This is a genomic window from Vibrio sp. Makdt (assembly GCF_027587015.1).
GTDB classification, from domain to species: domain Bacteria; phylum Pseudomonadota; class Gammaproteobacteria; order Enterobacterales; family Vibrionaceae; genus Vibrio; species Vibrio chagasii_B.
Map to the genome: position 1 here is coordinate 115,344 of NZ_JAPPTH010000011.1, position 57,671 is coordinate 173,014.

A 57,671-nucleotide genomic window follows, 5' to 3' on the forward strand; every position below is an offset into this window, starting at 1 on the left:
AATGCTCGCGTTCGCCCGTGTCTTCATCGGTAAAGTAGCCTTGGCATTTGCGGCCAAAGTGTTCAAGTAAGAAGCCGTTGCTGTCTAGTTTGCCCCAAAAGTTGTTATTGAAGCCGCAAGCCGGGCAAGGGATGGTGATGATTTCACTGTCTGAATCCGGTTTAGGATCACCGACTTCTGGCTGGTAAAGGTCATAGCTGTTGCCCGCATAGTCGAGCACCAAACACTCTTTTTTACCCGGAGACAAACGCAAGCCACGACCAACGATCTGTTGGTACAAACTGATGGATTCTGTTGGGCGAAGTATCGCGATTAAATCCACGTGAGGCGCATCAAAGCCCGTGGTTAATACCGATACGTTGACCAAGAATTTGATCTTACGTTCTTTAAAGTCATTGATGATTTGGTCGCGTTCAACTGTTGGCGTATCACCAATCACAATCGCAGCTTCGCCTTCGGGTAATAAGCCAAGGATCTCTTGAGCGTGTCGAACGGTGGCTGCAAACACCATGATACCAAGTTTGTCTTGGGCGAGATGAATGATCTGGTCGACAATCTGCGGTGTAGCTCGTTTTGATTGTTCGATCACCATATCAAGCTCAGCTTCTTTGTATCGACCTGTACTTGCGGGTTTTAATTGTGAGAAGTCATAGCTCAATACTGGTGCATCTATCATGCGGGCAGGAGTTAAGAAGCCTTCATCAAGCAAGTAACGAATGGGTAGTTCAAAGATGCAGTCGCGGAAGAAGCGTGGTTCGTCCGAACGTACTTGGCCGCGAGTGTGATATTGATAAATCCAGCCCATACCAAGGCGGTACGGCGTTGCCGTTAAGCCAAGCACTTTGATTCCGGAATTATTCTCGCGTAAGTGAGTGATCACTTTCTGATAGCTACTGGTCTTTTCGTCAGGCACGCGGTGGCATTCGTCGATAACCAATAGCGAAAATTGATTAGAGAATGAATCAAGGTTGCGAACCACAGATTGAACCGACGCGAATACTACTTGTTGGTCGGTCTCTTTACGGCCTAAACCAGCCGAGAAGATAGAGCCTTTTAACCCATAACCTTCATACTTTTCATGGTTTTGCTCAACCAACTCTTTGACGTGAGCAAGTACCAATACACGCCCCTTGGCAAGCCTTGCCAGCTCAGCGATGACCAAACTTTTCCCAGCCCCTGTTGGTAGCACGAGAACAGCCGGTGTTTGGTGTTTTCTGAAGTAGTGAATGACTGATTTTACTGAGTCTGCTTGGTATGGGCGGAGTGTATACATATCGCGTCTTGTAAAATGGAGAACAAATAGTGTGAAATAGCTCAACTAATTGAGCAAAGGTGACTATAATACCCGACTTAGATTAGTTGAGGTATTCATGCGTTTAGATAAATTTCTGTGCGATGCACTAGGCATTACTCGAAAAGAAGCAACACACTTATTAAAAACAAAGACTGTGACAGTGAATGATGTCATGCAAAAAAGCGGTTCAGTTAGAGTAACTGAGCAGTGTGTCGTGGAGTGGCAAGGTAATGAGCTGAATGTTCATGGCCCACGTTACATCATGTTGTACAAGCCAGAAGGGTTTGTTTGTTCGCATGAAGATGGCTCAAATCGCACCGCATTTGAATTGCTTGATGAAATCAAAATGGACAAGTTGCACTTTGCAGGTCGTCTAGATGTTGATACTACAGGTCTTGTTCTGATTACGGATGACGGCAAATGGTCTCACCGTATTACTGCGCCAAAACACAAGTGTGAAAAAATGTACCGCGTGTGGTTGGTTGATCCAGTAGAACCAGACTACGTTGAAAAATTCAAAGAGGGCATCCAGCTTAAGAGCGAAGATGGCCTAACACTTCCTGCACATCTTGAAGTTCGTGCAGAACGCGAAGTGCTACTAACGATTCACGAAGGCAAATACCACCAAGTAAAACGTATGTTTGCTGCACTTGGTAACAAGGTAGAAGCACTGCACCGTGAACGTATTGGCGAAATCGAGATGGACGAATCTTTAGAATTAGGTGAATACCGTTACCTAACTCAAGAAGAAGTCGACTCTATCTGGAAGTAACCCTTAGCTATTAATTTATAGCGCTCTCGTTGCAAAGCCGACCAAGGATAGCGTCGGCTGATGATGTTGACTGGTACTAGGAAAGTCTCAGCCAATCTTTTGACTTGCGTGCTCACGTAGGTCCCTAGCTCTATCAGTTGAACATTCGGAGAACCATGCAGACATCTACCACACAGAGCCCAAGCTCCCAACCTGAAACTCCTCAATTAGGCTTAATGCTGTTTTTGATTCTCGGTGCAATTGGTGCACTAACGCCACTTGCTATCGATATGTATTTGCCGGCGATGCCGACCATTGCCAAAGATCTTGGTGTAACGGCGGGTGAAGTACAGATAACGCTAACAGCTTATACCGCAGGTTTTGCGTTGGGTCAGCTGCTGCATGGCCCATTAGCTGATAGCTATGGACGCAAGCCTGTGCTCTTGATTGGTGTGTTCCTGTTTGCTGTTGCTTCTGTGGTGAGTGCGACAACCCACGGCATTGAAGCGCTGACTTACGTTCGTACTGCACAAGGTTTTGCAGGCGCAGCGGCAGCTGTAATCATCCAAGCGGTTGTTCGTGACATGTTTGATCGTGAAGATTTTGCGAGAACCATGTCTTTCGTAACCTTGGTTATGACGGTTGCACCACTTATCGCACCAATGATCGGTGGTTACTTGGCATTGTGGTTTGGTTGGCGCTCAATTTTCTGGGTACTGGCTATCTTTGCTGTGATCGTCATTCTAGCGGTATCGATGAAGATCCCTGAGACGTTACCGGTAGAAAATCGACAGCCTTTGCGTTTCAAAACGACGATTCGTAACTACGCTCGTTTATGTAAGAACCCAACGGCAATGGGACTGATTTTTTCAGGTGCATTTTCATTTTCGGGAATGTTTGCATTCTTAACCGCTGGTTCGTTTGTTTACATCGACATCTACGGTGTTCGCCCAGACCTATTTGGTTACCTGTTTGGCTTGAACATCGTTGCAATGATCTTGATGACGAGCATTAATGGCCGAATTGTGAAGAAAGTCGGCTCTCACGCGATGCTTCGAGTGGGTTTAACCATTCAGCTGTTCGCTGGTTTAGGTTTGTTGGTCGGCTGGTCATTAGATATCGGCCTGTGGGGCATTGTGCCATTCGTGATGCTGTTTATCGGCACACTGTCTACCATTGGTAGTAACTCAATGGCGCTGCTACTCAGTGGGTACCCGAATATGGCTGGTACGGCATCATCACTCGCGGGCACATTAAGATTTGGTACTGGTTCTGTGGTTGGGGCAATTGTCGCAATGCTACCAAGTGATACTGCGGGACCAATGGCTATGGTGATGGCAGCATGTGCAATACTGTCAGCATTACTATATTGGACATTAGGAAAGAAGGCATAATGTCAAAATACTATATTGAAATTCAGAAGCTTGTGAACACCGCACTTGGTGAGCTTTACGCGCTACACAAGTCAGGCAAAGCGATTGACGCACCTATCGCAAACAACCTATACCTTGTTCGCTGGGTAACTAAAGCAATCAAAGCACAAGCGTATGATCGTGTTGTTGTGCCTGATTTGGTTCGCTGGCAAAAGCAGGGGCGTTCAAAGGGCAACAACTCTGATTTAACCTTTACGTTTAAGCGAATCTCAGCGTTTTACGCTCAGTTCTTCCCTGAAGGCGAAGAGCCTAAAGCACTCAAAGACAGTGACGTTGAAGCCTTTATGGACAAAATGTATGAGATGGGCTGGAGTGTATCGAGCGAAGATGAGCTAACCACGGGTGGCAAAATTCAGTTCTTTACCGATGGTGAGCACTCATTCGCGCTATGTGGTAAGCAGTGTGATGACTCTTTCGACGGTGAGTTGATGGTTAAGCCGATGAACTGGTTTGTTCGTGGTAACCACGCTGAGTTTATCCAAGCGGCGATGGAAGCAGGCTTCATGCTTCATAAAGTGACTGACTACAAGTCTGCCGTGAAGTATCACGGAGAATACATCGTATACCCTGCTAACCAAGGCAACCAATTGGCTGAGATCCCAATTAGCTTTGTTGGTTAATGGATAGATACGAGATGCGAGATTAGAGATACGAAGAGCGGATTTATCCGCTCTTTTTTTGCTTCTCATAGCGCCAGTCGCCACTAGAATCCCACATCTGCTTTTAATCTTTTCGTATCTCGTTACCCGAATCCCGCATCTGCTTTTAATTTTTCCGCATCTCGTTACCCGAATCCCGTATCTGCTTTTAATCTTTTCGCATCCCGCTACCCGAATCCCGCATCTGCTTTTAATCTTTTCGAATCTCGTTACTCGAATCCCGTATCTGCTTTTAATCTTTTCGCATCCCGTTACTCGAATCCCTCATCTGCTCCTAGTCTTTTCGCATCTCGTTACTCGCATCTCTCATCTATTTTTTAGCTTGCTTCTCTATCGCTTTCACCATGCCTTTAAAGATAAATAGATGAGCTGGCATCATTGCGAACCAATACAGTAACCCTAGAAAGCCTTTCGGATGCCACCAAGCGGTAATGTTTAATTCGCGTGTGTCTCCGTTATCAGAAACCGTGATTTCCAATCGCCCTAAGCCCGGACCTTTCATCCCAAATAGCAGCGATAGGAATTGGTTCTCTTCACAGCGAATTACTTTCCATGAGTCAATTTTGTCGCCTACTTTTAGTTTTGGCCCTTCTGGCATTTGTCGCACGGGTACTCCGCCACCAAAGAGGAGATCTAACCACTCTCTTGTGCGCCATAAAGCGTTAGCGAAGAAGTAACCCTGTTTAGGGCTTCCAATCTGTTGAGCTACGTGCCAAAGCGATTCTAGTGAGGCAGTCGACGTGATACTTGCACCTGTCTTCTTCGGGTAGTAACCGTATCCCGCTTGCCAGCGTTTAAAGGCGGTTTTATCAAAGCCCCACACATTACTTTTTACGAAGTTACCCTCAGCATGAATCGCTTGTTCAACCATGCTCTCGAACGACACGAGTTTTTGCGGATATTTTTCTTGGATGGTAGTCGAGTTAGCTATGAAGTCATGCTTTAAACCCGCAAGTAATGCTCTCCCTATGTTAGAAGGGACAGAGGTCACCACGCCAAGCCAATAAGAGGCGATTTTAGGCGTGAGTAGGGAAGTCGCCCACAACCTAAGTGGACGATCGGCAGTTTTGGCGATATGCGCGAATTGATTGCGATAAGAGACGATATCTGGACCACCAACCTCAAAGGTCTGATTGTCGCTTGGGGTATCTTGCGCGAGCTTTAACAAGTAGTGATTGAGGTTTTTCAATGCGATAGGGTTAGCTTTTGAGTCGACCCATTTCGGCGCAATCATGATTGGTAGGTTGTAAACGAAGTCTCGCATTATCTCAAAGGCAGCTGAACCAGGGCCAATGATGACGCCAGCTCGAAGCTCAGTAACGGGAACCGATCCTTTTCGAAGGAGCTCACCGGTTTTCTTTCTCGCTTTAAGGTGCTCAGAATCGCCGGTTTGAGGCTGAAGTGAGCTCAGGTAGATAACGTGCTGGTTTTTAGGACCAAGTGCAGAGACAAAGTTGCGAGCAAGGTTTAACTCGTAATCAATGAAGTCGTGGCCTTCAGCCATCCCGTGGACAAGGAAGAAAATAAGATCAAAGTCGGGAACCAAAGCTTGTGTTGCTGCTTGGTCAGCCAGGTCGAGATATTCGAGTGATAAATTCTCATGAAGCTCGGTTCGCGCTTTTAAGTAGTCGATGTGCCTTGCTGCAGCGGTTACTTGATAACCTTGTTCTAGCAGCAGAGGAAGCAGCTGTGAACCAACATATCCAGAAGCGCCTAAAACCAGTACTTTCTTCATCGTTACTCCATGTATTGCTTATCAAACCATCCTTTGTTCATACTACGCTAACTTCTCTGCAAAACCAATTGAGCCTGACTAACGAAAAAGCCAATAGAAAGAATCTATTGGCTTGAGTTTATCGGTGATATCGAACCACTTCGATTGGCATCAATTAGCTTTGTTGCTGAGCTTTAGGGCTAAGGTTGTTTCCTTTGTATTCGCCAGTCAGCGTCTTGAGGAATGCCTTGATAGCGTCGACTTCCTCATCACTCATTTCGACACCAACTTGATACTTACCCATATCAAAGATCGCTTGCTCTAAGGTCTCTGCATGGCCATCGTGGAAGTAAGGTGCTGTAAGTTCGATGTTTCTAAGCGTTGGTACTTTGAACTTATGCTTGTCGGATTCAATTGCAGTGACGTTGTACCTTCCCAAGTCTTCTGGGGTGATATCTGTTCCTCTATCTGCAAAGTAGTCCGCTTTCATGCCCATGGTTTCAAAAGTTTCACCACCCATGGCCTCACCTGTATGGCAAGTATCGCAGCTGTATTGTTTAAATAGCTTTAACCCTTGCTTTTCATGAGCGCTCATCGCATCGGAACTGCCCGTAAGGTATTGGTCGAAACGGCTGTTCGGTGTTACCAGGGTTTTCTCAAATTCAGCGATTGCATGAGTGATGGTGTCACCCGTGATTTCGCCATCATAGGTTTTGTTGAATTTAGCAACCAAGTCAGGATCACGACTCAGCTTGTCGATGATCTGCTGCCAACCTTCAGAGCCCATTTCGATAGGGTTAAATGGAGGACCGCCAGCTTGGTCCTGCAAGTCATTCGCTCTGCCATCCCAAAACTGCAGCTTGTTATACGCTGAGTTGAAAACCGTTGGTGCATTGATTCCGCCTACTTGACCATGAATACCAACAGAACCGACTAAGTTGTCGACACCGCCTGTGTCTAAGCCATGGCAAGTCGCACAAGAAACCGTGTCGTCACCGGATAGTCGAGTGTCGTGGTAGAGCGCTTTGCCTAGCTTAACTCTGTCTTCGTCCACCTCAAACTGAGTGTAGATTGGCTGAAGTGTGCCTTCTCTACGGCTGTCATCTACCGGAGAATCTTGGTGAATGTCCGCTCTTGTTTGGCGTATCCACTTTAACAAGGTGTGCTTTTCTTCATTTGAAACCCCAGCAGACCAGTGCATCGATTGATAGATCTTAGGTGGCATCGAACCGTCGTAAAGTACCTTTTCAATACGCGCAAGTGCTACTTCGGATACTGGTTCATTATTCTGAATACCATTGAAAAGTTGAGTAATTTCAAAGTGTTTCATACCTGTTTGTATGTCGGCATTCATGAGTGGTTTTGCAATCGGCCATTCAGAGTAGAAAGGCATTTCGCTGTCGTTCGTGTGGCAATATGCACACCCTTTATCGCTGAGTACTTTCATCGCTTGGTAGTCTAAAGAGGACTTATCCAAAGATGAAAACTGCGCCAGGCTTTCAGCGGCAAGACGTTGATCGTTTTTATCAACCGTATAAACCATGCCCAGATAAGCCAAGATACCAACACCCGCCAAACTCATTATTAGTTTTTTATTATTCATTTTAACTCCCTATTGAAACTGGAGTGGAAGTTATTGAATTAACGGCAGTTTATGAAATGACAAAAAGGAATGAATATTAATCGAATAACTAGATGGTTAAAAATTTAACGAAATAAAGCCATTTAAATCATGTGGTTAATTTGATTTGTGAAAATTGTTAACAAATTCAATGGAATAAACATCGGGGCTAACTTTGATTTCCATCAATTTAGCGGAATCCGGAGTTAGTTGGGCGTTTTATATATGGTGTGTGTTTGATATTCATGTTTTATGGTTTGTTTGATAAACGATTCGACTTTCAAGTCGGGAGTAGTACGTTTACTTTGTTTAGATTGGATGAGTGAGGCAGTCAAAGACGTTATACGGAATTTTATGCATTCAGTATGATTTATGTATGGTTGAATTTCGAACATTGATATACTGAAAGAATATTCCTTTTGCCTTCAATACGTTCCGTTCAGGTGTGCCTATGCTGCTCTCTTCAATTATCCATCATACACGCGGCGATTTTGTTCGCAGGCTGATTGCTATTGCTTTGCCAATCACCTTGCAGAGCATCATGTTTTCAAGCCGAGGCTTGGTGGATGTGCTGATGTTAGGCCAGCTTGGGGAAGCTGATATTGCGGCGGTTGGTGTCGCAAGCCGTGCGATGTTTGTGACGACTATTATGCTGGTGGGTGTGACCACTGGTGGTGCTCTACTTACTGCTCAGTATTGGGGAGCCGGTGATAGGCAAGGGGTAAGGGAAAGTACCGCATTAACCTGGTTGGTTTCGACCTTGTTTGCTCTTCTGACTATTGTCTTCTTTGTCTCTTTCCCTGCACAAATCATGGGTGTGACGACCGATTCTCAAGAAGTGATCAGTTTAGGTGTTGAATACATCGTCATTACCTCTTTTAGTATGTTGGCGGTGTCGTGCGTTAGCAGCATGGCCGTTGGTTTACGAGCGATGCACAAACCTGGGCTAAGTACCTTCTTCAGTGGTATCGGTATCTTGTCCAACGTGTTTTTAAACTGGGTGCTGATCTTCGGTAACCTAGGGTTTCCCGCACTAGGTATCAAAGGTGCCGCGATAGCTACGGTATTAAGTGGCGCTATCGAAGTGGCGACTTTGTTTGGGTATCTCTATTTCTCTAAACACTTACTTGCTTTCAAGTTCGGTGACATAAAAGCTGCTGCAACGGTAGATAAAGTCGTTCGTTTCTTGAAGCTGTCCCTGCCGACAACCTTCAACTTCTTGGCTTGGGCTGGTGGATTGTTTGCTTATCACGCCATCATGGGTCAGTCAGGCGTGCAAGGCTTAGCGGCTTTATCGGTGATGACGCCTGTTGAGTCGATCTCATTGAGTTTATTGATAGGTATGTCGAATGCAGCTGCAGTGTTAGTGGGGAACCAACTCGGCGCTAAAAACAATGAAGCGGTTTATTACCAAGCGCTTGGCATTACTATCTTGTGTTTCTTAACCAGTATTGTAGTCGCGATTTTCCTCTACTTTGTACAAACGCCAATCTTGAATGCCTTTAGTGCTTTAACGGAAGAAACGCGTGCACTCTCTGAGAAGTTTATTTTAATACTCAGCGTCGGCATTGTTATCCGCTCTATTCCGATGACTGTAATTGTTGGCGTATTGAGAGCGGGCGGTGATGTTAAGTTCTGTCTGTATCAAGATTTGATTGCACAGTGGGTGATTGGTATTCCATTGGCTGCTATCGCGGCTATCTACCTCAAATTTCCACCTGAGTGGGTGTATTTGCTTTTCCTTACTGAAGAGGTGATTAAGTGGAGTGGGTCGCTCTATCGCATGAAAACAAGAAAATGGATTAAAAACTTGATAGGAAGTTGAAGTAGGGCGCATCAATCGCATCACTTTATCATTGGTGTGTGATCTATCTTTCAAAATACTTCCTCCTAACAGGGAATTAGTGTAGATTCTCCTTCCAAATTCTAACTAATGCGAGCTGTTTAATGTTAAAGCTGTCAGACCTATGTAAAGGCTATGTCGATGGGGGGGAGTTCCACCCTGTTTTGCAAGGTGCTGAACTGACATTGAACCAAGGTGACCAGCTAGCATTAATGGGAGAAAGTGGTTCAGGTAAAAGTACTTTATTGAACCTGATTGCCGGTTTGGATTTGGCTGACTCTGGCGAAATCGTTTTTCCTCACTTCAATATGCACGATTCTACTGAGCGAGAACGCACAGCTTATCGTCGCAACAATATTGGTCATATTTTTCAGCAATTCAATTTATTACCAACGTTGAATATCGCTGATAACATCCGCTTTTGCCGTCAGTTAAAAGGCTTGCCTGAAGATAAAGGCCTTTGGAGACAGATTCTCTCTGCCTTAGATCTAATGCCTTTACTTGGTCGCTACCCTGAGGAAGCATCGGGTGGACAACAGCAACGTGCCGCGATTGCTCGTGCGTTGTACATGGAACCAAAGATCTTATTAGCGGATGAACCTACGGGTAGCTTAGATGAGCGTAATGCGGAAGCGGTAATGCGCCTGCTGACTTCTTTGGCTCGTCAATTAGAATGTACATTACTGTTGGTCACACACAGTGAGAAAGTCGCACTGCATATGGACGGCCGGATCCGCCTACAAGGAGGGCAACTGCATGTTATGGCCCGTAGTTAAGGCGCTACTCGGTCATTATCGACGTTACCCACTTCAGATTATCTTGGTATGGCTTGGCTTAACGCTAGGCGTATCACTTTTGGTTGGTGTTACTGCTATCAACCAACACGCCAAGCAAAGCTATGCTCATGGCGAAAAACTCTTTTCGAATCCTCTCCCTTACCGTATTCGACCAAAACACAACGCCAATAAAATCCCGCAAGGTTTTTACATCCAGCTTCGCCGTGAAGGCTTTCAACAGTGCTCTCCTTTTGATCACCATCGTATCACTGATGAAAATGGCGCGAACTTTATGTTGATTGGCATCGACCCTGTTTCGATGCTTCAACTGCAACCGGGTGTGGCGTTAAAAGATCTTAATACGTTGAACCTGATGAAACCGCCATACCCAATACTTGTCAGTGATGATCTCGCTGAGCATATGGAGTGGAATAACGGTGATTATATCCATCTTATGGACGGTTCTGAGCTTGGCCCGTTAATGGTTGATCAAAACAACATCATTGATGGTACTAGGCTGATTGCCGATATCTCGCTACTTAGAATGCTGAAACGCAGTGCTGGTTTGTCGGTGATTGCGTGTTCAGACATGTCTACCGAAAAGTTTGAACGACTCAAGAACATGCTACCGAATGGCTTGACGATCTCCCGTAGCTCTAAAGCAGAACTTGAGTCACTCACTAATGCATTCCACTTAAATCTAAAAGCGATGGGCATGCTGTCTTTCGTCGTAGGTTTGTTTATTTTCTACCAAGCGATGTCGTTATCATTTATTCAGCGTCAGCCGTTAGTGGGGATCTTAAGACAAACCGGTGTCTCTGGTTGGCAGCTCACTAAAGCACTATGTTTAGAGCTATTGATTCTGGTTTTACTGAGCTGGATCTGCGGTAATGTCTTTGGTGTGATGTTGGCTAACCAACTGTTACCTGCTGTATCTTCTAGCCTAGGCGACTTATATGACGCCAATGTTGGCTTAACGATTGACTGGAATTGGCGTTGGAGCGGTTACAGCTTGATGATGGCATTGATTGGCGCTTTCTTAGCGTGCGCATGGCCATTGGTTCGCTTACTTAAATCTCAGCCTATTCGTTTGTCTTCTCGCCTATCGTTGATGCGTTTTGCGGGCACAGAGTTCACTTGGCAAGCTTTGATTGGTTGTGGTTTCCTTGTTGCTGCTGTTGCAGTTTATCAAGCCCCCCAAACTCAAGAGTCTGGTTTTGCCATCATTGCTTTAATGCTGGTGAGTGTGGCTCTCTTTACACCATTCCTTATGTGGAAGCTGTTCAACAGTCTCTCTTACTCATTGCGTTGGGTTCGTGCTCGCTGGTTCTTTGCTGATGCTGCATCTAGTATGAGCTACCGCGGTGTTGCGACTATGGCCTTTATGTTGGCGTTAACCGCGAACATTGGTGTAGAAACCATGGTCGGTAGTTTCAGAGATACCACGGACAAATGGTTAACACAGAGATTAGCCGCTGACCTCTATATATACCCAACAAACAATGCAGCAGCACGTATGAGTAACTGGTTGTCAGAACAGCCAGAAGTAGACTCTGTGTGGTGGCGTTGGGAAAAAGATGTTGCTTCTCCAGTGGGTAGTATTCAAGTGGTGAGTACAGGCCCTTCAGAGGGCGAGCTTGAAGCATTAACGATTAAACTCGGCATTCCGAATTATTGGTATCACTTACACCACTCTAAAGGTGTGTTGATCAGCGAATCCATGTCACTCAAGCTAGGAATTCGTCCTGGTGATTATATTGATCTCTACGATAACTTAGGTTCTGGCTGGCAGGTCGTTGGTGTGTATTACGATTATGGCAATCCTTATCACCAAGTGATGATGTCCCATAGAAACTGGCTGTATGGTTTTGCTGGTCGGGGTAATGTCGGACTGGGTGTAATACTAAAAGACGATGTGAATGCAGTAGGGCTTAGAAGCCGATTGGAAAGTGTATTCAGGCTTGGTTCCGAACGCATATTCGATAACAACAATATTCATAGCCAAGCGATGCGCGTGTTTGATAGAACCTTCGCCATTGCAGATACCTTGGGTAACATTACCTTGGTAATCGCCGTGTTCGGTATTTTCTTTGCGACGGTCGCCGGTGAGGTTTCAAGACAAAGGCATATATCGTTGCAACGATGTTTAGGCGTATCGGCGAAAGAGTTGATTCTTACCGGTAGTTTACAGCTGTTTGTGTTTGGGCTTATCTCTTCTTTAATCGCGGTTCCTCTTGGCTTAGCGTTGGCGAGTTTGATTGTGGATATCGTCATTAAGCAGTCTTTTGGGTGGTCACTCGAATTACAAGTTCTCCCTTGGGACTATTTCGGGACATTTGCTTGGGCAATGGCAGCATTGATGATAGCTGGTGCTTTACCAGTGATGAGAATGATTCGGAACACACCGATGAAGTCACTGAGGGATGCCCTTTAATATGTTTCTACGCAACAGCTCAACTAAGTTAAGACATCGTTTTTTGTCTTCGCTACTGTTAATCAGTTTCTTCGGCATCTTTTTGAGTGTTTGGGGTTACTACTCCTATTTCATCGACCCAGGTGAGAAAGGGGTCAACGAGGTTAACTCTGTGCTAGTCAGCGAGCACTTCAATGTGTTTGAGCCTGTGTTGCCGGATCGAAGCGTCTCCCTGCCGCGTGATTTTAAGTTCCATCCAGAATTTCAACATGAGTGGTGGCACTATTTTGCGTCTTTAAAAGGCGACGATGGCAAAGACTATTCGGTTCAGTGGAGCTTTTTCCGTATTGCGACGGACGAACGTGAGACTCCTGGGTGGCAGAGCCCGCAAGTCTATATTTCTAACGTAGTCGTTTCTTCTAAATCTAAAGTGTGGAAAGAGCAACGTATGGCTCGTGGTGGCATTGGCCAAGCGGGAATGACCAGTCGTCCATTTAGAATTTGGATTGATAATTGGAATTGGCGTTCATTAGGTCATACGCCGTTTCCTGGCCGCCTTCAAGTGCAAACGGATACGTTTGGGCTGCAATTAGATACTGTGGCAAAAGGACCATATGTACTCAATGGTGATAACGGCTATCAGAAAAAGCATGATCTGCTACCTGTCGCGTCTTACAACTTTAGTGCTCCGTTTTTGTCACTGAGTGGCGTGTTGAATCTTGATGGTGTCGCTAAGGAAGTAGAAGGCACAGCGTGGGTGCATAAAGAGTGGGGCAGTGGTTTACTTGGAGTCGGTCAGCAAGGCTGGGATTGGTTTGTGTTTAACCTTGATGACGGTACAGCACTGAGCATCAACCGCTATCGCCATAATCAGCAGCTACCCTATGTGTTCGGAACGTTAGCCACTCGTTCTGGCAAGGTGTACCAGCTAACGGAATCCGATATTTCGATTCAGCCTTTGCAGAACACCACATTGATGAATGGCCGACGAATGCCACTACAGTGGATCATTAACGTGCCTAAGCATGATATCAACCTGACTACGCGCATTATACGTCGAGATATGTGGCTTCCATTTGTCATACCATATTGGGAAGGTTCAATCATGGCCAGCGGAAGCCATGAGGCAACCGGCTTTATGCAGCTTACCGGCTACTAAAAAACACCTAAGGCTATCATTTGATAGCCTTTTTTTGTGCCACTTACTTTTCTCTGCATGCAATGAATTGTGCATACAGGTTCGATGAACTCATCTATACTTAATTCATGGTGCATAACAACATTATGGAATATACGACGTATTGTTTAGTATTTGTAGGAAAAACCGAAGTTAAACATCCAAAGAAGTGATTATCTATCGATAAAGCTTGGATATAAACTCATGGTTATTCTTTGTTATTCGTTTATTTAAATAATAAATATAAGGGCGAAATCATGACCGACGTCATCCGTGACTTCTTTAAAATGGAATCTGCTGGCGGCATCATCCTAGTTATCGCTGCGGCGATCGCAATGTTTGTAGCAAACTCACCACTGAACGAAATGTACCAGGGCGTCCTGCACAGTTACGTTCTTGGTATGTCTGTGTCTCACTGGATCAACGATGGCTTAATGGCTGTCTTCTTCCTTCTAATTGGCTTAGAAGTTAAACGTGAGCTTTTAGAAGGCGCATTGAAGTCTAAAGAGACTGCTATCTTCCCTGCTATCGCAGCGGTAGGTGGTATGTTGGCTCCTGCACTTATTTACGTGCTATTTAACTCTAGTAATCCTGAAGCGCTTCAAGGTTGGGCTATCCCGGCTGCAACTGATATCGCATTCGCGTTAGGTATCATGGCGCTTCTAGGTAACCGAGTACCAGTAAGCTTGAAAGTGTTCCTGCTGGCTCTAGCAATTATCGATGACCTAGGTGTTGTTGTTATCATTGCATTGTTCTACTCAGGTGACTTATCAACGCTTGCTCTTACCGTTGGTTTCATCGCAACAGGTGTGCTGTTCATGCTAAACAACAAGCATGTGACTAAACTGAGCGCTTACCTGATTGTTGGTGCCATTCTGTGGTTCGCAGTATTGAAATCTGGTGTTCATGCAACATTGGCGGGTGTAGTAATTGGCTTTGCTATCCCACTGAAAGGCAATAAAGGAGAGCACTCTCCACTGAAACACCTAGAGCACGCACTGCACCCATACGTAGCTTTTGCAATTCTGCCAATCTTCGCATTTGCAAACGCAGGTATCTCACTGGAAGGTATCTCAATTTCAAACCTTACGGGCATGCTACCTCTTGGTATCGCTATGGGTCTATTGGTTGGTAAGCCGCTGGGTATCTTCCTATTCAGCTGGGGTGCTGTGAAAACGGGTGTCGCTAAGCTACCTGAAGGTGTCAACTTCATGAACATCTTCGCGGTATCTGTGCTGTGTGGTATTGGCTTTACGATGTCTATCTTTATTTCATCATTGGCATTTGGTCCAACGAACGCAGATTTTGATACGCTAGCTCGACTAGGTATCCTGATGGGTTCAACAACAGCCGCTATCTTAGGTTACTTCCTGCTAAGCATTTCTTTACCGAAAACTAAGCACCAAGAAGTAAAACTTTAATCGGTGATTAGCTCGGTTAACCATCGAGCTAGTTCCTGAATAACAAGCTAATGCTTGAGTAGCAATAAAAATTACAGAGTCATTCCCGAGACTTAGTAGTTTCAAAGAACAAAAAGCCGCGATGGGCATCCCTATCGCGGCTTTTCTCTTTTTGTGCTTGTCTTAGCGGTTTATCTTTTCGTTCTGTAACAGTCGAGTCTTTATCTATTTTTCAAGTGTGGTGAAAATAGTCCACTCTTCAACGATTTGTTCGCTTAAGCCAACCACGGTTGCGGTTACTCTACGGTTCAAAGCGTGTGATGTTGCATCGTCACCTTCACTTTCTAAACGATCCTCACCGTAACCTACGACTCTAACTCGGCTTGGGTCGATGCCGTTGGATAGCAACTCATCTTCGACGTGGTGAGCGCGTTTCTTTGAGAGCTCTAAGTTGTATTCGCTAGAGCCAACTTTACTTGCGTAGCCTTGAATTTCGATGGACGCACTTTGGTAGGTTTCTAAAAACTCAGCCATGGTGGTTATCTGATCTGAGAAAATCGGATTCACTTCGTAAGAATCGTTGGCAAATAGTATATTGAGCTGTCTAACTTCTTCCGCGCGTATAATCTCCCCACAACCTTCGTTATCGACTAACGATGCTGGGGGTGTTGCAGGGCAGGTGTCTCTCGCATTGACAACACCGTCTTTGTCATCGTCTTGTAGATCGGATATTTGCTCGGCTTCGGGTGTCTCAATATATTCCTCTTCTTGTTGGCTAGAACAAGCGAGTAGGGACATTGTTAGTGCAGGAAGCAGTAAGTAGGTTATCTTCATGATCAATACTCCACAGCCGTTGTCCACTCGTCTGGAATATCAACCAGCAGAGCGTTCAATAAAGAACCTGTCGCATTCATTACTCGATACTTAGCATATTGCTCAGCGTAATGGGCATCTAAGTAATCTTTTCGAGCTTCAAACAATTCATTCTCAGTGTTTAGCAAGTCAAGAAGAGTACGTTTACCTATTCGGTATTGTTTGCCATAAGCGATAACCGTTTCTGATGCCGAATCCACATGGTCAGATAAGAAGTTCTTTTGTTGTAGTGTTAAATCTAATGCACTCCAAGATAGACGCAGCCCTTCTTCGACTTGGCGATAAGCTCTGTCTCTCAAGTCTTTTGCTTTATTCAGTTGATAGGCGGCGGCTTCCGAGTTCGCGCTGTCTGTGCCACCGTTGTACAGGTTGTATCGCATTCTCAGCATCGCCAATGTTTCTTGACTAGAGCCTTCGTCACCACCAGCATCGTCGCGCCATGATTGCGATGCCTCAATGGAGAATGTTGGGTAATTCACGCCCTTTGATTGTTTGTATTGGAAGTGTGCTGAATCGACATCCGCGTTGGCGACTTTGATGACAGGGTGTTGGTCGAGTGCATCAACCAGTGCATCCGACAGTGACAGTGGGATCATTGAAATATCGGCTCTTGGATAAACTAAGCCGAGTGGTTCTTGCCCCACGATTCTTCTAAATTGTGTGTGCGTATCAATAAGGTTGTTTTGTGCAGCGAGTAGGTTGCCGTGTGCTTTTGCGATCCTCGCTTCTACTTGGGATACATCCGCTGTTGAACCGATACCTGAGTTCGCTCGTTTTTTTATGTCTTTATAAATTTTCTTGTGTATCGCAAGGTTACTCTCAGACAAGGCCAATACCTCAGTCGCTTTTACCGCGTCTAGGTAAATCTGTGTAACTTCAAGTGCTTTGTCTTCAGCATCTGCCAATAGCTGTAACCGGACCGATTCGGCTTCTGCAGCAGTACGATCCATATCGTAGAGCGTCGCCGAGCCATCCCACAACAATTGGGTGAGGGAAATCGTTGCTTCTTTTCTCGTGAGGTCGGTATCTGGGCCATTGTTTGGCGCAGGGTTTATGCCCTCGTAACCAATACCGGCATCAAGATCGATGCTTGGTCTGTATGCTCCACCAGAGGCGTCGTTACGCTTTCTAACACTCTCAAACTCATTAAATATGCTTTTTATCTCGGGGTTGGTTGCCAACGTAATAGCGACAGCCTGTTCCAGAGTTTGAGCGGCGAGCGGTGTGGTGACGACTAAGCAACACATCATGGATAATTTGAACAATTTCAAAGTAGCTCTCCTTCTACTCTCATTGTCTTCTCTTTTTCTCAACCAATGTTCCCAGTTGAATTGAGAGAAGTGTACTAATCGAAGCTTAGGACATCTGTAAAAAAATGCGAAGTTTGAAGGCTTATTTTTGCCTGTAAGTGGCTATTGCTGTTGAACAATTTGATATTAGCTCCATTCGTTAGCTCTTGTTGAGTTGATTATCAATAGTGATGCTACTAAATTTATGGTGTGAAGCAACCACATCACTGGGTGGGCTTTAGTGCGTGTGTGGTTGGTTTTGGGCTAAAGTAGGAACTGAGTTATGGGTAGTGTGAACCTTAATATTCTAGGCCTTGCTAGCGGCAGTATTGTGCTTGACGCTCAGGGTAGATTGCGTCAATTAGCACCGGGCGAACAACCAGCCTCGAGTGATGTCGTGATTAGTTTTGCCGAGAACGAAGAGAATGTGCCAAGCGTTTCGGCACGATTCGTTGATAGCCAAGGACAACAAAGTGAGTTGGAGATTGATGACGCAATTGCACAAGTCGAACGTGCAATTGAGGATGGTTTCGATCCAACTGAGTTAGGCGGTGAGTTTGATACTGCCGCAGGCGATCAAGGCTCAAGCCTGACCAACAGTGGTCGGATTGAACGAACAGGTACAGAAAGCCAGGCAGAAACTGACTTTGAAACGTCAGGCTTCGAATCTCAAGGACTATCCGTGACTCAGTCACTGACGCTATTTAACATCATCGCGTTAGCACTTGTGTCTGGTGAAACCAATGCTGTTGAGTTAGAGCAAGATCAACCCATAGAAGCAGGTGGTTCACTAACACTAGATAAGCAAGGCGTTATTTTTATTGAGCAAGAGGTCGTTGGTGAAAATGGCTTAGGTACTTTTACTGTGAATGCTGACGGTACTTGGACCTTTTTGGCAAACGATTCTTTTAATGAGCTAGGTATTGGTCAACAGGCCCAAGATTCCACGATAGTTCGAACTTCCGACGGTGTTGAACAAAGAATAACAGTGACCATAGTGGGTACAGATGACCGAGCGATCGCGACCAACGGGTCAGGAAGCGTGACCGAAGATATCGGTACTAATGAAGAGACTAGCAAGTTACAGACATCTGGTGAGGTCACCATTACCGATGTCGATAGCACAACGCCTACCTTTTTACCCAATAGCGCATTTGATGTGGGCAAGTCTACCAATACGACTCAGCTCGGTGAGCTCTCGATTACTCCAAGTGGTAGCTGGATTTACAACATCAATAATGATGACGTTCAATACTTAGGGGAAGGTGAGTCAGTGACTGAAACTTATGTCGTTACTGCCTCGGACGGAACGACAAGCGAGATTACGATTGTTATTAATGGAGCTGACGATTCATCTGAGATTTCGGTCGAAGAAGGTGATAGTGATACAGGCAGTGTTATTGAAGATGTGGATGCCGATGAAGAGTCTAATCATCTTGAAGTGACAGGTACTCTGACTATTATCGACAATGATCTAAACGACGCTCCACGTTTTAACCCAACAGGTGTGTTCACTTCCTTAGGCTCAACTGGCATAAGTGCGCTCGGTACATTAGCTATCACAGAATCAGGTCTGTGGACCTATACGGTGAATAATGATTTAGTTCAGCATCTAAACACGGGCGAAGTGATTACGGAGCGATACGGCGTCACTTCGACTGATGGAGCTGAACATATCATCGAAATTACGATTAATGGTACCAATGACGCGCCTGTGGCGACAGGTTTCAGTGTTGATGGGTCTGGAGAGCCTCATCAAAGTGATGGCGACGGTGAGGGAGTCGTTCAATACGGTGATATAGAAACGGCAATCACGTTCAATTCCACGACAGCTGCGCAAGATCGGATATCAGACATAGAAGATGACCACAACGAGGTTGATTTACATATCGTGATTAAATCACTGCCAACATCAGGAACTCTACTTTATACAAACACCGATGGCATTACACGTGAGGTTGTGGAAAGTGACCTATCTGGAGAAACGCAATTTGACCATTCCGGCTTAAGTTATGTTGCCGGTGCAGGTGAAGCATTCCTGCTTGGTATCACAGATGCCCCTAATGACGACACGCTAGTGTCTGAAGACGGTTTTTATAACTGGGGTAGCGCGGTTGAGGGCTCTGGAGGAATGAGGCGTGAAGTCGAATTAGCCAATGGCAGCTCGATTTATGTCGAGATAGATAACCCCAACAATAAGCCACTCAAGCAATACAATGCTGAGCAAAGTCATGTGGGTTATGGGATTGGTGATAGTGACGGGCGTGGTATCAACCGAGATGAAACTCTGACCATAGACTTTGCGCAGAACCCAATATCAGAGGTTCGATTTGGCTTAGACGGTTTAGGACCAGTGTTTGAAGAAGATAATCCTAATGTTGTGAGAGCCGTTTTTTACTTTGTTGGTGGCGGCAGTGAAACGGTTGAATACGAGAAAGAACCCGGGGAGACAGGTGTTGAGCGATTATTCTATGAATTTACGTACTCTTCACCTGGCCAGTTCATTGAACAAGTCGAGTTCTCAAACCCGAAAGGGAGCTGGGAGCTTAGATATATAGGTGGTGACCTAGAAGTGAGTCAAGACAGCTTTGATTACCAAGTTGTCGACTCTACCGGGGAATTAAGTAGTGTTGAGACGGTTACGCTTAATGTGGAAGGGGCAACGGCTTATCAAGTTCTGAGTGATCCTGAATCGTCTGACTTTGTTGCGGGGTTAGGTAACGAGATCTTGATTGGTAACGATGCGGATAACATTTTTGAATGGGTAGACTCAGCGCTCGATAGCAGCGTCGATGTGGTTAAAGAGTTCACAGTAGGTGAAGACTTACTTGAGTTCAGTGACATCTTAGACGCGACAGGTAGCGACTCAGTCGATGATCTCATTCCCGAAATTGATGCTGAATTGCAAGGGGACAACTTGGTGATGAGCATTGAACACGATGGAGGTCAACAAACCATTGTTTTGGAGGATGTGAAAGATCAGTTAATCGATCATGTTGTGGATAGTAGCTTTGACAGTATTTCAGCGCTTGGTGAGCTAATAAAAAATGATGCCGCTTGATCAGCTAAGTTGAAGCTTCATCTATTAGAAGAAATCAAAGCCCTAACTATTGAGAAACTGTTTTGGGGATTTAGTGTCGAAAGAGCGCCAATCACAGGCAAAAAAAAGCCCAAACCAACGTGGTTTGGGCGGATACAAGTATAGGAGTTAATAAGGAAAATGCAGTAATTAAGAAAGCAGGGAGAACAACAAGTTTGACGGCCTGTTAAACTTCTAAATACTCTGTTTTCTACATAATTTATGACTCTCCATTTCTGAATCAGTTCCCAGAAAATTCATTAAATTTTACTTTTTTCTTAAACCTCCCGCGATTCAACCGGTTAGTGGCGATATTTTTCAACTGGTACGACCAATCTGTGAAAATGTGATGTTGCTTGCTTGTTAAATAAATGTTCTCGTCGTATATTTCAAACAGTTGTTTAATACGAGTGATTGAAATGGCACCAAGAAGTACAACCAAAGACAAAATCTTAGACGTAGCTGAAGGCTTGTTTGCTGAGCATGGTTTTAACGACACCTCTTTACGCACCATTACGGGCAAAGCGAATGTCAATCTAGCTTCAGTGAACTACCACTTTGGCGACAAGAAAACTCTGGTTCGTGCAGTACTCAATCGCTACTTGGAAGCATTTATGCCTGCATTGCAAGATGCACTAGTGAACTTAAACTTGAACGAAACGTATTCTATGAGTGACGTGTTTGAGTCTCTAAGACAGCCACTACGAGCACTGAATGATGTAAGGCCAAATGGTACCAGCCGATTCATGCTACTTATCGGCAGAGGCTACACGGACGTACAGGGGCATTTGCGTTGGTTCATTACGACTCGTTATAGCGAAGTGCTAACTTTGTTTACTAGTTCAGTAATGAAAGCTAACCCGAACCTCACTAAAGAACAGTTATTTTGGCGTTTGCACTTCACCCTCGGGACTTGTGTATTCACCATGGCTTCCAGTCAAGCTCTCGTAGAGATTGCAGAGAATGATTACGGGAAGAAAATAGATGCCAAAGCAGTGGTCGATATTTTAATTCCATACTTGGCCGCTGGCATGTCAGCAGAAGAATAAAACAATAAAAAGCGAATAAATTCACAACCAATATAGTGAACAAAAGGATCTGAACTATGAGCTCTCTAAGACAAAAATGGGTAAGTGACCCAGCTTTTAAACTCTTTAAAAAAGTACTACCACCACTATCTAGCACTGAGAAAGAAGCGATGGAAGCGGGTAGCGTGTGGTGGGATGGAGAGCTGTTCTCTGGTAAACCAGATTTCACTAAGCTGCACCAATATCCAAAGCCTCAACTTTCGTCAGAAGAGCAGTCTTTTATGGATAATGAGCTAGAAACCTTGCTTTCTATGCTTGATGACCATCAGATTGTGAAAGAAGATCGAGATCTTCCGAAAGAAGTTTGGAATTTCTTACGCAAAGAACGCTTCTTTTCTTTGATAATTTCTAAAGAGTACGGCGGTCGTGAATTTTCAGCACACGCAAACTCAACGATTGTTACCAAGATCGCAACTCGTAGTATCAGTGCCGCGGTTTCTGTAATGGTTCCTAACTCTCTTGGCCCTGGTGAGCTTTTATCTCACTATGGTACTCAAGAACAGAAAGATTACTGGCTACCACGTCTTGCTGACGGTACAGATATCCCATGTTTCGCACTAACTGGCCCAGAAGCGGGTTCTGATGCAGGCGGTATTCCTGATGTTGGTACTGTATGTATGGGGATGCACGAAGGTAAAGAGACACTGGGTATCAAGCTTAACTGGAACAAGCGTTACATCACGCTAGCACCAGTCGCAACAGTACTTGGCCTAGCATTCAAACTGCACGATCCAGAAAAGCTATTGGGTGATAAAGAAGATATCGGCATCACGTGTGCGCTTATTCCAGCAGACCATGAAGGCGTTGTGATTGGTGAGCGTCATGACCCACTAGGTCTTGCTTTCATGAACGGTCCAACACGTGGTCATGATGTATTCATTCCAATGGAATGGCTAATCGGTGGCGCGGATTACGCAGGTAAAGGCTGGCGTATGCTAGTGGAATGTCTATCTGCGGGGCGTGGTATCTCATTACCAGCACTAGGCACGGCAATGGGCCACCTAACGGCGAGAACAACAGGTGCATACGCATACGTTCGTAAGCAGTTTGGTATGTCGATTGGTAAGTTTGAGGGCGTTGCAGAGAGTTTAGGTCGTATCGGTGGTTTAACGTATCTACTAGAAGCGACACGAACACTGACGACAACATCGCTTGATATGAAAGAGAAACCGGGCATCGTAACGGCTATCGCGAAATACCACATGACAGAGATGGCACGTACCATACTGAATGATTCAATGGATATTCACTCTGGTCGTGCAATTCAAGATGGTCCAATGAACTACTTGGCTGCACCTTACCTAGGTATTCCAGTTGCAATCACAGTAGAAGGTGCAAACATCCTGACTCGTAACCTGATGATTTTTGGTCAAGGTGCGACACGTTGTCACCCATACGTATTGAGCGAGATGGAAGCGGCAGCTAACCCGGATGAGAAGCAAGGTGCAAAAGACTTCGACGATTTGTTGTTCAAGCATATTGGTCACGCAACTAAGAACACGTTTGGTGCGTTCGGTGCAGCATTGACTGGCTCTAAGTTCATTAAAGCGGACATGAGTGGTCCAACTAAGCCTTACTACCAAGACTTGACTCGTCTAAGCCGTGCATTAGCGGTAAGTGCTGACTTCGCGATGCTAACTCTAGGTGGTGAACTGAAACGTAAAGAGCTTATCTCTGCACGTTTAGGTGATGGTCTAAGTTACCTATACATGGCTTCAGCTGCGCTTAAGAAGTATGAAGACGAAGGTCGTCAACAAGCAGACTTAGACTATGTACACTACGCGGTTCAGCACTGTTTCCACCATGCTGCAAAAGCACTACAAGAGGCGTACCGTAACTTCCCGAATAAGGTCGTTGGTAAGGTACTTAAAGGTCTAATATTCCCTGTGGGCAACCACTTCGAGAAACCAAGCGATGATCTGACAGTCCAGTTGGCTGAAAGCTTGATGACTCCGGGTGCACACCGTGAACGCCTAACTCACCTTTGCTACATCGGTCAGGAAGAAGATGATAGCGTTGGCTTGATGGAAAATGCGTTCAATGCGATGTACAGCATCAAACCACTTGAGCGTAAGATCTTCAAAGCAGTTAAAGAGGGCAAAGTTGCTCGTAAAGGTCTACTGCAAGACAAACTTGCTCAAGCACTGGCAGCAGACGTACTGACTCAAGACGAAGTTGACCAAATCATTGCAGCAGACAAACTACGCTACGCTGCAATCCAAGTTGACCACTTCAGTCACGATTACAGTGAAACTTTGACGCGAAAAGAGTTAAAACCTAAGCTAAATAGCGTTGCTTAGATTAAGAAGTGATAAAAGGCACCTTAAAAGCTGCCTTTTTTTGTTTTTGTCCTAGAAGTCGCAGTAGAGGCGTTAACAAATGGTGACTTAGTCAGCAAATATTCACTGAGTGCTCCAACCACTTGCATTTTCACCACATTTTTACAGAAATTAGATGCCATTTGCGTACGAAACTTTTATCCTTAACCTGATTTTTTAAGGAAGTTGAATATGATCATCAAACCTCGAATTCGCGGATTCATCTGTACTACAACACATCCAGTCGGTTGTGAAGCTAATGTAAAAGAACAAATTGCTTACACAAAAGCTCAAGGCCCAATCGCAAACGCACCTAAACGTGTACTAGTTGTTGGCTCTTCAAGTGGCTACGGCTTGTCTTCACGTATTGCGGCTGCATTTGGTGGCGGCGCTTCAACTATCGGTGTTTTCTTTGAGAAAGCCGGTACTGAGAAAAAGCCTGGCACAGCTGGTTTCTACAACTCAGCAGCGTTCGACAAGTTTGCTAAAGAAGAAGGCCTATATTCAAAAAGCCTGAATGGCGATGCTTTCTCTAACGAAGCGAAACAGAAAACAATTGACCTGATCAAAGAAGATCTAGGCCAAATCGATATGGTTGTATACTCACTGGCGTCTCCAGTGCGTAAAATGCCAGAGACTGGCGAAGTAATTCGTTCATCTCTAAAGCCTATCGGTGAAACGTACACGTCAACTGCGGTTGATACGAACAAAGACACAATCATCGAAGCAAGCGTAGAGCCTGCAACTGAAGAAGAGATCAAAGACACTGTAACTGTAATGGGCGGTGAAGATTGGGAACTTTGGATCAACGCTCTTTCTGAAGCTGGTGTACTAGCTGACGGTTGTAAGACGGTAGCTTACAGCTACATTGGTACTGAACTAACGTGGCCAATCTACTGGGATGGCGCGCTAGGTAAAGCTAAGATGGATCTAGACCGTGCAGCGACAGCGCTGAACGAGAAGCTAGGCCAAACTGGCGGTACTGCAAACGTTGCTGTTCTTAAGTCTGTTGTGACTCAAGCAAGCTCTGCAATCCCTGTTATGCCTCTTTACATCGCTATGGTGTTCAAGAAGATGCGTGAAGAAGGCATTCACGAAGGTTGTATGGAACAGATCTTCCGTATGTTCAGCCAGCGTCTATACAAAGAAGACGGTAGCGCTCCAGAAGTTGATGACGTAAACCGTCTACGTCTGGATGATCTAGAACTGCGTGACGACATTCAAGAACACTGTCGTAACCTGTGGCCTCAAATCACAACTGAAAACCTAAAAGAGCTGACTGACTACGTTGAGTACAAAGAAGAGTTCTTGAAGCTATTCGGTTTCGGTGTTGAAGGTGTTGATTACGAAGCTGACGTTAACCCAGCTGTTGAATTTGATGTAGCTGACATCTAATTCAAATTATCGAATCTAAACGAATAGGCGCTCATTGAGCGCCTATTTTTTTGTCTGCTATTTGATTAAAGAGATTAAGAGCAGATACGGGATACGAAGAGATTAAATAGCAGATGTGGGATTCGAGTGGCGGGATGTGAAGAGGTTAAGAGCAGATACGGGATGCGAGTGGCGAGATACGAAAAGATTTAAGAGCAGAGACGAGTGGCGAGATTCGAGATGCGAAAAGAATAAGAGCAGTTGCGAGTGACGAGATTCGTGATGCGAAAAGAATAAGAGCAGATACGGGATATGAGTGGCGGGATACGAAGAGATTGAGAGTAGAGCGGGGAAGGAGGCTGAACTGCTAAAAACAGCCATAAAAAATGCACTAACCCAGATGAATTAGTGCATTAGAAATGAACAGCTTAGCGATGTATGTCTAGCTGATAATGATGATGAAGGTACCAGCTAAGGTCATCAAGATGTTTGCTATTGCGTAAGTGCCCGCGTAACCCAGTGCTGGAATTGTTGAACGAGCGTGGTCATTTACGATGTCCATTGCAGGAGCACAGGTTCGTGCACCGATGATGGCACCAAACAACAGTGCACGGTTCATTTTCAATATGTACGCGCCCACTAAGTAAGCGAAGAATACCGGGATTACACTGACGATCAGAGCAATACCAATGACCTGAGGGCCAACTTGGGTCAGGTGCTCGAATATTTTTCCACCAGCGCTTAAGCCGATACCGACCATAAAGAACATCAAACCGAGGTCTTTGACCATGTTCAATGCACCCTGAGGTACATAACCAAAGGTAGGGTGGTTCGCTCGTAAGAAGCCAAGCATGATACCGGATAGCAATAGGCCAACCGCGTTACCTAAACCAAATGAAACCTGGCCAAATGTCATGGTGATCAAACCAAATAGAATGCCCAAGATAAAGAAGCTACAGAACGCCATTAGATCCGCCATTTGGCTGTGGATCGAGATGAAACCAATTTTCTCTGCTAGGCCGTGAACACGACTCTTTTCACCACTTACCTGCAGTACATCACCTTTAGAAAGCACGATGTTTAAGTCCATCGGCATTTCAATTTGAGCACGTACTACGCGGTTAAGGAAACAGCCGTATTCAGATAGATTTAGGTCTGAAAGACGTTTGCCTGCGATGCTGTCACTTTTAACGACGATCTCTTCTTCCACGATACGTAGGTCGAGAAGGTTGCGGTCGAAAACCTCTTTGCCGTTACGGAAACTTGGGTCCAAGCGCGCGTGGCTATCTGGGAAACCAACCAATGCGATTTCATCGCCTTCTTGCAAAATGGCATCACCATCTGGGTGTGCAAGAATGCCATTACGGCGAATACGTTCGATGTAACAGCCTGTTTGGCGATAGATACCCAACTCACGCAGGTTTTTACCGTCTGTCCAAGAGATAAGTTCTGGTCCTACACGATAAGCACGAATAATCGGCAGGTAAACCTTGCGCTGGCCTGAAGCGCCTAAGCCTCGTTCTTGAGCAATTTGCTCTGCTGAGTCGTGCAGGTTTACTTTCTGAAGTTTTGGAATCAGACGAGCAAACATAATCATACTGATTAAGCCAACTAGGTAAGCCATCGCGTAACCGACAGATAGGTTTTCGATAATCAGGCTTAAATCCATGTTCCTAGGCACTTCAGCAAGCCCTGAGTTGAGTGCGTCCTGCGCACCTACCAAGATTGGTGTCGCCGTTAGTGCACCAGCCATCATGCCGGCAGAAAGTCCGAAACTAAGGCCTAAGTACTCGCTGCAGAAGTAGGTAAGCGCAATAGCTGTGGAGAGCACCACTAAACTTAAAATAAGGTAGTGTTTGCCATCTCGGAAAAAGATACCAAAGAAGTTTGGTCCCGCTTCAATACCCACACAGTAGATGAATAACATGAACCCGATGGTCAGCGCGTCGGCGTTGAACGAAAAACCTAGATGACCCATCACAAGAGAAGTAATCAGGACACCTATTGAGTTGCCAAGCTGGAGGCTACCAAAGCGAATTTTACCAATGGCTAAACCAATCGATAAAACAACAAAGATGAGGAGAATGGGGTTTTGTTCTAGCAGAAAAACAACGTCGATATTCACAGTGGTCGCTCAATAATAGGCGTGAAAAACAGGGTAAGTTTGAAATGTGGATTGTATCTAAATATAAATAAATTATAAGTGATATTTTCCCTTTTTACTTGATTTTGACCAGATTCTTATATCGCATGAAAACTGGCTATAAAAAAAGCCCGCTTTAATAAGCGAGCTTAATAGAAGTCTTACAGTCTGACACTAAAAACGTTCAGCTGATTATGGGCTTAGCCCAAGGTTTGAAATCTAGATTAGTCGAAAAGACCTAGGTTTTCTTTTGCGTATGCTTCAAATTCTGTGCAGCCGCCGATGTGGTCTTGGTCGATGAAGATTTGTGGCACAGTTTCCACTGGCTTACCAACAGTCTTCTCTAGGTCTGCTTTGCTGATGCCTTCAGCGTGAATGTCAACATAACGGTAGTTGAAGTCATCACGTTTTGCTTTAAGAGTTTCTGCGTGCTCTTTTGCACGAACACAGAATGGGCAAGCTGGGCGACCAAAAATAACTACAAACATTTCATTTCTCCTAAATACGGGATGAGGCTCGTTAACCGAAAATACGTCAACTATTCTTAATTGAACAAGACTCAAAAATTCTTGAATCCAACTATGCCCTAATGCCCTAGGGAAATAAAGATGGAATTACCTCTTAATACAATAGGTTTTGCCTATCAGAACAAATAATCGTCATAATAAGGATCCATGCTGGTTTTTGATAGGTATCTAGATTGAGTACCCTTAGAAGTAGAGTGTGAATTACCCCTAAGAAACCGACTTTTATCTATCTTTAGCGCGACAAGTTGCACCGCGTCAAAAAAATTGCGATTAGAACGAGGCATCTTATTACAGATACGCGGAAATAAAGAGTTCGAGTGAAATGCGGGTCAATAGTACTTGCTCGCTCTCTTTTTCCCTATTCGACGCTTGTCAGCATAAGCGTCTTACGAATCGATTTTAAATCAAGCTTGAGATACAAAGATACATTCCAACAACCAAGAGTTCGCAGTTTTGTTTGGTCATAGGCGCAGGAGGCACCATGTTTCAATTTATGACATCTACAAAGATCATCTTTGGTGATGGAGCACTTTCCGCTTCATTGTCTCTCTTCAATCAATACGGTTACAGCGTACTGTTGGTGACAGGTAGCACATTAGAGCGCACATCCATTGTCACCGATTATCTAGATGCTCAAAGCATGCGCTATCAACACATCGCAGTTACTGGCGAACCTAATATCAAAATGGTTGAAGAGGCAGCGATATCTGCACGACGATTTAAGCCAGACATGGTGATTGCTATGGGCGGCGGCAGTGCGATAGATATGGGGAAAGCGTTAGCAGCCGTATTACCTAACCAAGGCAATCTCTATGACTATGTTGAAGTGGTTGGACGTAATGTGCCTCTCAAAACCAAACCACTGCCTTTTGTTGCCATTCCCACAACTGCGAGTACTGGTGCTGAAGTCACCAAGAACGCAGTGCTTAAATCAGGGCAAGACCAAGTAAAGATAAGCTTAAGAAGCCCAGACATGCTGGCTGACGTAGCGATTGTCGACCCGACTTTGACTTATGGTACTAACCTATACTTGTCAGGGCGCGGCGCAATGGATGCCTTTACTCACTTGATGGAAGCCTATGTATGCGGAGACCCAAACCCATTGACGGATATGATCTGTGAAGAAGGGTTGCGTAAGCTCAGCGGTTCCGTGGTGCAAGCGTGTGTTTATGATGAACCGCAAGCACGCTCTGATCTGGCATTCGCTTCCATGCTTGGTGGTATGGCAATCACCAACGCCAAGCTAGGTGCAGCGCATGGTTTAGCGTCTGCATTGGGCGGAAAGATATCGGCTCCACACAGCGTGATTACTGCTCGGTTAGCCCCATTTGTGATGCTAGAGAATATTGAGGTCGCGAGGGAGCATCAAAGAAGCGATATTTTAGTGCGCTATCAAAGGATTGCTCAAATAGTCACGGGCAAAGCACAAGCCTCGGCAGAGGATGCCATTCAGTGGTTATCAGAAGTACTCGATACACTTAAGTTACCAAGTCTATTAGAGTTTGGTGTTTGTGAAGCGCAATTCGAAGAGGTATCGGCTGATGCCCTTAAGTCGGTTGCTATTAAAGGGAATCCATTGCCATTGAATCAAGAGCGTTTGATACATATCCTGCAGCAGGTTTGTGAGAAGTGCGATTGTGGCGAGCGCAGAGGTTCCGAGGCGTTGAAGCACCAAGATGAAGAGTCTCAAATGGTGGAGTCGAGTTTCACGATCATCAACTCTTATGCCTCAGAGAATAGTGTGGTGGAGAAGGGGAACAGCTGGACCATTTAATAGTATTGGTAAATGGCCATGACACTATTGAAGACGTAGATAAATAAAAACGGAGCACTTGGCTCCGTTTTTTAATTCTAATCTTTGGGGTTAGAACTGAGAGTATTTCTCGTAGCGTGAATCACGAAGTGACTCTTTGACACGCTTTAGATTTTCTCTGAAACCCGAGCCACGACGCAATGTAAAGCCAGTTGCTAATACATCGATAACCGTCATTTGCACAACGCGGCTTGCCATTGGCATGTAAACGTCAGTATCTTCTGGCACATCCAATGAGATAGACAGTGAGCTTGCCTTATCAAGTGGAGAGTCTTTCGCTGTGATAGCGATAACCGTTGCGCCGTTTTCACGAGCTAGGTTCGCAATCTCAACTTGGCTCTTCGTGCGGCCTGTGTGAGAGATAAGAACGATAACATCGTTATCGCTGCAGTTAATACAGCTCATGCGTTGCATCACGATATCTTCAAAACACGTGATTGGGATATTAAAACGAATAAACTTGTTTTGAGCGTCTTTCGCTACGGCAGAAGAGGCACCTAGTCCGAAGAACGAAATGCGTTTTGCTTGAGTCAACAAGTCAACCGCACGGTTCACTTGCATCGCATCTAGACTGTTTTTAGCAACGTCTAGACATGCCATAGTTGATTCAAAGATTTTGTGCGTATAAGCATCTGGACCATCATCTTCTTCAACATTACGGTTCACATAAGGTGTACCGTTCGCCAAGCTTTGAGCTAGGTGAAGTTTAAAGTCAGGAAAGCCCTTTGTGTCTAAACGACGACAGAAGCGGTTAACTGTAGGCTCACTTACGTCAGCCATTTTAGCTAAGGTAGCAATGCTAGAATGGATTGCAGTTTGAGGGGAAGCCATAATTACTTCGGCTACTTTACGCTCAGACTTGCTGAAATTTTCCAGGTTTTTTTGTATTTTTTCTAATGTATTCATAGTGTTCACAAGGGTATAGAGAACAACTTGCTAGTTAATATCTTTTTACCAGGGGGTATGGCTGAAACAAATTTCAGTAAACACAATACCAACGCAGTGTTGGGTGTTGTAATTACTGCTGTATCAAATAGATATCAAGCTAACTAGCACCATAGAGTCAGTATAAACCCAACATACTATTTACTAATACAAAAACACGGGATGAATGCTTAAGAATATGACAGGCCTCAACAAAATTTTAGAAAAGTACAGAATTGGAAGAGGCTTTGAGCAAAAAGAATGCGAATTCAGTACGAACTGACAGCTAAGTTACATCAAAAAGAAATAAATTTTCAATTTGATGCAACTAAAATTGAATGGCTATGCGTTTATTTGCGTAACCAGTTTGGTGATCTTACCCATCAAGTTAGGAGCAAGTTTAGAGATTTCACGCTGCTCTTCAAGTACAGAAGAAAGAATCTCGTTGCCCGTTAAGGGGTTAGCAAGTACTACGCGGAAAACGATGATTGGCTGATGAGCCCACGCTTCAGGGTTTAGGCGAGTACGAGATACAAACGATTTGCCTGTTTCACGCTGTTTCTTCTGGATAAACTTAGTCAGTTCGTTCAGAAGTTCGTTCAACTCTACACGCTGTTCAGGATCTGCTTTCAGCAGGGCTGCTTTTACCACTTCAGGAACGTAGCGGTAGGTCAGTAAGCAAAGCTCTGGTTCAGATACCAGTTCGAAATCACTTTGTTCTTTGATTAGGTCGGCAAAGTAGCGTGCTTTGTTGATGCTTTGATCGATCAGCAGTTCATAGCCTGGACGGCTGATGATGTGCATTGCAGCATAAACCAGCATCGCCATACCTGAACGAGAACCTTCTAAGGTATGGCTACCTAAGTCTTTCGACCCTTTACGCAGAATGTATTGCGCGTGGTGTTCAATGGCTGTCATCGCATCTGGTTTCTTAAACAGAACCATGCCAGCACCCATAGGGATGTAAAGCTGCTTGTGAGCATCGATAGTGACCGAATCAGCCAGCTCAATACCATCTAAAAGGTGACGGTGATTATTCGACATTAAGGTCGCACCACCCCAAGCTGCATCGACGTGGAAATGACAGTCAGACTCGGCACATACCTCTGCAATATCTCTTAGTGGATCGATATTACCGGTTTCAGTTGTACCAGCGACACCGATAACGGCGAAAGGCTTAATCTTGTTCTGCTTGAGCTGCTCGATCTTCAGTCGTAGGTCGTCAGTACAAATGCGATTGTCGTTATCTGTTTTAACTGATACAAGACCTTCCTGACCTATACCCAGTACGTCAGCGGCTTTTTTCAGGGAGTAGTGACCACGTTCAGAGACTAAGATGGCTAGGCCTTCGTAGTCGTAGTGTTTCATGGCTTTGAATAAGCCTTCTTTCTCGACACCTTTGAACGAGCCCTGTGCTTTTAGCGCATTGTTACGTGCGACCCAAAGCGCGGTAATATTCGCGATTGTACCACCAGAACAAAACGCCCCTAATGAGTGATTTGCACTGTGCATCCAACGAGAATAGAACGCGTCATCATCTTGATAGATTAAGCGATGAAGCATACCTAGAACCTGACGTTCTAAAGGAGTGAAAGCTTTTGAAGTCTCGATTTTTACTAGGTTCTGATTCAGCGCAATCATGATTTTAGAAAGCGGCATCAAGAAGTAAGGCAGGGCAGACGTCATGTGACCAATGAAGCTTGGTGAAGACGTATGAACCGAGTGCGATACAAGAGAATCGAGGAGATGCTCAGTATGTTCAGAAACAAACTCAGGCTGCTCTGGGATATGAGCATTTGAAAAATCTTTCTCAATTTCACGCAGTGGCTTTTCTTCAGCCACGATATGTTCACGTAAGAATTGATTCAGGTTTCGTGAAAGTTTGTCTTCAATTTGAGTGAGTGTTGAATCTGGGCCTTCAGGTACCGTGAAGATACGTAGAAGACTGTCGAAGCTAACATCTGCTGTTTTTTGTTCCGTAACCATAGCAAGCGAGTTATTTTTCTAATATTGACGCGAGCGGGACAATCTAAACGAAAACGGGAACAATGTCCCGTCTTAATTATGAAATCCAACTTCTCATAAAAGCCTATTAAATGAGGGGTTACTTACATTTAATCGCTTCAAGTTCAGCAATAGACGTGTTGTAACGCTGCAGTGCTGTATCGATCTGTTTAGGGTGGCTAAGTAGCTCTGCAAACGCAGAACGCAGCTCGTAGTTTTGAGCGTGAGGCTTTGATTGACGATCGTCGAACGTCGTTTTTGCTACCTTGCCTAGTTCATCATCGCGCTGTGATAGCGTTTTAATGTCATGTTGCTCAAGTTGTAGCCAACCTTCAACAGGTTGCTCTGTAGCTACTTTGCTTGAGTCGTTTACCAAGTAGTAGTGTACCGCTGCACGATTTAGCTCGAAGTGGTGCTTACGGCCTTCAAGGAACCATTCGCTGACTTCTGTTAGCTCTGGGTATTGTTCAGAGGTGAGTTCAGCAAGATCGGCGTACCAATTTAGAGAGGCGTCGATGTAAGCATCGTATTTTTTCGCTTGGCACTGGTTTGTTTCAGACATTGAATCTGCTGCAAAAGAGAAAGTAGAAGTTGAAGCTAGCAGTAATGCGACGCAAAGGCGTTTCATAGCGGGTCCTTTTGTAAGTTTATTCTTGTTATTACTTTGTCGTTACAGGTTACCGCGATCATTCTTTGTGGAGCAATGACACTTAGTGTCTTTTTATTTGGGTAACTGTATCGGTATCTTGGGCGTTGGTATTCGAGATGCATTCTAATCTAAATCGATCGCTATTCCTGCGATCTAGTTAGCAAGAGATACAAAGAACAACATCAAAATGGGCACGAGTAGACTCAATATAAATCCACTAACAATCGCGATAGGCACACAGCGAACGCCGCCTGTTGTTTGAATAACAGGCAAAGTGAAGTCCATGGCGGTAGCTCCTGCATAACCAATAGAGGTGCATGGGTAGCTACGAATGAGTACCGGAATCAGGACTAAGGCAACAAGCTCTCTCAGTAGCTCAAGCATGAATGACGCTCCGCCGTAGACCGGACCAAATGCATCGCCCATTAGGATTCCAGCCAAAGAGTACCAACCAAAACCAGAAGACATGGCTAGCGCTTTAAACAGGGGAATATCCAACAAGTAAGCCGCTATCACGCCGCCTAACATAGAGGTGATAATTATCGTGACAGCGATGACCATGCCATGCTTGTTGAGCAAGATTTGTCTAAGGGTTAAACCACTGTTACGCAGTTGGATGCCGATGAAGAACAGAAGAACGAATAGGATCCATTCGCTGGCAGTGTCAACCCAATCAAGGCCGATAGGCAGAACAAGTCCTGCGATAAGACCAGAGCCGACAACCAAAATGAGCTTGGCAGATTCCATTGCCATAGAAGACAGAGGGAGCTTCTTTTGGCTGCTATCTGTTTTAAGCGGCAGCATTTTATCTATTGCAGGCAGCGCCATCAGGTTACATACACTCAAGCAGACAAAGAAAGTGACGGTATAAAGAAGGATTGTCTGTAGGTTGCTACCAAGATTATCAAGCGCGGCAAGACTTAATCCCATCAGCGCTAGAATCACATAGATCAAGCGCGACGTAGAGCGGTTGATGAATTCTAGCGTTTGGGTGTTTGAAATTGAAAATAGATACCCCACAACAAGTGGCGCAAATATGAAGATCATCCCTGTAAACATGCTTTCCTCTATTGCAATTACTTCAACTTTTTCTATGACTTAGAAGCCACTAGCGTTGATCACGTCGTTTAGCTTTGCATTAAAATCATGTTTACTCAAGTTGCTTAGATTATAAAGCACCTCTGCACCTGTCACGTTGAGCTCAACTTCGTGATCATCGATGTTCTCATCCTTGTTTCTGAACATCAGTAGGTGGTTAGCAATGCGTGCGATATCTAAGTAAGAAACTTCACGTTCTTCTTGTTTATTGATGGTGTTGCTGCACACGTCAATGAAGTCGCTGTCGAAGCCCCAACGCTTGAGTACTAGCTTGCTGGTGGCTGAGCATTGACCTTGGAAAATCTGCAGAGCAATATCGTGGTCGAGGTAGTTGCCGTTCTCGAGGTATAGGTGGTATTCGCTTACTAGGCAGAACAGCCCGATATCGGCTAATAACCCAACCAGCAAAGACTTCTCATGTTCAAGGTAGCGGTATTCAGCAGGGGCGATCTCTTTAAAGCCATTGGTCACAAGTACCATGGTTGCGCCTAACTCTTTTGATACAGAAGCGCTTTGAATCAATAGCTGGTTACACTCTTTACTTAAATCAACAGAGTGCTTGAGCTGCTCGATCGCTTGTGCTGTCACGATGTCACGAACTCGCAATATGCCCAGGCGTGAAACGGCTGTCATAATGTCGACACAGGTAATGTTGCGTCTGTTGAAGACAACCGAGTTTGCAACTCGAATGACGATGGCTGTAAGGCCTGGGTCTTCAAGTAAGCACTCGGCAACCTCGGCTATCCCAGTCGATTCAAGGGTACAAAGTTTTTGGATTTTAAGTACAACGTTAGGGATAGGAGGAAGGGTTATTTTTCCCGCTGAGATGGAATGTCCAACAAGTTGGGCAAATTCTGATTCTAGGCCCTTAAGAAGAAGTGCCTTGTTTTGTGGTAGCCAGAAAAACGATAAATGATTCATATAAAAAGTAAAAACATGTATGTCCTACCATTTTACAAGCCACAATGCTGCGAGGCAATACTGATCGGTCCACACGAGCTTTTAAATATTGAACCGGTGTATCATCAAGCGTCAAAATTCAATCACGGAATGATAGCTTTGTGTGATGTTAATCATGAAAAAGCGTAATACACAATTGATTGATGTGAACTAAGTCCAGACTTATTTTTCTTTTCGAAGTATCATTTATTTAAAGGTGAAAAACGCAACTATAATATTCACCTAAACAATAAAAATAGATTTAAAAAATTTTTCGCATAAAAAGCTGCTTGTCTGGTGATCAACCTAATCGGGGTAATTTGATTAAGGATCAACGGATATGACCGAGACAGCATTTATTAATTACGTGAATCAATTTGGTGAGCATCAAAAACGTTCTATGTTCGGAGGTATTGGCCTCTTTCAAAATGACGCTATGTTTGCCTTATTGAGTGAAGGTTGTTTATTCATTAGAGGTGGCAAGTCATTAGATAAAAAACTGGCAGATCTTGATTGTGAAAAGTATCGCCATGTGAAAAAACAGACAACAGCAACCGTAAACTACTACGACATTACTGATCTGTTCACATGCGAACATCCTGAATTGGATAGCATTATTCGTACTTCTATCGATAATTCAATTCAGCAGCGCAGCTTCAAGAAGTCATCTGCTAGCCGTAGATTAAGAGATCTTCCTAACATGCAGCTTACGTTAGAGCGCATGGTGAAAAAGGCGGGTGTCGACGATGTTTCTATGTTTATGCAGTTAGGCGCACCAGAAGTATTTAACAAGGTTCGCAAAGCGTACGGAAACGATGTTGACCTAAAACTACTTTGGAAATTTGCGGGTGCGATTGATGGTATCCATTGGAAACTATTACAAGAACCACGCAAGCAGCAATTATTAAAGAGCTGCCACTAAAGAAGTCGTCCTTATATGCTTGAAATTACAGTTTATAAATAAAAACCGAGGAATAAATCCTCGGTTTTTTTGTTTCTGTCTCGACTAAAGAGACTGAGTATTCTCTTAGAACCCGAAGGTTCGAACTCGTCAGCTAAGTATTAGTACTTGAAGCGAGCTGTGAACATTAGCTGATCACCGTAGAAGTCGTTGATACGAGCTTCAGCGCCGATAGAGAATAGCTCTGTAGAGTGGAAACGTGCGTAAACAGAACCGATCCAATCATCGTTGTCATCGATAGAAACGTAACCACCTTTACCACCAACTTCTAGTTGTGGACCAAGCCATTGGCGAACACCAATGTTCACTTCCATGCCGATATCAGTAGAGCTTGTGTGTTCAGGTTGAACGATGCGCGCTAGCATTTCACCTGTTAAGTCAGCCCAGTTGTTGATTGGAGCGTGGAAGCCAAGACCAACAGCAGAGTCGAAATCACTTTCAAATTCTGAATCAATGCGCGCAATCGCGTGAGCATTTGGGTGGATAGACTTACTGAACGCGCCACCAAATGTAACAGGGCTAGCACCGATACGTGCTTCAAAGTAATCGTAGCTGAAGTTGCTCATTACTTGTGGTTGTTCTTCGACAGCTAGCGCTTGGCTCGAAGCCAACAGCATAGCGGTAGTAAGTAGTATTTTGCGCATAACGACCGTAAACCTTTATTAGTGTTAATTCCTTTGGCTTGAGAGAAATCGACAAACCATAAACATCGAGACAGTTTAATCTAACTCACGGAAAAGTAATCCATTAAAATGTAAATCCTTAATCATTTAGTTAAAAAATAAACAAATTAAGGGTCAGTCTGCTACGGAGATCTCATGTTTTAGAGCAAATAAGAAAACGAGATGAGTAAATCATCCAAATTTTATATGTATCCCTTAGCGTCTTATATTGACTGCTGTTTATCTCATTGCCCTTAAAACGTTAATCGTTAACGTTATTCTCCAAAGCTTGTGCGCTTGTCTGCCATTGAGGTAAGGATGCGCTCTGTATCAAGAATGGAAGTCCAATTCAGTAGCTGTTTATCGTTGGCAATTACATAATCGGTTAGCTGCTGAGTAATGGTATCTCTGAGCTCATCACCTTGCCAAGGTTTCGAAATATAAAAATCGAGTGCCGCATTATTGATTGCGGTTACCGTATCTTCGAGTCCGGCTTGCCCAGTGAGTAGTAGCTTGCGTGTTGGCTTTGTAGATTCGTGCTGGTTAAGTTCGATAAGAAAATCGATCCCTGTTTTTTCAGGCATGATGTGGTCGCACAAGATCAGAGCGAGCTGAATACCATCTTGTCCCATCTCTTTAATCACTTGCTTGGCTTCATCCACGGATTCTGCACCCTCGACGATGAAGTTATCTTCGAATGTGGCCAAGTCTTGAAGCACACTGTTGAGCACTTCTGGTTCATCATCAACGCATAAAATTAGGTACTTATTCATGAGGTGCTCCTTCTTGTTTGAATGGAAGCCACACTTGCATGTGCGTATGGCTGCCTACCTCAGACTCAACCAAAATAAACCCTTGATGAGCCGAAACAATTTGTTGAGAAATGGACAACCCAATCCCTAAGCCGAAGTTGCCCTCTTTTTTAGTCGTAAAGTTTGGGTTGAAAATAGAGTTGATGTCTTCCTGCGCGATTCCAATGCCGGTGTCTGATATCTGTACTACTAGAAACGTTTGATTGTCTTTAGTTTGTTGGGAGGTGGTAATAGACACCTCGCCACGCTCTGATAGGGCATCAAGTGCATTGGAGAGAAGGTTGGTCCACACTTGTTGCAATGCAAGTGGCTGGCAAAGTAAAGCGGGTAAAGTGGTGTCATAGTGCTTTTCAAGTTGGTGGTGCTTCAACCTATTTTCAAAGATCACCAAGGTATCTTCTAGCCCTTCATGGATATCGGCGTAGTGGCGAACCTCTTCATCTTCACGAGCATAGCTTTTTAGGCTCTTCACCATATCGGCAATGCGTTTGCTACACACTTGAATGGAACGGATAGAATTTCCAACATAGTGGTAATGCTCTAAGTCGTTGAGTAATTCTTTGCCTGCGACAGGTGAGTCTTTCAGGGTCTCTAAAACCTTAGCATCTTGGCTTAAATTCAATCTAACCGCTTTTTTTGCGAGGGCGCGATCATCGATCGTTGATGTAAGGTGTTTTACCAGTTGCCTTTCTTGTGAAGTCGAAAGCGGTTTGGCTAATTTTGAACACGCTAACACCTCTGTTCCTTTATTAGATTCGGGAACAGCGAGGTTCTCGAGTATCTGGTCTAGATGCTCTGATAGCGTTTCAATACTTCTCATAATTGCCGCTATGGGGTTATTAAGCTCATGCGCGACACCAGCGACAAGTTGTCCAAGCATAGCCATCTTCTCTTTTTCAATTAATTGCTGATGTGCGGACTCCAATGATTCGAGCGTTTGTTGCAACTTGATTTTATTGGTGATGCTGCGCTGTAAGCGTCGATTGAAATGCCGGAGTAATAGATTAGTGAACAGAGGAAGTAGGGTATTGTTGGAATGCATCACCTGAGCAAAACTCTCTTTGTCGAGCTTGATCACTCGTGTCTGGGTAAGGGTGAGGCCAGTAGAGAACGAAGGTTCGCCTGTCACAAATGACATCCCGCCGACTATGTTGCCTTTAGAGTGACGCACGACCTCTCGCTGCTGTCCTAATTCATCTTTCTTGTAGAGAGCGACTTCACCCTCAATGATCAACCACAAGAAGCGATTATCTTCTCCTTCAACCGTTAACAAATGCTCTGGTGAGTAATCGCGAATCGCTCTGGTCTTGTCATCTTTAGAGAAGACCTCTTGCAAGGCATTGAAGACACGTTCAGCGAGCGCATTGTCTGAGAGCTGGTGGTAATCGTGAATAAAACCTGATTGAAAAGATTGAATCTTTTGTTCTATGTGTGCTCTTAATAAGCGCTGTTGATCTAACGCATCACTATAAGACAACAGGTTTTCAGAGTCGTATTGGATAACAAAAGACGTCAGCTCCTTTTGAGCCGACTTGAAGAGAACCTTATCCTGAACCGGTTTCGTTAGGCAGTGATTCAGCCTGCCTTCGTTTACCGCTGTTAGAATGGATTGAATGTCTGACGACGCGCTGACCAAAATGGTTCTAGCAGTATTACTATGAGGAAGTTGTTCAAGTTCAATAAGAAACTGCACGCCATTAAATTCAGAGTGATGGTGAGTTATCACCAAAGCGACCGTTTGGTGGTTGTCATGGATGTCTTCCAATGCGTGGTGTGCATCTTCGATGTTCTCGGCAGTATAGATATCGAAAACACCAGACAACGGAGCCAACTCCGTACGTATCCTCTCAATGCTGATCGGATTATTGTCCAAACAGATAACAGCGTATTGATTCACAGTTTACCCTTAGTAGTAGCGACGCTTCTAGCCTAGCAAGAACTGTCGAATAAGGATGAGAGCTAGCCGTTAATTTGCTGAGTGAATTGCAGTATCGAGCAATAGACTGATTTAACTCAATGTTTCTTGTTTGCGACTGATGGGTTAGACTGAAAAAAACAAACACATGTAGAAAGAGAACTCATGGAACAGTTAAGAAAAATTGGCGCAATTGGCGGCGCAATCTCATTGGCTCTTTGCTGGCCTTTAGCGGTTGGGCAAATTGGACAAAATGCGATTACTGATGGCGTTGCAAAACTTAACAATTCGAGCATTCAAGCTGAGATCGTTGAGTACGATAGGGGTTATCTTTCTTCTAATGTAACCACTCGCATCACTGTGACGGATGAAGATCTTAAAGAGCAGCTTGCGATAGATGGCTTACCAAGTGAGTTTGTCATTAACAGTGCGGTTAGCCATGGTTTGGTTAGTCTTAATGCTGTTTCGACGTTCGATAATACTGACATTCTGCCTCTGACATTAACGACAAGCACAGAGCTAAACGGTAATACGGACTTCGACTTCGAGTTGAGCCAGTTTAATCATCAAGGCACTGATGAGAATGGTACCTCGGTGTCTATCACTAAGTCGAACCTGACAGGTCATGCGACAGTGTTAGGCCAAGTGGATTACGAGCTTTCTATCCCTTCTGTTCAGATCGATTTTGAAACGGGTGAAGAGGTGACGTTATCGAACTTGAAAGGCATCGGTTCAGGTCAGCAAGCCAAAGGTTACTGGCTTGGTACACAAAACTTCACTATTGATAGTTTCTTGATTTCAGATTCGGCAATGCAGCCATTCATGACTATCGAGAACTCAACGTATGATTTTGAGTCGCACCTAGATGATGCAACCAAGCGTCTGCGTAGCAACCTTAAACTGGATATCGCAAACATCGAGACGAGTGAAGGACAAGTGAACAACTTAAATGTTGATTTCGAAATGTCGAAACTCGATAGCGAGTCGTTCGAGAAAATCTTTGAGATTTACCAGTCTAATCCTGTTCTAACACAAGAAGACGTTGCCGAGATCATCCCATTCATCGACATTCTATTTGCTAAGGGCTTCGACCTTTCAATGAACAACATGTCACTAGAGTTAGGCAAAGGCCAGTTTGAATCGAAGTGGTTGGTGAGTGTTCCTGAAGGTACAGAAAATATCAGCAGTAACCCTTCAATGATTATGCCTGCACTAACGGGTAATCTTCACTCGAGTTTCTCAAACGGACTGGTAGAAGAGTACCCGTTTATTCGCGAAGGTATCGATGAGTTGATCGTGATGGAAATGATCAAAGAAACGGACAAGGGTTACGAAATCAGCGCTGACCTAAAAAATGGAAACCTAGTGTTTGAAAATGGACAAGAAATTCCATTAATTGCACTACTTATGCCGGCTTTTGTTCAATAAAACCGAGTAGGCAAGAATACTCATAGGGCAATTTAGCGCATTAAGATAAAGATTTTGTACTGTACGAAACAAAAGAGGTCATAAGACCTCTTTTGTTGTTTTTATGTTGAGTAAAACATGGTATTACTTGCATAGTTATTATTTAGCAGGAGCAATCATCCCCATGGAACTTACATTAGATAACGTATTCAATTTTAGTGCTGGCCCAGCGGCTCTGCCTAAGCCAGTAATGAAACAAGCACAAGCTGACTTCATTGATTGGAACGGTTTAGGCACTTCCGTTATGGAAATCAGTCATCGCAGCAAAGAGTTTATTCAAGTTGCTGATGAGTCTGAGCAAGACCTACGTGATCTTCTGAACATCCCAGACAACTACAAAGTTCTGTTCTGTCAGGGGGGCGCTCGTGCTCAATTCGCTGCTGTACCTCTAAACCTGTTAGGTGATGCGACGAAAGCGACTTACATTGATGCGGGCTACTGGGCTGAAAGCGCAGTTACGGAAGCGAGCAAGTACTGTGAAATCGACGTGTTCAATGCAAAAACGACAGTCGATGGTAAAGCCGCTGTAGTTCCAGCTAAAGATTGGAAAATCGACCCAGAAGCGGCTTATGTTCACTTCTGCCCGAATGAAACCATCGATGGTATTGAGATCAGTGAGCTACCACAAACAGACAAGCCTATTGTTGCTGATATGTCATCTAACATCTTGTCTCGTAAGATCGATGTGTCTCAATATGGTGTTATCTATGCTGGTGCGCAGAAGAACATTGGCCCAGCGGGTATCTGTATCGCTATCGTGCGTGATGATCTGCTAGATCTTGCAAACGACGTATTGCCAAGCATTCTTAACTACAAAGTACTTGCTGAAAAAGACTCTATGTTCAACACGCCACCAACGTACGCTTGGTACTTGTCTGGTCTTGTTTTCAAATGGTTGAAAGCTCAAGGTGGTATTGAAGCGATGGAGCGTGTGAACCAAGAAAAAGCAGCACTACTGTACAACGCGATTGATGATTCTGATTTCTACAAGAACGAAGTGCACGCAGCAAACCGTTCAAGAATGAACGTACCGTTCCAACTTGCGAAACCTGAGCTAGATGCGAAGTTCTTAGAATTGGCTGACGCTGCTGGTCTTAAGTCGCTGAAAGGTCACCGAGCAGTCGGTGGCATGAGAGCATCGCTTTACAATGCGATGTCTCTAGAGGGTGTACAAGCGCTTGTAAGCTTCATGAAAGATTTCGAAGAGAAATACGCTTAATCAATGACAGGTTAGTGAACGATACAGCGCTGATTTGCTTTTTGTTGTGTCGATTGTACTAAACGAGATGAATGCCGCTTTTGCGGCATTTTTTTTTGCCTAGAAATGCGTAAAGGGTATGATATGTTGCAGTTGTAGACAGAAGTGTTATGCATAGATAGCACTAATGTTTCTCGGGCGAAAAGATCAACCGCAAGCGTCACTTTTTCTGTTTATTCATGAATGTTTGCTATATAACGTCTCGCCCGACGTGTAGTCAGCACTACCGATTACTTGAGTTTTGTTATTTGTCAGCGTGGGTGCAACTTGAATTAACGATACGTTTTTACCATGAGGAAATAGTGTGAGGTTTTTGAGTACATTAGCGGCATTATTCCCGGTATTGACCAGCGCTGCTACGCTCGAAGTTTGGGTGGGCATCAATTACGAAACGGCAGGTTACGTCAAAGAGCATATTGAATCTATGACTGATCATAGCGTCGAAATTCGCCCGTTTAATGTCAACAGTATTCGTTCGGAACTCCTTGTTGCCGATCCTCGTGATAAGACTTTTCCAGATGCGATCTGGGTACCCTCCGATTTTTTAGGTCTGACTGAATATATTGATTTAGCAACATTACCCTCCAATTGGGTTGATACTTCACGCTATGAGAAAAAAGCGTTGGGTTCAGTGGTGCTAAACGGTGAACTTAAGGCGTTACCTGTTGGTATCGGCAACCAGTTAGTGCTTTATTCTAACGAACCTCAAACTCAAGCCATCACTTGGGAGGAACTAATGAAGCGCTCGTCTCAATCGATGCAAGCCAGTGTGCTTTTCCCCAATCCAAACATGTATTTCTTTTTGGCATTCTACCAGTTGTTTTCACAAGAGAAGCTCTCATCGAAAACCATCAATGGTGAGGACTTAGTGTCTGTTTTTGAGTTTATCGACATGCTCGAGAAGAAGAATGTTATTAAATCGTCTTGTGATGAAGTCTGTGCAAGGCAACGTTTTATCGATGGTGAGGTTGAGTTTTTAATTGATGGAGATTGGGCTTTTAGTGAATTAGAGCAAGCCTACGGCAGCCAGTTGCAAGTGAACTCTTTACCAACCTATCGAGGTCAGGCTATGTCTTCATTTAGCGGCGCTAAGATTTTTGCAGTGACCAAGAAAGGTATGCAAGACCCTGGAACCAAAGAAGTCTTAAAAGAGGTGGTTGAGTATTTGCAGTCGAACCGTTTCACCTACTTAGCGCATTCAAATGCAATGATCTCTCCATTCCATGAAGTGAATCAGCGCCGTGTTGATGAGGGAAATGTCACCTTTTCAAACATGTACGATGAATTTCAATCATCACAAATGATGTCAAGCGACTACAAAATGGCGATTGTTTGGGAAGCAACTGCCAGAGCTTATGAGCGATATAAATCGGGAATGCCAAAGCAGAAGCTACATAAATTTTACGATGACTTTGTCGCGTATTACTCAGCGACCATGAGGTCTGCACAATGAAGTTCTCATTAAAGTACTCGACGGGTTTAGTGTTATTTGCTTGCTCTTTGCTGCCTGTTTATTTAGCGGGTCAACTCATACTGAATATGCAGAATGAGAGCTCTTTGGAACAGAAAGAGATCAAACTGGTCAATTCTAAAGCTGGTATACAACAAACGGTGCAGGAGCAGATCGACCTTACTGCCAGCCTCACCCAATGGTATTCACAAGATCGTTCCCTGATTAAAGCGGGCGGGAATATCTTTTTCTCTAGCGTTGTGTGGGACAAGATGGACAGCTTTAACACACTCGCGGATAGTGTGTCGGCGACATACATATTAGATCGCAACTGGAAACCCATTTATGACAGTAATGGCAGCTTGTACCACTTTGAACAAAGTCAGTTATTAGAGGAACTCAAGCATCCTCAGCCTGGATATACACAAGGCAAGATGTACCATATTGAATTCACTGAGTCAGAACTTGCTGATGATGCGAAGTCAGGCATTGCTTTTGTCGCACCAATACTGCCATATCGACTCATCGAGGGTTCCAACTACACACCACAAGGTTATCTTGTCGTGTTAATGGGGTACGATAGATTAGAGTCGAAAGTCGCGCCATTCTTATATGAAAACGAATCTGTTGGATTTAAATACCTACCTTCTGATGCGCAAGACAGCACTTGGGCGCACAGTAAAATTGTATCCAACAACAACACTTTGTTTTCGAAAAATCTTGTCCTAGGAGTAAGACACCAGGTGTCTGATGAGGCTCGTTTGTTGGAGATGCAGCAATCTCAAGTTGTGTTTATTCGAATATTCTTCGCGACATTATTTGCTGCCATCGTTATTGCTTTGGTGCTTAATCGTTGGTTCTCTAAACAATTGAATCTACTGACAGAATCTGTTGAATCCTATTCAAACAATCGCCCGCCTAGTCACGGTGCAAATGAACATCATTTTACAGAGTTCATTACATTTAGTCGTTTGCTGGAAAAAATGTGGGGACGAATACAGCATCAATTAAGTGAGGCACGAGTTCGTAATGACCAGTTAAGAAGTGCTTACCACCAAATCCAAGAGAGTAATCACAAGCTGGAGAATTTCAACCTTCAGTTAGAGCAAACCGTAGAAGAGAAGACGAGTAGGTTAACGCATTCATTGGCTCGTGAAGAGTCTCAGAAAAACCGTATTCTTAAGATCGTCAAGTTTGCTTCCACGAGACAAAATGTTGAATACCGACTGATTCCAGAACATGTTAATCGACAACTCGAATCACTCCTTCCGAATTGCCTAATTGAGTTCAGCTTTAGTTGTATTGCTGACGGAGAAATCGTGGACAACGATTTTTCTGATCGTTACAAGGTTTTAAAAGACTCGAAAGATACAACGATTGGCCACTTTTTCTCTCAAAGTTTTGCTTTGCTGAATGAAGAAGACCTGCTGATTTTTGACTTATACCAAAAGCAGTTAGCAGGTTGGGTTGAGCTAGAAAATATGAATCGTATCAACATGCCTACAGGGTGTTATAACCGTAAAGCCTTCGATGAAGATCTGGAGTTTTATAAACAATGCGCGACCGAGAATAAAGATAGCTTATCTTTGCTGATCATTGATATTAATGGGTTAAAGGCCGCCAACGACCAGTATGGCCATGCCGTGGGTGATGAGCTGATAAAAGGTTGTACAAACGTCATTCGTAATCGGTTAAGCGGGGCGAGCAACCTGTATCGATTAGGCGGTGATGAATTTGCCATTCTTACTTTGGCACCAGCCGAGCAACAAGCACAAGATCCCCAGCAATTAGCTCAACGACTATATGCAGATCAATTTGAGCAGGTTGTCGAAACGCAAGCCGGCGGTAGCATTCCGGTTAGATTCTCGATTGGGGTCGCTTCAACAGAGTCGACCGGTATAGAAGACTTGTTCTCTCAAGCCGATGAAGATATGTATCTTCAAAAGCGTCGTTATTACCAAGGTTTGTCTGAGGCAGTAAAGTCGCGCGAATCAAACATCAGTTAGAATTAGAGTCTGAATTAAGGATTAAAGGCGGGCGTTCTTAGCTTCGACGACCATTAAAGCGAAACTGCTGTGGCGTGACATCGAAAGTCGCTTTGAAGGCTTTAATGTAAGAGGAGTCGTTTTGGTAACCCACTTGATCAGCAATGCTTTGTATCGAGTTATCTTCGTCTAGCAGGGACAATGAGTAAATCAGTCGTATTTGTTGACGCCACAGCTGAAACGAGGTGTTGAACTCTTTCGAGAATAATCGTGATAACGTTCGCTCGGATGCACCTACTTTTTCTCCCCACGCTTTGAGCGACAAATCTAAATTTGGCTCATCAGTGAGGGCTTCAAATATCAACTTCAAACGTCTGTCTTGTGGCAATAACAACTGAAATGTCTGTACGTTGTCTTTCATTATTTGGTCGTGCAATACGGACAGTAGGCGAGACACTTCTTCATCGCTCACCAATCCCTCACACTGTCTGCGAATTTCTTGCAATAGCTCGTTTAAAAAGGGAGTCAGTGCAATGGTTCGAACCTCGGGCTCATACTTAGTTCCAAAGGCTGGGTTAAGGTAAATACCAACAAACGTGGTATGACTCAATGCGATAGATTCATGTGAAATACCGGCAGGTACAAACAAAGCTGATGTGTGCGGTACAAGGTGTTGATAGTGTTCTGTTTGAGTTTGTAGCAAACCTTTGAGTGGAAAGATCACTTGATGCCATGTGTGTTGGTGCATCGCATCGATGTAACCTTTCGGCATGTCGATAGTCTTAACGAGCGCGGGCGAGTTCGGATTGGCGACCATCATCTTGTTGGAGGTGACCACTCCAGTACGAGAATCGATTTGGCGGGTTAGCATGGTTAAGTGTCCTTATGTCCCTATTCTGACGGAGCGACCCTAGGCTATCATGCTCGACAAATAGAATGAAGCCGAGAGGATACGAGCATGCGCTTTCAAGTAGAGATATCCAAACAAAACCAGCTTTTGTTTAAAGTTGATATTGAGAATATCGACCGCAGAAAGTGTGAAACATCACTCGATACTGTATTAGCTAAGTTTCCAATCGAAGAGGGCTATCAGCGTCATGTGTTGGCTTCTGATAGTGAGACTCGCTACCTCAAAAGCACCGACCAGAGTATTGAAGTGTTGGCGGCGATTCCGATATTTAGATCATTAGGCGAGCGATAGTACTGCTCGTAGAAGACAATATTCTCGCAGAAAGAACAATAAGATTGAGACAAGAAGGGAGAGATATGAAGAAGTTAGGCGTGGTAAACAATGTATTGGCAGGCAAAACGGTCGCTTTCGCACATGGTGCAAAAAGTGCCATCAACAAACAAGTATTGTTGGAGCGTCAACACGCAACGGAGCTGGGTTTTACCAATGATGAGCAAGGTGATCCGCGTTTTCATGGCGGCATTCAAAAAGCCCTCCATATCTACCCAAGCGAACATTACCCAGTTTGGCAACAGGAGTTGGGCGACAAAGGTGTTTTTCAATCAGCTGGCGCGTTTGGAGAGAACATCAGCTCAAGCGGCGTGACCGAACAATCGATTTGCTTAAAAGATAAAATCCGTATTGGGTCTACTTTGTTGGAAGTATCGCAAGGGCGTATGCCTTGTTGGAAGCTCAATGTGCGTTTTGACCAACACGATATGGCAAAAAGGCTGCAAGACACACTCAGAACTGGTTGGTATTTCCTAGTGTTAGAGGAGGGCGAGATCGGTGCAGGTGATGAGATCATACTGTGCGAGCGTCCTTATCCTGATTGGTCGCTTGCTCGTATCATGGGAGCAGTTTTTACAGGAAGTTTAGATAAAGACTTATTAAGTCAAATGACGGCATTGCCATTGGTTGAGTCTTGGGGAGCGCTTGTTGCACGTCGCCTCGAAACGGGTAAAGTCGAAGATTGGGAAATGCGCTTGGTTGGGCCTACAGCGGTATAAACCAGTCGTTAGATAGAGAAAGCCCGCTATTTAGATATAGCGGGCTTTTTAAGTCTGATGAGCTTCGTAATTGCCGTTATAGCCAGAAACTCTTCAGCGGCATATCAGGCGAAAAGTGATGAGCAACTTGTGCTTGAAGCAACTCTGCGGTTGCAATTGCATCAGTAAGCGCATGATGTGGCGTGTAGTCGGGTAGGTGGTATCGACGACGGCTTTGCCCCAGTCGAACCGAGCCAGGCTTCTTACCTTTTAATTTATTCCACAGGCCGCCAGCCAGCTTGTTCTGGATCTGAGACTCAATCTCTAGCGTGTCCAGCACCGGAAACTCGATACCTTCATTCAATCGCACTTTCAATGCGTTGTTTAAGAAATCTCGCTCGATACGACGGTAGTGAACAACTGGAATATGACCAGCCATCGCTTGCAATACTTCATCCAACACTTCATCAAGATCCGGTGCATCGATGATGTCATTGTGGGTAATGCCGTGGATTACCACTGACTCCTCTTCTAGCTTCTGACTTGGGCGTAATGTCCAGTGCCTTGCTTGTCGCAGGTAGATTCGGTTAAGGGTGAATGGCACCAAGCCAATGGTGATGATCCCATCTTTAGAAGGGTTCAGGCCAGTCGTTTCGAAATCCAACGCTAAGAACATCACCTCTGAAAGTGGTGTGTCAGGCGCAGGAAGCGGTTGGCTATAGAACTGTTTTAAGCGTTCATCTTGGGCACGTTCAAGCTTTTGAGCAAACTTAAATGGCCAATCGACCGCGGGTGATCTGAATAGTTTGTTCATAGGCCCTACTTAAACTTGTTACTGGCTTGGTAACGGAACTTAAGGAAGTTTTGCGCATTACTTAAGATTTGGAACGCATCCTTAAGGTTACGACGTTCAAAATCAGACAGGTTTTCCGGTTCGATGTTGTTATCCGGCTCAACATTGTTATCAACATCGTGCGCTTGGTGGCGAATGCGCACCAGAGAGATAAATTCCATCGCATCTTTAAGATCTTGTGCTCTGCCTTTTGGCAAAATACCTGCGTCGATAATGTCGTCTAAGCGCTCAAATGAGTTTTTAGAGCGAGAGCCCACCGCAAGAGAGTGAACTCGAATCAAATCGGCGAGAGGGGCCGTACCACGTCGTTTGAGGTTGATGGAGTTGTTATGACGACCATCTTTCTCCATTACGAAGTCTTTAAAGAAACCAAGTGGCGGAGTACGGTTGAGCGCATTACGTGCCAGACACGCCAGGAAGCGGTTGTTCTTACGTGCACGTCTTACGATAAAGCTGTTTAACTGTTCTGCCCATTTCAGGCGGCCATAAACACCATCTAGGTCGAAGAAGATCGATGCGTTCAATAGCGCTTTCGGGTTTGGATCATCAATCCAGTCGGCGAAGCACTCTTCCCATTCTCTGCGTGTCATGCGCCAAGTTGGGTTAGTCGCCATGATGTCACCCGTACAATACACGTAACCACATTGGTCTAAGCCGTCACAAATGAATTTTGAGAGTGCTTCAAAGTACTTGCCGTGCTTTGCTTCGTCGTAGGTGTCATCAAGAATGATGGCGTTATCTTGGTCTGTCACCAGCAGTTGTTCATCACGCCCCATAGAGCCTAATGCTAGGAAACAATATGGAATTGGTGATTTGCCTAACTGCTCTTCCGCGAGTTCGATAATACGCTGCTTAAAGCTACGACCAATTACCGACATTGCGGTGCCAACCATATGAGCATTGGCATCTTCGTTAACGAGACGGACAAAGCTGTCTTTCACTTGCTCAGAGAGCACTTTGAGATCTTCGATGCTTTGTTGCTGGAAGATACTACTTACTAAGAGCAGCGAGTTTTGAGATTCGTAACGGACGATGTCGGTCGCTTCGATAATACCGATTGGCTTCTTATCTTTCAGGACAGGTAAGTGGTGCACGTTGTAGCGAAGCATGGTCATCATGGCTTCGTATACATAGGCATTGTGGTCAAGAGAGATAACCTCAGGTGTCATCACGCTAGAGACTTCATCGGATGGATCTAGACCTTCTGCCAGTACGCGGGTACACAAATCTCGGTCTGTAATAATACCGATAACGGGCGTTGAGTCGTCTTCATCATCTTCAACGATGTCAGGGTCGATGATCAGCAAGGAAGAGACATTCTCTTCCGCCATCATGGTGGCCGCTTGTTGAATGGTGCGCGTTTTCTCAATCATCGGTGCTTCACTGGTCAGCAGCGTTTTCACTTTAGATGTCGTGAGGTCGTTGGCATCGTTATTACTTGAGTTTGCCTGACGTAAGCGCGCGTTATCTTCTACCTCTACGAAATCCGCAAAAGAGTCGTAGTTATCGTAGAGCTCTTGGAAAATAGGCTCAGGAATGCAGTAGAGCAGGGTATCTTCGGTCGCTTTTACTGGGAAGCGCACCTTGTTGTTGGTAAGCAGGCCCATTTGACCAAACAGATGGCCTTCATCAAGGCGGTTATACAGTTCCCCTTTACGACGATAGACTTCGACTTCGCCGCTTCGAACCATATACAGATCATGAATTTGATCACCAAAGTGAATGATAGGTGTGTCTTGGCGGTAATAAGAAATTTCCACGCTACTGGTCACTTTCGTCAACATCTCCTCAGGGAGCTCATTGAAAGGGGGGTATTGTGCCAGAAAGTTTTGAATCTCTAATAACTCAGCATCCATAGTAATCATCCATTGGTTTGTATGATTTCATGGTACAACATTTGATAATAATTTGCCGTCACAAATCAATCTGTGAGCTAAAACCTTTTTAAAGTCTTAGGGATAGACTAACCTTTCAAATAATGGAGTGACAGTTTAAGGATGATGGGAATGTCGAAGTGGAAGCTTAGTTTTGTATCTGCAGTTTTTATGTTTTCTCCAAGTTTGTGGGCAGACACTCACAGTGTGGATATTCTTGATTACGACCACGTTTATGCAACGGCGCATTCAGGCAGTTTAAACGAAGATGCTGGGGGAAATAATAATGCATCGGCGTTTGGATTGGGTGTGAGCTACACCATGACCGATGATTGGTTACTGCTTGGTGATTATAGCGCGCGTTTCATCCACCCTGACGAGAGTACTACTCGTATTGATACACTAATGGCTGGTGCGGGTTATCGTTATAGCATCAAGAAAGACTTGGATATTGTCGCTTCTTATTTGCTTGGTGTGACTAAAGGTGAAGTTGAGCTGAATGGCACCAATGAGACCTTAGAGTCGGACACGGAATTTGTCCAAGGTGTTAAAGCCGAGCTTAACTATGGCTTTGCTAAACGTTGGATTGCGAACGGTAGCGTGCAACTTAACCGCAGCGATTTATTCGATGAAGAGATTTACCACCTAGGTTTACGTTATTTAGTGACCAACAAGTTTGCGATTGGTGGTTCATACCAACATAGAGATGGTGAGGGGAGCACAGGCGTAAGTGAGAGGACGAATGAGTTAGGTGTCGAGTTCTTCCTTGAGTACTAATAGAATTAAATCTAACGCGTTACGACAGCTACAAGAAAGCCAGCTTTATCGCTGGCTTTTGCATATCTAAGTGTCTGCAGAGCTGTTACGATTAAAGAACCGCAGCGATACCTTTACATAGAGGGCCCATGTTTGACTTAGTCATGCCCGCTACGCTGATGCGGCCAGAGCCAACAATGTAGATTGCGAATTCGTCTTTTAGGCGGTTTACTTGCTCTTTGCTCAAACCAGAGAAAGAGAACATGCCGTTTTGGCGCTCGATGAACGTGAAGTCTGCATCAACACCTTCAGATTTCAGTGTTGCAACGAACAGTTCGCGCATCTCTTGAATACGGTCACGCATCTCAGCGACTTCCGCTTCCCATTCAGCACGTAGACCAGCATCGCCAAGGATGTGAGTTACGACAGCACTACCGTGCGCTGGTGGGTTAGAGTAGATAGAGCGGATGATGCTCTTAACTTGAGAGAATGCTGTTGTTGCTACGTCTGCAGACTCAGCAACCAAAGTGAATGCACCAACACGCTCATTGTACAGACCGAAGTTCTTAGAGAACGAGCTCGCGACTAGAATCTCTTTGTTGTATTTAGCGAAAGTACGAAGGCCTGCCGCATCTTCTTCAACGCCTTTTGCAAAACCTTGGTAAGCAAAATCGAATAGTGGAAGAAGCTTCTTCTCAGCAACGAGTTTAGCCAGTACTTCCCACTCTTCAGCTGTTGGGTCAATACCTGTTGGGTTGTGACAGCAGCCGTGAAGAAGAACGATATCACCTTCAGAGGCTTTCTCTAGGTCAGCAACCATGCCTGCGAAGTCTTTGTCTTTTGTTTCAGCGTTGTAGTAGCTGTACTGAGCTGTTTCGATACCCGCAGCAGCGAATACGCCGTTGTGGTTAGCCCAAGTTGGGTTGCTGATCCAGATCTTCACATCGCCAAGTTGGCGCTTAATGAATTCACCTGCAACACGCAGAGCACCAGTACCACCCGGAGCTTGTGCTGTTTTAGCGCGTTGAGAATTTACGATTTCTGCATCTGAACCGAAAAGCAGCTTCTGTACCGCTAGGCCGTATTCAGCTGTACCTTCAATCGTTAGGTAAGATTTGGTTTTTTCGTTTTCAAGAAGTGCAGCTTCTGCTTTCTTTACTGTTTTAAGTACTGGCGTTTGACCATCTTCATTTTTGTAGATGCCAACACCAAGGTTGATTTTCTCTGCACGAGAGTCGTTTTTAAACTCTTCAGTAAGGCCGAGGATAGGGTCGGCAGGCGCAGCTAACACTTTTTCAAACATAATCTTCATCCATGTCAATTGAGAGGGGATAGTATCTATGGGTAGTTATACCTGTATGGAATTTTTAAGACAATACGAAGTGAACAGAAAGACCAAAAAAAATCCATTTCAATCAGATTTATTGACTAAAGAGGGTATTTGATAACAAAACACCCTACGGATTAACCTATAGGGTGCAAGAAGTTAGTGGTTTTTGAAAAGATTATGCGGTGGAAGTAATAAGGCTTTCTCTCTCCAGTTCGTTTTCTTCGTTTTTTCCATCTTTGTAAGTGGCCGCAATTTCAACAAAAAGGTCTTCGACGGCTAAAAAGGCTTGAACAACTTGCGGATCAAAATGAGAACCTTCACCTTCTAAAATGATCGCTTTGGCTTGTTGATGTGTAAATGCTGGCTTATAGACGCGTTTAGAGATTAATGCGTCATAAACATCGGCTAATGCCATTAAACGACCAGATAAAGGGATGTCTTCGCCAGACAATTGATTTGGATAGCCGCTGCCATTCCATTTCTCGTGGTGAGTCAGGGAAATCTCTTTCGCGACTCTTAAGAAAGAACTGCTCCCGAGTTGCTTTTCAGCGATAGATAAGGCTTCAGCGCCAATAGCAGGGTGCCCCTTCATTATTTCAAACTCTTCGTCAGTCAATTTTCCCGGTTTCAACAGCACGCTATCAGGAACGCCTACCTTGCCAACATCATGCAGTGGCGCAGACTTATAAAGCAGTTCGATATAGTTTGGAGTTAACAAGGCTGAATGGGTTTCAGATTTACTAAGCTCTTGTGCGAGTACCTTAACGTATTCTTGAGTTCTAAGGATATGCGCGCCTGTCTCATTATCTCTCGATTCGGCAAGTGCAGATAGACTGACAATCGCGACATCGCGTGTGGTTTTTACTTCGTTTTGCGCTGTTTCCAAGCTATCGAGCATGGTGTTGGTCATTGATGCCATTGAGCCAAGTTCGTTATAGCCGAAAATAGGCAGGCGGACACCTTGCTCTCCATTTGTCACCTTGTTTAATGCGCACTCTTGGCTAAGCAAAATACGCTTAATCAGCTTGCTCCACAGTGTCATGATGACAATAGCGTAGCCGCCTAATACAAGTGCTAAATAGATGAATTCTTTGATTACGCTGATCTTGCCTGTGCCATCGAGTAAGCGGGCTGGATTGTGTTCCAGCCAAAATATGTCTTTGACTGCAATCATGGTTAGCATGGTCGTCAGTGTGACAAGAAGTACCATCACCAAGCCAATCATCTGTTTAACTAGCGAGCTTCTTTCACCGACCAGCTGAAAATCATACGTCCCTGTGGCTTCCATATCGTCCATTTGCTTTAGTTTGGCGCTTAGCTGGAGAATGGTGCCGGTGAAGAAACCAAATAAGCTCATTCCAAATAAGACTTTTAGATTACTGTCTACGGTGAACTCGTAGCTAAGGTTGTAATACAGTGCGAACGGGATACTCGCTGCAAAGAACAGAAAGGTATCAAGCTGAGCAAACCTGCCTTGCTTAACCAAAGCGAGATTGGCGAATAAAAAGTGACGAACAAGCCAAACCAAGACAAAAACGATGCTGACGTGAGTGAAAATCTCAAGTGTGGATAGGCTCTCAAGCATCGGACACACTCGGCTACCATAAGTGCCAAAGAGCACCCCGGCGATAGCGTATAACTGGGTCGTTAGCGATTTATTATAGTTAGAAGTATCCATCGATAAGCCTTTGTTCTTGTTGATTTACATGAGCCTTAGATTGATTGACGGATAAAGACGCACGCACGATTAACATAGATGACATGAATGAGACCGGAAATTCTATCGATAGCTTTCGCGGATTGATACAAGAAAGTGGTTAGTGTTGGATTTTTGTTAGCTAGGTGGGGAATATTACAGCGTTATTATGAAGAGGTTTGAATAGCCTCGGTTGAGTCTCGAGGCTATTACGTCGATGAGGTTGCGATGAGAGCTGAGAAGATTAGCTACAACGCGACCTAACGATTATTAAAAGGCGATTACTTTTTCAGATTGATTTCAGCTTCAATTGAACCAGTTTCAATCTCTGGGTGTGACGCCAGTTTGTCTGCTGCCCATTGGTTGATGTGCTTAAGAATTGCAGATACCGCGTGCTTTTCAGTAGGTGCTTGATCTTGCTCTACATCTAGCTTCTGCTTTGGATGTGAGCCTGTCGCATCTTCAGCAATATGGAGCCAATCTGGGTGCCAGTAGTATGGCTGGCCACTCGGTGTTGTCCAACTATGAACACCGTTTGACTCTCCTTTATAACTTAACTGATCTGCTTCTATTTTTTTCATTGTTATCTCGCATGTTTTTGGGTTACATCAAATTATTGAGGCGTAAAGCGAATTTAGCTCTTACCTTGGGTACAAACTTAGCAAAGCTTACAAAGTTATCTGTGAACCAATTCACACAATTATAGAAATTAGGTGCAATCATATGGATAGAAGCAATAGTTGATCACGTTAATGATAAGATCACCCGTCCACAGGAATTTATCTAGGTAGTACAATTAGATGGCGCGTTATGAAGAGCTTGCAAAGGATATTCGGACTCAGATCGCTAATAACACGTGGCGTTCAGGGGAGAAGATCCCTTCTGTACGCATGAGTTGTCGTAACTATAACGTCAGTAATAGTACTGTTTTACAAGCCTATCAGTTGTTAGAAAGTGAAGGTTGGATCATTGCCAAGCCTCAGTCTGGCTACTTTGTCGCCCCTAAGGTCGACGGCGTTGACTACGAAGCGCCAGTAGCACGAGAGAAGAAGGCGATTAATGATCGCTTGTTCGATTTCTTAAAGTCCAGCTCAGCAGAAGGCGTCATTCCTTTTGGCTCCGCTTTTCCTGACCCAGACCTTTTTCCTTTACCTACCTTAACTCGTAATCTAGCCAGCGCCGGCAGGAAGATGACGGGTGCCAGTGTCATTAACAATCTACCACCTGGAAGTGAATCTTTAAGAAGGCAGATAGCACAGCGTTATCTACAGCAAGGAATTACGGTTAACCATCAAGATATTGTGATTACTTCGGGTGCGATGGAAGCTCTGAACTTGAGCCTGCAAACCGTGACTCAATCTGGCGACTATGTTGTGATTGAATCGCCGGCATTTTATGGCGCTTTGCAAGCGGTAGAGAGGTTAGGGCTCAAACCGATAGAAGTGGATGTTTGCCCAGTCAACGGATTGGATATTGAACAGTTTGAAAGCGTGCTGAAGGACCATAATGTGAAAGCATGTTGGCTGATGACGACTTTTCAAAATCCGACAGGCACAAGTCTATCAGACGAAGCTAAACGCCGCGTTGTAGAGATAGCAGAGCAGCACAATACCTACATTATTGAAGATGACGTTTATGGTGATCTTTACTATGAAGGACACAAGCCTAAGCCCCTGAAGGCGTTTGATAAAACGGATTCGGTTTTGCTGTGTGGTTCTTATTCAAAAAGTCTTTGCCCTGGCTACCGCGTGGGTTGGGTGGTCAACACTCGCTTCAACGATGCGATTCAGAAGTTGCAACTGCTATCCACGCTCTCTAGTAGTGCGCCAGTTCAGCTTGGTGTCGCACATTTTTTAACTCATGAAAGCTACGATAATCATCTGCGTAAATTACGTAAGAATCTCTTGCAGAGAAAAGCACGCTTTTTAGAGGTCATCAAACAATATTTTCCACACTCTATTCAGCTTGAAGAACCCGCTGGTGGCTATTTTATTTGGATACGTTTCACTGCTGGTTTCGATAGCCAGCAGTTTCATCAACTAGCGATCGCACAGGGGATAAGTGTCGCATCGGGTGATTTGTTTAGTGAGCAGGGTAGTGTGGATAACGCTATTCGACTGAACTTCTCTTATGAACTGACTCAAGAAAGAGAGCAAGCCCTGAAACTGCTTGGAAAACTCGCACATCAGTTAGCGAATTAAGTGCCGACCTAAACGCTAACTGACTCATAAAAAACGACATAATGCTAACTGTACGGTTTTAATGTGGCGAAACTGTACGCCTTATTGGCTACAGAGTTGTGATTCAATAACGGTAGACCAAATATTGGAGAGACTGTTATGTTGAAGATGACTATGGGAAATGAAGTGAAGCTGATTGTTGTCGCGATTGTGTGTGCGCTTCTGCTTATTCTTGGCCATGTATTATTGGCAAAAGCATTCGCTGATATGGCTTGGGCGGAGTACACCACCGCTGCGATTCCATTCGTGATGATGGCGATCTGTGGCTTGGCAATAAAGTACGCTAGTAATCAAGATGTTGATTAGCACACCTATCAGGAGCTTGGTGTGGCATGACTCCTAATAATTTTTTCGTTTGTATTCTGAATATAAAAAAACCTCCGCAATTGCGGAGGTTTTTATTTTCTTTCTTTTAATTCGAGCTTAATGCGGAATTAGAAGTTTGCAGAGCGAGGAGTACGTGGGAATGGGATAACGTCACGTACGTTGCCCATGCCTGTTACGTAAGATACTAGACGCTCGAAGCCTAGGCCGAAACCTGCGTGAGGCACTGTGCCGTATTTACGCAGGTCGCGATACCAGTTCATGTGCTCAGGGTCGATACCTACTTCGCGCATACGCTCGTCTAGGATGTCTAAACGCTCTTCACGTTGAGAACCACCGATGATTTCGCCGATGCCTGGTGCTAGTACGTCCATTGCCGCTACCGTCTTACCGTCATCGTTCGCACGCATGTAGAATGCTTTGATGTCTTTCGGGTAGTTCTTAACGATTACTGGCGCTTTGAAGTGTTCTTCAGCTAGGAAACGCTCGTGCTCAGAAGACATATCGATACCCCATTCAACCGGGAACTCGAACTCACGACCTGAATCTAGAAGAATCTGGATTGCGTCAGTGTAGTCTACTTGTGCGAAATCAGAAGTTACAAACTGCTCTAGGCGAGTGATTGCTTCTTTGTCGATACGTTGAGCGAAGAACTCAAGGTCGTCACGACACTCTTCTAGTACGGCTTTGAATACAAACTTAAGCATGTCTTCAGATAGCTTAGCGATATCTTCTAGATCCGCGAAAGCAACTTCAGGTTCAACCATCCAGAACTCAGCTAGGTGGCGGCTTGTGTTTGAGTTTTCAGCACGGAACGTAGGACCGAACGTGTAAACTTTGCTTAGTGCACAAGCGTAAGCTTCACCGTTTAGTTGGCCAGATACTGTTAGGAATGTCTCTTTACCGAAGAAATCTTCGTTGTAGTCAACATCGCCTTTTTCTGTGCGAGGT

General features: G+C 44.5%; 45 protein-coding genes (2 of these 45 cut by a window edge). 23 read left to right on the plus strand and 22 right to left on the minus strand.

Features of this window, described 5'->3' with window-relative positions; all coding sequences use genetic code 11:
- On the minus strand, positions 1-1,273 hold the 5' portion of the coding sequence (locus tag OH460_RS15140) for a DEAD/DEAH box helicase (protein ID WP_269998326.1). Its footprint begins 470 nt before the window's first position; the window shows 1,273 of its 1,743 coding nt (coding positions 1-1,273); the start codon lies at positions 1,271-1,273; its stop codon lies beyond the left edge, outside the window.
- Between the two features lie 97 nt (positions 1,274-1,370).
- Here OH460_RS15140 and rsuA point away from each other — a divergent pair, with 97 nt between their 5' ends.
- The 3 genes from rsuA (at position 1,371) to OH460_RS15155 (ending at position 4,098) form a co-directional block, all read left to right on the plus strand.
- A complete protein-coding gene (rsuA, locus tag OH460_RS15145; RefSeq protein ID WP_269998327.1) occupies positions 1,371-2,066 on the plus strand; it encodes a 16S rRNA pseudouridine(516) synthase RsuA in 696 nt (231 codons plus the stop codon).
- A gap of 155 nt (positions 2,067-2,221) precedes the next feature.
- Positions 2,222-3,439 carry a Bcr/CflA family multidrug efflux MFS transporter gene (locus OH460_RS15150; protein WP_269998329.1) on the plus strand — a complete coding sequence of 406 codons (1,218 nt, stop codon included), beginning with the start codon at positions 2,222-2,224 and terminating at the stop codon, positions 3,437-3,439.
- Positions 3,439-4,098, plus strand: a complete 660-nt coding sequence (locus tag OH460_RS15155) for a DUF2913 family protein (protein ID WP_008222810.1) — start codon at positions 3,439-3,441, stop codon at positions 4,096-4,098. Before OH460_RS15150 ends, OH460_RS15155 begins: the two co-directional genes overlap by 1 nt.
- 349 nt (positions 4,099-4,447) lie before the next feature.
- Here the strand turns inward: OH460_RS15155 and OH460_RS15160 are convergent, their stop codons facing one another.
- Complete coding sequence (locus OH460_RS15160; RefSeq protein ID WP_269998333.1) at positions 4,448-5,872, minus strand: DUF2867 domain-containing protein; 1,425 nt, start codon at positions 5,870-5,872, stop codon at positions 4,448-4,450.
- A 154-nt stretch (positions 5,873-6,026) separates the two neighbouring features.
- Positions 6,027-7,454 (minus strand): cytochrome c peroxidase, encoded by a 1,428-nt coding sequence (locus tag OH460_RS15165; protein ID WP_269998335.1) that lies wholly within the window; start codon positions 7,452-7,454, stop codon positions 6,027-6,029.
- Between the two features lie 469 nt (positions 7,455-7,923).
- On the opposite strand from OH460_RS15165, the gene OH460_RS15170 reads away from it, so the two are divergent.
- The 5 genes from OH460_RS15170 to nhaA all read left to right on the plus strand — a co-directional run bounded on the left by OH460_RS15170 (position 7,924) and on the right by nhaA (position 15,102).
- Positions 7,924-9,297 (plus strand): MATE family efflux transporter, encoded by a 1,374-nt coding sequence (locus OH460_RS15170; RefSeq protein ID WP_269998337.1) that lies wholly within the window; start codon positions 7,924-7,926, stop codon positions 9,295-9,297.
- 122 nt (positions 9,298-9,419) lie between these two features.
- Positions 9,420-10,091, plus strand: coding sequence for an ABC transporter ATP-binding protein (locus tag OH460_RS15175; RefSeq protein WP_008222831.1), 672 nt, complete (start codon positions 9,420-9,422; stop codon positions 10,089-10,091).
- Positions 10,072-12,525 carry an ABC transporter permease gene (locus OH460_RS15180; RefSeq protein WP_269998339.1) on the plus strand — a complete coding sequence of 818 codons (2,454 nt, stop codon included), beginning with the start codon at positions 10,072-10,074 and terminating at the stop codon, positions 12,523-12,525. Before OH460_RS15175 ends, OH460_RS15180 begins: the two co-directional genes overlap by 20 nt.
- Positions 12,515-13,663: a lipocalin-like domain-containing protein gene (locus OH460_RS15185; RefSeq protein WP_269998341.1), complete on the plus strand. Its 1,149-nt coding sequence runs from the start codon at positions 12,515-12,517 to the stop codon at positions 13,661-13,663. Before OH460_RS15180 ends, OH460_RS15185 begins: the two co-directional genes overlap by 11 nt.
- A 275-nt stretch (positions 13,664-13,938) precedes the next feature.
- Entirely contained in the window at positions 13,939-15,102 is a 1,164-nt protein-coding gene (nhaA, locus tag OH460_RS15190) for a Na+/H+ antiporter NhaA (protein ID WP_008222837.1), read from the plus strand.
- 204 nt (positions 15,103-15,306) lie between these two features.
- Here nhaA and OH460_RS15195 read toward each other — a convergent pair whose 3' ends face one another.
- Together OH460_RS15195 and OH460_RS15200 are read right to left on the minus strand one after the other, a co-directional pair.
- On the minus strand, positions 15,307-15,918 hold the full coding sequence (locus OH460_RS15195; RefSeq protein ID WP_269998424.1) for an OmpA family protein: 612 nt from the start codon (positions 15,916-15,918) through the stop codon (positions 15,307-15,309).
- Complete coding sequence (locus OH460_RS15200; RefSeq protein WP_269998343.1) at positions 15,918-17,225, minus strand: TolC family outer membrane protein; 1,308 nt, start codon at positions 17,223-17,225, stop codon at positions 15,918-15,920. The genes OH460_RS15195 and OH460_RS15200 overlap by 1 nt, the downstream gene beginning before the upstream one ends.
- Positions 17,226-17,526: 301 nt before the next feature.
- On the opposite strand from OH460_RS15200, the gene OH460_RS15205 reads away from it, so the two are divergent.
- From OH460_RS15205 to fabV, 4 genes are all read left to right on the plus strand, one after another.
- Positions 17,527-20,304, plus strand: a complete 2,778-nt coding sequence (locus OH460_RS15205) for a VCBS domain-containing protein (RefSeq protein ID WP_269998345.1) — start codon at positions 17,527-17,529, stop codon at positions 20,302-20,304.
- 437 nt (positions 20,305-20,741) lie between these two features.
- Positions 20,742-21,371 carry a TetR/AcrR family transcriptional regulator gene (locus tag OH460_RS15210; RefSeq protein ID WP_061031656.1) on the plus strand — a complete coding sequence of 210 codons (630 nt, stop codon included), beginning with the start codon at positions 20,742-20,744 and terminating at the stop codon, positions 21,369-21,371.
- A gap of 56 nt (positions 21,372-21,427) precedes the next feature.
- Positions 21,428-23,710 carry an acyl-CoA dehydrogenase gene (locus OH460_RS15215; RefSeq protein WP_061031655.1) on the plus strand — a complete coding sequence of 761 codons (2,283 nt, stop codon included), beginning with the start codon at positions 21,428-21,430 and terminating at the stop codon, positions 23,708-23,710.
- 210 nt (positions 23,711-23,920) lie between these two features.
- The gene (gene fabV / locus OH460_RS15220) at positions 23,921-25,123 is read left to right on the plus strand and encodes an enoyl-ACP reductase FabV (RefSeq protein ID WP_061031654.1); all 1,203 of its coding nucleotides are present in this window, start codon (positions 23,921-23,923) and stop codon (positions 25,121-25,123) included.
- Positions 25,124-25,544: 421 nt separating this feature from the next.
- On the opposite strand, the gene OH460_RS15225 is transcribed toward fabV, so the two are convergent.
- Together OH460_RS15225 and OH460_RS15230 are read right to left on the minus strand one after the other, a co-directional pair.
- Entirely contained in the window at positions 25,545-27,227 is a 1,683-nt protein-coding gene (locus OH460_RS15225) for an aspartate:alanine antiporter (RefSeq protein ID WP_008222852.1), read from the minus strand.
- Between the two features lie 242 nt (positions 27,228-27,469).
- Positions 27,470-27,733: a GrxA family glutaredoxin gene (locus OH460_RS15230; protein ID WP_004741562.1), complete on the minus strand. Its 264-nt coding sequence runs from the start codon at positions 27,731-27,733 to the stop codon at positions 27,470-27,472.
- Positions 27,734-28,253: 520 nt separating this feature from the next.
- Between OH460_RS15230 and OH460_RS15235 the strand changes: the two genes are divergently transcribed.
- Positions 28,254-29,546 (plus strand): iron-containing alcohol dehydrogenase, encoded by a 1,293-nt coding sequence (locus tag OH460_RS15235; protein ID WP_269998351.1) that lies wholly within the window; start codon positions 28,254-28,256, stop codon positions 29,544-29,546.
- 90 nt (positions 29,547-29,636) lie between these two features.
- Here the strand turns inward: OH460_RS15235 and OH460_RS15240 are convergent, their stop codons facing one another.
- The 5 genes from OH460_RS15240 to OH460_RS15260 form a co-directional block, all read right to left on the minus strand.
- On the minus strand, positions 29,637-30,491 hold the full coding sequence (locus tag OH460_RS15240; protein ID WP_004734686.1) for a MurR/RpiR family transcriptional regulator: 855 nt from the start codon (positions 30,489-30,491) through the stop codon (positions 29,637-29,639).
- Between the two features lie 360 nt (positions 30,492-30,851).
- Positions 30,852-32,495 carry a pyridoxal-dependent aspartate 1-decarboxylase PanP gene (gene panP / locus OH460_RS15245; RefSeq protein ID WP_269998354.1) on the minus strand — a complete coding sequence of 548 codons (1,644 nt, stop codon included), beginning with the start codon at positions 32,493-32,495 and terminating at the stop codon, positions 30,852-30,854.
- A 118-nt stretch (positions 32,496-32,613) separates the two neighbouring features.
- Positions 32,614-33,141, minus strand: a complete 528-nt coding sequence (locus OH460_RS15250; RefSeq protein WP_008224391.1) for a hypothetical protein — start codon at positions 33,139-33,141, stop codon at positions 32,614-32,616.
- A gap of 174 nt (positions 33,142-33,315) precedes the next feature.
- Entirely contained in the window at positions 33,316-34,221 is a 906-nt protein-coding gene (locus OH460_RS15255; RefSeq protein ID WP_116870344.1) for a lysine exporter LysO family protein, read from the minus strand.
- Positions 34,222-34,260: 39 nt separating this feature from the next.
- The gene (locus OH460_RS15260) at positions 34,261-35,181 is read right to left on the minus strand and encodes an HDOD domain-containing protein (RefSeq protein WP_105059330.1); all 921 of its coding nucleotides are present in this window, start codon (positions 35,179-35,181) and stop codon (positions 34,261-34,263) included.
- A 358-nt stretch (positions 35,182-35,539) separates the two neighbouring features.
- On the opposite strand from OH460_RS15260, the gene OH460_RS15265 reads away from it, so the two are divergent.
- Positions 35,540-36,121 carry a TfoX/Sxy family DNA transformation protein gene (locus tag OH460_RS15265; RefSeq protein ID WP_004741568.1) on the plus strand — a complete coding sequence of 194 codons (582 nt, stop codon included), beginning with the start codon at positions 35,540-35,542 and terminating at the stop codon, positions 36,119-36,121.
- A gap of 140 nt (positions 36,122-36,261) precedes the next feature.
- Here OH460_RS15265 and OH460_RS15270 read toward each other — a convergent pair whose 3' ends face one another.
- From OH460_RS15270 to OH460_RS15280, 3 genes are all read right to left on the minus strand, one after another.
- Positions 36,262-36,804 (minus strand): hypothetical protein, encoded by a 543-nt coding sequence (locus OH460_RS15270; RefSeq protein ID WP_004741569.1) that lies wholly within the window; start codon positions 36,802-36,804, stop codon positions 36,262-36,264.
- A 293-nt stretch (positions 36,805-37,097) separates the two neighbouring features.
- Positions 37,098-37,595 carry a response regulator gene (locus OH460_RS15275; protein WP_269998360.1) on the minus strand — a complete coding sequence of 166 codons (498 nt, stop codon included), beginning with the start codon at positions 37,593-37,595 and terminating at the stop codon, positions 37,098-37,100.
- Positions 37,588-39,531, minus strand: a complete 1,944-nt coding sequence (locus OH460_RS15280) for an ATP-binding protein (RefSeq protein WP_269998361.1) — start codon at positions 39,529-39,531, stop codon at positions 37,588-37,590. Before OH460_RS15280 ends, OH460_RS15275 begins: the two co-directional genes overlap by 8 nt.
- A gap of 183 nt (positions 39,532-39,714) precedes the next feature.
- Here OH460_RS15280 and OH460_RS15285 point away from each other — a divergent pair, with 183 nt between their 5' ends.
- The 4 genes from OH460_RS15285 to OH460_RS15300 all read left to right on the plus strand — a co-directional run bounded on the left by OH460_RS15285 (position 39,715) and on the right by OH460_RS15300 (position 45,730).
- Complete coding sequence (locus tag OH460_RS15285) at positions 39,715-40,977, plus strand: DUF945 family protein (protein ID WP_171762212.1); 1,263 nt, start codon at positions 39,715-39,717, stop codon at positions 40,975-40,977.
- 163 nt (positions 40,978-41,140) lie between these two features.
- Positions 41,141-42,235, plus strand: a complete 1,095-nt coding sequence (serC, locus tag OH460_RS15290) for a 3-phosphoserine/phosphohydroxythreonine transaminase (RefSeq protein WP_269998364.1) — start codon at positions 41,141-41,143, stop codon at positions 42,233-42,235.
- A 343-nt stretch (positions 42,236-42,578) separates the two neighbouring features.
- Positions 42,579-43,727, plus strand: coding sequence for a sugar ABC transporter substrate-binding protein (locus OH460_RS15295; RefSeq protein WP_269998366.1), 1,149 nt, complete (start codon positions 42,579-42,581; stop codon positions 43,725-43,727).
- Complete coding sequence (locus tag OH460_RS15300) at positions 43,724-45,730, plus strand: GGDEF domain-containing protein (protein ID WP_269998368.1); 2,007 nt, start codon at positions 43,724-43,726, stop codon at positions 45,728-45,730. The genes OH460_RS15295 and OH460_RS15300 overlap by 4 nt, the downstream gene beginning before the upstream one ends.
- 37 nt (positions 45,731-45,767) lie before the next feature.
- Here the strand turns inward: OH460_RS15300 and OH460_RS15305 are convergent, their stop codons facing one another.
- Positions 45,768-46,580, minus strand: a complete 813-nt coding sequence (locus OH460_RS15305) for an AraC family transcriptional regulator (protein WP_239963042.1) — start codon at positions 46,578-46,580, stop codon at positions 45,768-45,770.
- A gap of 87 nt (positions 46,581-46,667) precedes the next feature.
- Here OH460_RS15305 and OH460_RS15310 point away from each other — a divergent pair, with 87 nt between their 5' ends.
- On the plus strand, positions 46,668-46,910 hold the full coding sequence (locus tag OH460_RS15310; RefSeq protein ID WP_105059333.1) for a hypothetical protein: 243 nt from the start codon (positions 46,668-46,670) through the stop codon (positions 46,908-46,910).
- Positions 46,911-46,975: 65 nt separating this feature from the next.
- On the plus strand, positions 46,976-47,668 hold the full coding sequence (locus OH460_RS15315; protein ID WP_269998371.1) for an MOSC domain-containing protein: 693 nt from the start codon (positions 46,976-46,978) through the stop codon (positions 47,666-47,668).
- Positions 47,669-47,744: 76 nt separating this feature from the next.
- Here OH460_RS15315 and OH460_RS15320 read toward each other — a convergent pair whose 3' ends face one another.
- Positions 47,745-48,461: a 3'-5' exonuclease gene (locus OH460_RS15320; protein WP_105059335.1), complete on the minus strand. Its 717-nt coding sequence runs from the start codon at positions 48,459-48,461 to the stop codon at positions 47,745-47,747.
- A gap of 5 nt (positions 48,462-48,466) precedes the next feature.
- Positions 48,467-50,356 carry a DUF294 nucleotidyltransferase-like domain-containing protein gene (locus OH460_RS15325; RefSeq protein WP_061031638.1) on the minus strand — a complete coding sequence of 630 codons (1,890 nt, stop codon included), beginning with the start codon at positions 50,354-50,356 and terminating at the stop codon, positions 48,467-48,469.
- A 150-nt stretch (positions 50,357-50,506) separates the two neighbouring features.
- Between OH460_RS15325 and OH460_RS15330 the strand changes: the two genes are divergently transcribed.
- Positions 50,507-51,151: an outer membrane beta-barrel protein gene (locus tag OH460_RS15330; RefSeq protein WP_061031637.1), complete on the plus strand. Its 645-nt coding sequence runs from the start codon at positions 50,507-50,509 to the stop codon at positions 51,149-51,151.
- A gap of 91 nt (positions 51,152-51,242) precedes the next feature.
- Here OH460_RS15330 and OH460_RS15335 read toward each other — a convergent pair whose 3' ends face one another.
- From OH460_RS15335 to OH460_RS15345, 3 genes are all read right to left on the minus strand, one after another.
- Positions 51,243-52,433, minus strand: coding sequence for an amino acid aminotransferase (locus OH460_RS15335; RefSeq protein WP_061031636.1), 1,191 nt, complete (start codon positions 52,431-52,433; stop codon positions 51,243-51,245).
- A 202-nt stretch (positions 52,434-52,635) separates the two neighbouring features.
- On the minus strand, positions 52,636-54,138 hold the full coding sequence (locus OH460_RS15340; protein ID WP_269998372.1) for an HD-GYP domain-containing protein: 1,503 nt from the start codon (positions 54,136-54,138) through the stop codon (positions 52,636-52,638).
- Between the two features lie 299 nt (positions 54,139-54,437).
- Positions 54,438-54,737, minus strand: a complete 300-nt coding sequence (locus OH460_RS15345) for a hypothetical protein (RefSeq protein WP_063522463.1) — start codon at positions 54,735-54,737, stop codon at positions 54,438-54,440.
- Between the two features lie 219 nt (positions 54,738-54,956).
- On the opposite strand from OH460_RS15345, the gene OH460_RS15350 reads away from it, so the two are divergent.
- On the plus strand, positions 54,957-56,357 hold the full coding sequence (locus OH460_RS15350) for an aminotransferase-like domain-containing protein (protein ID WP_269998375.1): 1,401 nt from the start codon (positions 54,957-54,959) through the stop codon (positions 56,355-56,357).
- A gap of 138 nt (positions 56,358-56,495) precedes the next feature.
- Positions 56,496-56,702, plus strand: a complete 207-nt coding sequence (locus OH460_RS15355) for a hypothetical protein (protein WP_004741584.1) — start codon at positions 56,496-56,498, stop codon at positions 56,700-56,702.
- 128 nt (positions 56,703-56,830) lie between these two features.
- Here the strand turns inward: OH460_RS15355 and asnS are convergent, their stop codons facing one another.
- On the minus strand, positions 56,831-57,671 hold the 3' portion of the coding sequence (gene asnS, locus OH460_RS15360; RefSeq protein ID WP_116870352.1) for an asparagine--tRNA ligase. 560 nt of this gene lie beyond the right edge of the window; 841 of the gene's 1,401 nt are visible here — the last part of the coding sequence; the start codon falls outside the window, past its right edge; the stop codon is at positions 56,831-56,833.

Bases quoted from the DNA above. Each gene is read 5' to 3' on its own strand.
- OH460_RS15230 (WP_004741562.1), bottom strand. From the start codon at position 27,733: ATGTTTGTAGTTATTTTTGGTCGCCCAGCTTGCCCATTCTGTGTTCGT.
- OH460_RS15320 (WP_105059335.1), bottom strand. From the start codon at position 48,461: ATGAACAAACTATTCAGATCACCCGCGGTCGATTGGCCATTTAAGTTT.
- OH460_RS15150 (WP_269998329.1), top strand. From the start codon at position 2,222: ATGCAGACATCTACCACACAGAGCCCAAGCTCCCAACCTGAAACTCCT.
- fabV (WP_061031654.1), top strand. From the start codon at position 23,921: ATGATCATCAAACCTCGAATTCGCGGATTCATCTGTACTACAACACAT.
- OH460_RS15250 (WP_008224391.1), bottom strand. From the start codon at position 33,141: ATGAAACGCCTTTGCGTCGCATTACTGCTAGCTTCAACTTCTACTTTC.
- serC (WP_269998364.1), top strand. From the start codon at position 41,141: ATGGAACTTACATTAGATAACGTATTCAATTTTAGTGCTGGCCCAGCG.
- OH460_RS15335 (WP_061031636.1), bottom strand. From the start codon at position 52,433: ATGTTTGAAAAAGTGTTAGCTGCGCCTGCCGACCCTATCCTCGGCCTT.
- OH460_RS15155 (WP_008222810.1), top strand. From the start codon at position 3,439: ATGTCAAAATACTATATTGAAATTCAGAAGCTTGTGAACACCGCACTT.
- nhaA (WP_008222837.1), top strand. From the start codon at position 13,939: ATGACCGACGTCATCCGTGACTTCTTTAAAATGGAATCTGCTGGCGGC.
- OH460_RS15355 (WP_004741584.1), top strand. From the start codon at position 56,496: ATGTTGAAGATGACTATGGGAAATGAAGTGAAGCTGATTGTTGTCGCG.
- OH460_RS15270 (WP_004741569.1), bottom strand. From the start codon at position 36,804: ATGCGCAAAATACTACTTACTACCGCTATGCTGTTGGCTTCGAGCCAA.
- OH460_RS15340 (WP_269998372.1), bottom strand. From the start codon at position 54,138: ATGGATACTTCTAACTATAATAAATCGCTAACGACCCAGTTATACGCT.
- OH460_RS15275 (WP_269998360.1), bottom strand. From the start codon at position 37,595: ATGAATAAGTACCTAATTTTATGCGTTGATGATGAACCAGAAGTGCTC.
- OH460_RS15305 (WP_239963042.1), bottom strand. From the start codon at position 46,580: ATGCTAACCCGCCAAATCGATTCTCGTACTGGAGTGGTCACCTCCAAC.
- OH460_RS15255 (WP_116870344.1), bottom strand. From the start codon at position 34,221: ATGTTTACAGGGATGATCTTCATATTTGCGCCACTTGTTGTGGGGTAT.
- OH460_RS15180 (WP_269998339.1), top strand. From the start codon at position 10,072: ATGTTATGGCCCGTAGTTAAGGCGCTACTCGGTCATTATCGACGTTAC.
- OH460_RS15185 (WP_269998341.1), top strand. From the start codon at position 12,515: ATGCCCTTTAATATGTTTCTACGCAACAGCTCAACTAAGTTAAGACAT.
- OH460_RS15330 (WP_061031637.1), top strand. From the start codon at position 50,507: ATGTCGAAGTGGAAGCTTAGTTTTGTATCTGCAGTTTTTATGTTTTCT.
- OH460_RS15160 (WP_269998333.1), bottom strand. From the start codon at position 5,872: ATGAAGAAAGTACTGGTTTTAGGCGCTTCTGGATATGTTGGTTCACAG.
- OH460_RS15210 (WP_061031656.1), top strand. From the start codon at position 20,742: ATGGCACCAAGAAGTACAACCAAAGACAAAATCTTAGACGTAGCTGAA.
- OH460_RS15350 (WP_269998375.1), top strand. From the start codon at position 54,957: ATGGCGCGTTATGAAGAGCTTGCAAAGGATATTCGGACTCAGATCGCT.
- OH460_RS15300 (WP_269998368.1), top strand. From the start codon at position 43,724: ATGAAGTTCTCATTAAAGTACTCGACGGGTTTAGTGTTATTTGCTTGC.
- OH460_RS15175 (WP_008222831.1), top strand. From the start codon at position 9,420: ATGTTAAAGCTGTCAGACCTATGTAAAGGCTATGTCGATGGGGGGGAG.
- OH460_RS15170 (WP_269998337.1), top strand. From the start codon at position 7,924: ATGCTGCTCTCTTCAATTATCCATCATACACGCGGCGATTTTGTTCGC.
- OH460_RS15325 (WP_061031638.1), bottom strand. From the start codon at position 50,356: ATGGATGCTGAGTTATTAGAGATTCAAAACTTTCTGGCACAATACCCC.
- OH460_RS15285 (WP_171762212.1), top strand. From the start codon at position 39,715: ATGGAACAGTTAAGAAAAATTGGCGCAATTGGCGGCGCAATCTCATTG.
- panP (WP_269998354.1), bottom strand. From the start codon at position 32,495: ATGGTTACGGAACAAAAAACAGCAGATGTTAGCTTCGACAGTCTTCTA.
- OH460_RS15240 (WP_004734686.1), bottom strand. From the start codon at position 30,491: ATGAATACATTAGAAAAAATACAAAAAAACCTGGAAAATTTCAGCAAG.
- OH460_RS15205 (WP_269998345.1), top strand. From the start codon at position 17,527: ATGGGTAGTGTGAACCTTAATATTCTAGGCCTTGCTAGCGGCAGTATT.
- OH460_RS15260 (WP_105059330.1), bottom strand. From the start codon at position 35,181: ATGAATCATTTATCGTTTTTCTGGCTACCACAAAACAAGGCACTTCTT.
- OH460_RS15235 (WP_269998351.1), top strand. From the start codon at position 28,254: ATGTTTCAATTTATGACATCTACAAAGATCATCTTTGGTGATGGAGCA.
- OH460_RS15165 (WP_269998335.1), bottom strand. From the start codon at position 7,454: ATGAATAATAAAAAACTAATAATGAGTTTGGCGGGTGTTGGTATCTTG.
- OH460_RS15345 (WP_063522463.1), bottom strand. From the start codon at position 54,737: ATGAAAAAAATAGAAGCAGATCAGTTAAGTTATAAAGGAGAGTCAAAC.
- OH460_RS15310 (WP_105059333.1), top strand. From the start codon at position 46,668: ATGCGCTTTCAAGTAGAGATATCCAAACAAAACCAGCTTTTGTTTAAA.
- OH460_RS15315 (WP_269998371.1), top strand. From the start codon at position 46,976: ATGAAGAAGTTAGGCGTGGTAAACAATGTATTGGCAGGCAAAACGGTC.
- OH460_RS15215 (WP_061031655.1), top strand. From the start codon at position 21,428: ATGAGCTCTCTAAGACAAAAATGGGTAAGTGACCCAGCTTTTAAACTC.
- rsuA (WP_269998327.1), top strand. From the start codon at position 1,371: ATGCGTTTAGATAAATTTCTGTGCGATGCACTAGGCATTACTCGAAAA.
- OH460_RS15265 (WP_004741568.1), top strand. From the start codon at position 35,540: ATGACCGAGACAGCATTTATTAATTACGTGAATCAATTTGGTGAGCAT.